Below are 57,252 nucleotides of genomic sequence, written 5' to 3' on the forward strand. Positions count from 1 at the left end.
GTCGCCGATGCTCCGCATGGACTCCCTCCTCCGCCTTGCGATGCACGCACCCCAACGCCGCCCCGCCCGCCCTTCGGGCGGACGACGGGAGTTTGGCGACCGGCCCAAGGCCTGACACCGAAGGAAGTTCCGTTCACCCGTTCGTCCCCGCCCGCCGCTATGGTGACCCCTCCGACGGCGAACGCCGTTCGGGCGGGGGCACGTTGGGGGAGGGCATGCGCAAGGGGAAGGTGCTCGGCGGCCGGTACCGGCTGGAGGAGTGGCTGGGCAAGGGCGGCTTCGGCGTGGTCTGGCGGGCGACCGACACCGTGCTGGACCGGCCGGTCGCGGTCAAGCTGCTGCTGCCTGAGCACGCGGCCGACCGGGAGGCCGTCGGCCGGTTCGTCGGCGAGGCCAAGCTGGCCGGCAACCTCTCCAACCCGTACATCGTCACGGTGCACGACTACGGCCGGGTCACCGACGTCGAGGGGGAGATCCACTACCTGGTGATGGAGCTGGTCCGCGGCCGCCCGCTGTCCGCGGTGCTCAAGGACGGCCTGCCGGACCACGGCCGCTCGCTGGCCTGGATGACGCAGATCTGCGAGGCGCTCGACGTCGCGCACCGCAGCGGGGTGATCCACCGGGACATCAAGCCGGAGAACGTGATGATCGCGGACAGCGGGGACCGGGCCAAGGTGCTGGACTTCGGCATCGCCCGGCTGCTCGCCCAGTCCACCGGGCTCACCTCGACCGGCAGCGTGGTCGGCACCGTCCCCTACCTGGCGCCCGAGTGCTGGTCCGGCGGCACCGTGGACGGCCGGGCCGACCTCTACGCCTTCGGCGTGATGCTGTACGAGGTCAGCACCGGCCGGCGGCCGTTCCGCGGCGACTCGCCGTACGAGTACATGCGCAAGCACATGGACGAGACCCCGCCCCGGGTGCGCGGCAAGGACCCGGAACTGGCCGAGCTGGTCGCCCAGCTGCTCGCCAAGCGGCCCGCGGACCGGCCCGCCGACGCGGCCGAGGTGCTGGAGCGGCTGCGCGGGATCCGGCCCGGGATGCAGGGGCCGGGGCCCAGCCCGGAGCAGCTGCGCCGCCGGGCCGACCAGGCCTGGCAGCACGGCGCCGAGGGCCGGGCCGGGGACGCGGTGGACATGCTGCTCCAGCTCGTCCCCGACTTCGCCCGGACCTGCGGGCCGGCCGACCCGCGCACCCTGCGCACCTGCCACGACCTGGCCCTCTGGCTGGCCCGGGACGGCCGCCGGGCCGCCGCGGTCGCCCTGCTGGCGGCGCTGGCCGAGCAGCCCGGCACCGCCCCGGAGGCCCGGTCCGACCTGCGGCGCGACCTCGCGCACTGGCGGCGGGAGGCCGACCGGCTCGGCCCGGGCCCGGGGCGGACGCTAGAGCTGGGGGTGCTGCTCGGCAGCGGCAGTGGCGGCAGTGGCAAGGGCGGCAGCGGCGGCGGCCTGCAGCGCGGCTGAGGCGCCGGCGGCGATCGGGTCGCCGTGCCCGAAGACGGCCGTCTCCACCGGCAGTACGGCGAGGCGGTGGAAGGAGGCGAGGGCGCGGACCGGGTCGGTGTGGAACACCCCCGGACGGCACTGCCCCTGGACGTTGGACACCACGTCCCCGGTGAACAGCACCCCGGGGCCGGGCAGGTGCAGCGCGATGGAGCCGTCGGTGTGCCCGGGCACGTGCAGGACCACGGCGCCGCCGCCGATGTCCAGCACGTCCCCGTCCTCGACCTCCCGGTGCACCGGGCAGGGCTCGGCGGGCGGGATGGGCGGCAGCCCGTCCCACAGCTGCTGCTCGAAGGGGCTGAGCACGGGCGGCGCCGCCGGCTGCTCGCGCCGGATCACCGGCGCTTCCAGCCGGTGCGCCACCACCTCGGCGGACCAGCGGCGGGCCAGCTCGGCGGCGGCGCCGGTGTGGTCCTCGTGGTGGTGGGTGAGCACGATCCGGCGTACGGCCGTCGGCTCCAGCCCGATGGTGCGGATGCCCTTCTCGATCCCGTCCGCCGATCCGGCGATGCCGGTGTCGACCAGGGTCAGTCCGTGGTCGTCCCGCCAGAGGTAGGCGGTGCCGAACTCCAGGGTGATCATGTGCAACTCGTCGCGTACCCGGGTGATCTCCATGCCCCGGATCCTGCGCCCCGCGGCGCCGCGCCACACGGACGTTCGCCCTGGGCGTTGTTCTTCGGGGCAAGATCCGTCGGTCTGCGGGGCCTGTCAACCGTACGGGTCACCTATTCGGGGCCCCGCGCGTTCGTGCGATTTGATGAGAATCCGCCCATCGGGACGGTCTGGTCCACCGGCCCGGGCCGTTGATATACCTCGTTGCCAGACTCGGGAGCGGTGTCCGCGCCGCCCCGGTGAGCTGCGACGAAAGGCTGGTGACGGATCGATGAAGCTCCTCCGCGTCGGACCCCCGGGCGCCGAGCGCCCGGTCGTGCTGGGAGAGGACGGCACCGCGTACGACCTCTCCGGGCGGGCCCGTGACCTCGACGGGGTCTTCCTCGCCGGGCTGGACACCGCCGAGCTGGCCCGGGAGGTGGCCGCCGGCGCGTTGCCGGTGGTGGACCTGGCCGGCCTGCGGGTGGGCGCGCCGGTGGCCCGGCCGGGCAAGGTGGTCGGCATCGGGCTCAACTACCGCGACCACGCGGCCGAGGCCGGGGCCGCGATCCCGGACGAGCCGGTGATCTTCCTCAAGCCGAGCTCCACCGTGGTCGGCCCCTACGACGAGGTGCTGGTGCCGCGCGGCGGCGAGAAGACCGACTACGAGGCCGAGCTGGCGATCGTGATCGGCCGCACCGCCCGCTACCTGGACTCGCACGCCGAGGCCGCCGAGGTGATCGCCGGCTACACGATCGCCAACGACGTCACCGAGCGGGCCTTCCAGTTCGAGCGCGGCGGCCAGTGGGACAAGGGCAAGTCGGCCGAGACCTTCACCCCGCTGGGGCCCTGGCTGGTCACCGCCGACGAGGTGGCCGACCCGCAGGCCCTGGCCCTGCGGCTCTGGGTCAACGGCGAGCGGCGGCAGCACGGCAGCACCGCGGAGATGATCTTCCCGGTGCTCGAACTCGTCCGCTACGCAAGCCAGTTCATGGTGCTGGAGCCCGGCGACGTGATGGTCACCGGCACCCCGGCCGGGGTCACCCTGGGCCACCCGGGCAAGCCGTTCCTCGCCCCGGGCGACGTCGTCGAGATCGAGATCGACGGCCTCGGCCGTCAGCGCCAGGTGCTCGGCAAGGCCTGAGCCGCAGGGCGGATCAGCCGCCCCGACCCTTGGCACGGGGGTCGGGAGCCGCCGTCAGGGCGCGTCCGGGGAGGCGCCGCCCAGCACCGCCCGCAGCCGTTCGGCCCGCTCCGGCCGCGGCCCCTCCAGCGCGAGCAGCCCCGCCAGCACCTCCGCGGTCTGCGGATCGTGCAGCGCCGTCGCCGCCGCCATCGCCGTGAACTGGTCCACCAGCCAGTCCCGCAGGCCCTCCACCGGCAGCGCGCGCCCCTCGTCCAGCCAGCTCAGCGACGCCCCCTCGACGACCGCGATCCACGAGCGCACCAGCAGCGTCAGCCGCGGCCCGGCCTCGCGCACGCCCAGGTGCCGCAGGGTCCGCCGGAGCGCCGCCCGCCGGACGTCGTCCACGATGGCCGTGGTCCGGGCCGTCTCCACCACCGAACCGCCGCGCAGCAGCGCCGAGTAGCCGGCGTCGTGCTCGGCCACGAAGGCGAAGTAGCCGTCCAGCGCTGAGGCCAGCTGCTCGGACGGCCGCCCGGCCGGCGGGACGGCGAACCGGCTGGTCAGCTCGTCGGCCGCGGTGCGCAGCGCGGCCTCGTACAGCTGCTGCTTGCCGCCCGCGAAGTAGCGGTAGACCAGCGGCCGGGAGGCGCCGGCGGCCTCGGCGACGTCGTCCAGGCTCACCTCCTCGGGCGGCCGGGCGGCGAACAGCTCCAGGGCGACCGCGATCAGCTGCTCGCGCCGCTGTTCGACCGGCAGTCGCCGGTAGCCGGAGCGGCGCTGGCGCGGTGCGGGGGCGGCCGGGGCGGGCACCGGGTCGGCCGCCGGGTCGGTTGCCGTGGTGGGGCGGGCTTCCATGGCCGTCAGCGTAATGGGCGTCGGACCGATCGGGACCTGTCGCGCACTGGATCTTTCCGAACGGGTGTTTGCGCCGCTCACCGTGCGTCAGACCGGGTACCCCGGCCGGTCAACGGTCGCTGACGGGGCTTGCAATCGGCCCGGGCGCCGCGATGATGTCCGAATGGTTGAAGAACTGATCACCACCGGCAGGGACACTCCCCGCCGCATCGCCGACGGTTACGTCCAGGCGCTGGCCGACCTCGACCCGCTGACCGCGATCTACCTCGGCCTCAACCCCGAGGACGACCGGCTGCCGGACCTCTCCCCGGCCGGCGCCGAGGCGATCGCCGAACTCGCCCGCCGCACCCTGGCCCGGCTGGACGCGGCGGAGCGGGCCGGCGCCGCCGACGACGAGGCCGAGCGCCGCTGCGCCCGCCTGCTGCGCGAGCGGCTGACCGCCGAACTCGCCGTGCACGACGCGGGGGAGGACTACCGCGCGGTGCGCAACCTGGGCTCCCCGGTGCACAACACGCGGGAGGCCTTCACCCTGATGGCCACCGGCACCGAGGCCGAGTGGCAGCTGATCGGCCGCCGGCTGGCCCGCGTCCCGCTGGCGCTGGAGCAGTACCGGCTGACGCTGACCGAGGGCATCGAGCGCGGTCTGCTGTCCGGCCCGCGCCAGGTCGAGACGGTGGTCGGCCAGTTCGGCGAGTGGCTGGCCGGGGACGTCCCCGGCGGATGGTTCGGCGAGTTCGTCCAGGACGCCCCGGAGGGCGTGCGCGCCGAGCTGTCCGCGCACGCGGTGGCCGCCGCCGAGGCGCTGGCCGCGCTGCGCGACTGGCTGCGCGACGTGTACGGGCCGGCCGCCGCCGACACCCCGGACACCGCGGGCCGGGAGCGCTACGCCCGCTGGGTGCGCTACTGGACGGGCGCGGACCTGGACCTGGACGAGGCGTACACCTGGGCCTGGAGCGAGTTCCACGACCTGTACGCGCAGATGGAGGCCGAGGCCGAGAAGGTCCGCCCGGGCGTCGGCCCGATGGCCGCGATGAAGTGGCTGGAGACGGACGGCCCGGCGATCGAGGGCGCCGAGGCGGCCCGGGAGTACCTCCAGGGCCTGATGGACCAGGCCGTCCGGGACCTCCAGGGCACCCACTTCGACCTGGCCGAGCCGGTCACCCGGGTCGAGTCGAAGCTCGCCCCGCCCGGCAGCGCCGCCGCGCCGTACTACACCCAGCCCGCCCTGGACTTCAGCCGCCCCGGCCGGACCTGGCTGCCGGTGCTCGGCGAGGAGCGCTTCCCGGTCTGGGACCTGGTGTCGACCTGGTACCACGAGGGCGTCCCCGGCCACCACCTGCAGCTCGCCCAGTGGGTGTACGTCGCCGACCGGCTCTCCAGCTACCAGGTGAGCCTCGGCGGGGTGAGCGCCAATATGGAGGGCTGGGCGCTGTACGCCGAGCGTCTGATGGACGAGCTCGGCTACCTCACCGACCCGGGCCACCGGCTGGGCTTCCTCAACGCCCAGATGATGCGGGCGCTGCGGGTCATCGTCGACATCGGCATGCACCTCGGCCTGGACTTCCCGGCGGACTCCCCGTACCGGCCGGGCGAGCTGGTCAGCCCGGAGCACGGGCGGGAGTTCTTCGGCCGGTACTGCGGCCTGTCCGCCGACTTCCTGGACAGCGAGCTGGTCCGCTACCTGGGCATGCCCGGCCAGGCGATCGGCTACAAGCTGGGCGAGCGGGCCTGGCTGCGCGGCCGGGCGGCGGCGCGGGCGGCGCACGAGGCGCGCGGCGAGGAGTTCGACCTCAAGGCCTGGCACATGGCGGCGCTCTCGCAGGGCTCGCTGGGGCTGGACGACCTGGTCGCGGAGCTGTCGGCGCTCTAGCGGAGCCGTCCGCGCTCCAGGGGTGGTGCAGGGGCCGGGGCCCCGGGACTCGGTCATAAGTCCCGGGGTCCTGGTCCTTTTGTCCGACAAAGGTCGATTTGGTGAGGTTTTTCCTTGCGATTCGCCTGCGGCGGCGTTTGGCTTGAAGGCGACTGCGTGACCTCTCCGTACCCCATCCGGAAGGCTCGACCAGTGTCTGCTCAAACCGCCATCGGTCATGACACCGCGGACAGCCGTCGTTGGTGGGCGCTGGCGATCATCGCCATCGCCCAGCTCATGATCGTCCTCGACATCACCATCGTGAACATCGCGCTGCCGTCGGCCCAGCGGGACCTGGGCATCTCCGACGCGAACCGGCAGTGGGTGATCACCGCCTACACCCTCGCCTTCGGCGGCCTGCTGCTGCTCGGCGGACGACTGGGCGACCTCTTCGGCCGCAAGCGCGTCTTCATCATCGGCCTGCTGGGCTTCGCCCTCGCCTCCGCCCTCGGCGGCGCGGCGGTCGACCCGGCCATGCTCTTCGGCGCCCGTGCCCTCCAGGGCGCGTTCGGCGCCCTGCTCGCCCCCTCCGCGCTGGGGCTGCTCTCCACCACCTTCTCCGATCCGAAGGAACGCAGTACGGCCTTCGGCATCTTCGGCGCGATCGCCGGTGGCGGCGCCGCGATCGGGTTCATCGCCGGCGGTCTGCTGACCGAGTACCTGAACTGGCGCTGGTGCCTGTTCGTGAACACCCCGATCGCCGTGGTCACCGCCTTCTCGGCGTTCCGGGTGCTCAACCGGGACCACGTCGAGAAGGGGCGCCGGATCAAGCTGGACCTGCCCGGGGCGCTGCTCGGCTGCGGCGGCCTGCTGGCCATCGTGTTCGGCACCTCCGAGGCCGTCACCCGGGGCTGGAGCGACGGTCTGGTGATCGGCTCGCTGCTGCTGGGCGTGGCACTGCTCGCGGCGTTCGTCCTGGTCGAGAAGCGCTCCACGCACCCGCTGCTGCCGATCCACATCGTGGCCGAGCGCAACCGCGGCGGTGGCGCCCTCTCGGTGGGCCTGGCCATGGTCGGCATGTTCGGCCTGTTCCTGTTCCTGACCTACTACATGCAGGCGATCAAGCACTTCTCGCCGGTGGTCTCGGGTGTCTCCTTCCTGCCCATGACGGCGGCCATCATCCTGAGTTCGACCGGCGTCGCGGCCCGGCTGATGACCAGGGTGCCGTCCCGGAACCTGATCGCCCCCGGGCTGCTGCTGGCCGCGGCCGGCATGGCCTGGCTGACCCAGATGAAGGTGGACAGCCCGTGGGCCGCCATGGTGCTGCCCTCGGTGCTGCTGATCGGCTTCGGCATGGGCCTGGTGTTCATGCCGGCGATGAGCCTGGCCACCCTCGGGGTCGCCCCGAACGAGGCCGGCGCGGCCTCGGCCACCATCAACTCGGCCCAGCAGGTGGGCGGTTCGCTCGGTACGGCGCTGCTGAACACGATCGCCGCCAGCGCCACCGCGACCTGGCTGGCGACCCGGGTCACGAGCGATCCACTGGTGCGGGCCCAGGGCGCGGTGCACGGCTACGTGGTCGCGACCTGGGTCGCGATGGGCGTGCTGCTGCTGGCCGCGCTGGTCGCCTTCCTGATGATCGACCACCGTCCGGTGCCGGTCGGGGCGAGCACCGTCCCGGGCGGGGCGGAGGCGGAGGCCGCCGCACCGGCCGTCGTGGACGGCCGGCCGAGCCCCCGGGCCGCGGCCATGGCCGACGTGAAGGCCAACGTGAAACCGGCCGCGGAGGTCCGCGCGGAGGCGGGGACGGAGCGGCCGCGGGCGGACTGACGGGAGCAGTGCGAACCCCTCGGCGGGGTCGCGGCAGTCGAGTTGCGGCGCCCCCTCGGTCCCCGGCCACCACCCGGGGAGCGAGGGGGCGCCGCTGTGCCGTGACGTCCACCGCCGCCGTGAGGGGTGTCCACCGCCGCTGCGACATCCACCGCCTTCATGGCGGCTTCCGGATTGGATACGCTCCTGACCGGTGGGGGATTCTCATCGAGCTCCAAGCCTGCGGTAACGAGCCTTCCAGGCTGAGGCGTCATAGTCATTGACCGAACGAGGCGCCACCGACCAGGGCAGGGGAGTCAGGAATGGGCCAGCACCGCCGCGCGAGGTCACGCCGCCACCGTCTGCTGGCCCCCTCGCTGTTCACGGCGCTGTCCGCGGTCGTGGTGGCCGCGGTGGTGGCCGGGACGCACGGGTTCAACCTGTCCGACGCCTCCGCCGCCGGGAAGGAGGCCCGCAGCGCCCGGACCGTCGTGTCCGCCCCGGCGAGCTCCCCGGCCGCCACCACCGCGGCGCCCGCCCCGGCCGCGGACACCACTTCGAGCGCGGCCCCGACGCCCACGGACACCCCGGCCCCCACCGACACCCCGACGGCCACCGCCCCCACCGCGCCCGCCTCCACCGCTCCCGCCGCCCCCGACGTGCGCACCGCGACCTTCGGGGCGACCGCCGCCGCCCCCGCCGACGACCGGGAATCCTCCACCGTGGGCGCCCTGTTCAGCGGTCCGGTCGGCCCCGGCGACCACTTCTGCACCGCCAGCGTGCTGCACAGCGCCACCGGCAACCTGCTGCTGACCGCCGCCCACTGCGTCAGCAGCCCCAGCGGCGTGACCTTCGCCCCCGGCTACCGCGACGGCACCGCCCCGTACGGCACCTGGCAGGTGACCGCGGTCCACACCGCCAGCGGCTGGTCCCAGAACGGCGACGTGGACGAGGACTTCGCGATCCTGGAGACCGCCCCCAACAACGGCCGCAACGTCGAGGACGTGGTTGGCGGCAACAAGCTGGGCACCGACGAGCCCTTCGGCGCCACCGTCCGCCTCTACGGCTACCCGGCCGATGCCGAGACGCCCAGCCTCTGCACCAACACCACCGCCGAGGAGAGCGCCTACCAGCGCGTCATCCAGTGCCCGGCCTACCCGGCCGGCACCAGCGGCGGTCCCTGGATCAACGCCGCGACCGGCGACGTGGTCGGCGCCATCGGCGGCTACCAGCAGGGCGGCGACAGCGACGACACCTCGTACAGCTCCTACTTCGACCACACCATCGCCGCGCTGTACACCCAGGTCGAGGGCAGCGCCCCCTGACCCGGCGGGCCCGGGCCCGCCGGTACCGGCCGTGTCCGGGCCGCCCGTGCCCGGACATGACGAAGGCCCAGACTCGCGGCAACTTCCCGCTGGTCTGGGCCTCTTCTGCACTTCCTGCGAAGTGCCCCCGGTAGGATTCGAACCTACGCACCCGCCTCCGGAGGGCGGTGCTCTATCCCCTGAGCTACGGGGGCCTCTTGGCCTGTCGGCCACTTGCGCGTTCCGACGGGATGAACACTACCAGGCTTCCCACGGGGTCCGTGCACGGGTTTCCGGAAAGATCGTCGGGGCGCCCCCGGCGGGCCCGTGGGCGGAAGTGCCCAAAGGCCGGACGGGGCGGCGGGGCCGCCGATACCCTCGGTGAGGTGTCGGGAGTGTCCGGGCGGGTCCTCGTGGTGGACGACAGCGAGGTGATCCGCCAGCTGATCAGGGTCAACCTTGAGCTCGAGGGCTTCGAGGTGGTGACCGCCGCCGACGGCGCCGAGTGCCTGGAGGTCGTCCGCCGGGTGAAGCCCGACGTGGTGACGCTGGACGTGATGATGCCGCGGCTGGACGGCCTGCGGACGGCGGCCCGGCTGCGCGCGACCCCGGACACCAGCGGGCTGCCGATCGCGATCGTGAGCGCCTGCACCCCGGCGGACCTCGACCTGGGGGAGGCGGTCGGGGTGGACGGCTACCTCGGCAAGCCCTTCGACCCCGCCGACCTGGTGGCCCTGGTCCGGCGGCTGATGCGGGCGGTGGAGCGCCCCGGTGGGTTTCGCCCTGAGCGAACAGAGCGCACGGATCACGGCTGACACCGCAGGAGGCGGCGTCCCGCGACGTCTCAACCGGTAAACCGGGTGGCGGGCGGGCACCCCGTCTCGCCTACGCTTGGCGTCGTGACCCCCGCAGACCTTTCCCAGGCAATCCAGGCCGCAGTGAGCTCCGCCGTCGAGGCGGGCGAGCTGGCCGTCGCCGCGCCCGAGCACGTGACGGTCGAACGGCCCAAGAACAGGGACCACGGCGACTACGCGACGAACGTGGCCCTCCAGCTCGCCAAGGCGGCCGGCAAGCCGCCGCGAGCCGTTGCCGAGGCCCTGGCCGAGCGTCTGCGAGGGATCACCGGCGTCGCCAAGGTCGACATCGCCGGTCCGGGCTTCCTGAACATCACCCTGGACACCGCCACCGCCGGTGCGCTCGCCCGCACCGTCGTCGAGGCGGGCGAGGCCTACGGCCGCAACGAGGCCCTCAAGGGCCTGAAGATCAACCTGGAGTTCGTCTCCGCCAACCCCACCGGCCCGATCCACATCGGCGGCGTCCGCTGGGCGGCCGTCGGCGACTCGCTGGCGCGCGTGCTGCGGGCCTCCGGCGCCGACGTCACCACCGAGTACTACCTCAACGACGCCGGCGTGCAGATCAGCAAGTTCGCCGCCTCGCTCCAGGCCGCCGCGAACGGCCGCGAGGTGCCCGAGGGCGGCTACGTCGGCGAGTACATCGTCGACATCGCCAAGGCGCTCACCGACGCGATCCCGGGCGTCCTCGACCTGCCCGAGGCCGAGCAGCTGGAGGTCTTCCGCACCGAGGGCCTCAAGCTCATGGTGGCCGAGATCAAGCGCTCGATGGACGAGTTCGGCACCCACTTCGACGTGTGGTTCTCGGAGAAGACGCTGCACGACTCGGGCGCCGTCGAGAAGGCCATCGAGCGGCTGCGCGAGCAGGGCCACGTCTTCGACAAGGACGGCGCGGTCTTCCTGCGCACCACCGACTTCGGTGACGACAAGGACCGCGTCCTGATCAAGGCCGACGGCGACAAGACCTACTTCGCCGCCGACGCCGCGTACTACCTGTCCAAGCGGGACCGCGGCGCCGAGGTCGCGCTCTACATGCTGGGCGCCGACCACCACGGCTACGTCAACCGCCTCAAGGCCATCGCGGCCTGCGCGGGCGACGACATGGACCGCAACATCGAGGTGAAGATCGGCCAGTTCGTGAAGATGCTTCGCGACGGCGAAGAGGTCCGCATGTCCAAGCGGGCCGGCAACATCATCACGATCGACGACGTGGTCGACTGGATCGGCGTCGACGCCGCCCGCTACACCCTGGCGCGCTCCTCCACCGACTCGACGATCACGCTGGACATCAACATCCTGACCAGCCAGTCCAACGAGAACCCGGTCTACTACGTCCAGTACGCCCACACCCGGATGTGCGGTGTCGCCCGCAAGGCGGCCGAGCTGGGCGTGGACAAGGGCACGGCCGAGCAGTTCAAACCCGAGCTGCTCGCCACCGAGTGGGAGTCCGACGTGCTCGGCCACCTCGCCGACTTCCCGCGCGTGCTGGCCGCGGCCGGCGAGCTGCGCGAGCCGCACCGGGTCGCCGTCTACCTGGAGAAGCTCGCGGGCAAGTACCACCGCCTGTACGAGAACTGCATGTTCCTGCCCAAGGGCGACGAGGAGCTCACGGACACGCACCGGGCCCGCCTCTGGCTGGTCGAGGCGACGCGCACCGTGCTCGCCAACGGCCTCACGCTCCTGGGCGTGACGGCGCCCGAGCGGATGTAGGCACCACCCCCAAGCGCACCAGCAGGGGGCGGCTGACGGTCAACGAGGACCGTCGCCGCCCCTTGCCATAGGTCTCGAAGGACGAACGAGCAATGAGTCGCTCCGCACACCCCGCAGGCCCCCGTCACGGCGACGTCCTGCCCGAGGGCCACTACCAGGCCCCGCCGGCCGACCTGAACGCGCTCGACCCCAAGGTCTGGTCGCGCACCGTCGCCCGCAACGCCGAGGGCGTGGCCACCGTCGGCGGGATCGACGTCAAGCAGCTGGCGGCCGAGTTCGGCACCCCGGCCTACGTGTTGGACGAGGAGGACTTCCGCAGCCGCGCCCGCGCCTGGCGGGACGCCTTCGGCGCCGACGCGGACGTCTACTACGCCGGGAAGGCGTTCCTCTCCAAGGCGATCGTGCGCTGGCTGCACGAGGAGGGCCTCAACCTCGACGTGTGCAGCGTCGGCGAGTTGGCGGTGGCGCTGGCCGCCGGGATGCCGCCGGAGCGGATCGCGCTGCACGGCAACAACAAGTCGGTGGACGAGCTCGAGCACGCGGTGAAGACCGGCGTCGGGCACATCGTGGTCGACTCCTACGAGGAGATCGAGCGCCTGGCCGCGATCGCCGCCCGCCACGGCGTGCGCCAGCAGGTGCTGATCCGGATCACCGTGGGCGTGGAGGCGCACACCCACGAGTTCATCGCGACGGCACACGAGGACCAGAAGTTCGGCCTGTCCCTCAACGGGGGAGCGGCCGCCGAGGCGGTGCGCCGGGTGCTCCGGCACGACAGCCTGGAGCTGCGCGGCATCCACTCGCACATCGGCTCGCAGATCTTCGACATGGCGGGCTTCGAGGTCGCCGCCCGCCGGGTGGTCGGCCTGCTGGCCGGGATCCGCGACGAGCACGGCGTCGAGCTGCCCGAGATCGACCTCGGCGGCGGTCTCGGCATCGCGTACACCAGCGAGGACGACCCGCGCGAGCCGGCCGAGATCGCCGCCGCGCTGGCCGAGATCGTCCGCCGGGAGTGCGCGGCCGCCGACCTGAACGCCCCCCGGCTGAGCGTGGAGCCGGGCCGGGCGATCGTCGGCCCGACCGCGTTCACGCTGTACGAGGTCGGCACCGTCAAGCCGCTGGAGGGCCTGCGCACCTACGTCAGCGTGGACGGCGGGATGTCGGACAACATCCGCACCGCGCTGTACGACGCCGAGTACTCGGTGGCGCTGGTGTCGCGCACCAGCGACGCCGAGCCGATGCTGGTGCGGGTGGTCGGCAAGCACTGCGAGTCCGGCGACATCGTCGTCCGGGACGCCTTCCTGCCGTCCGACCTGGCCGCGGGCGACCTGATCGCGGTGCCCGCCACCGGCGCCTACTGCCGTTCGATGGCGAGCAACTACAACCACGCCCTCAAGCCTCCGGTGCTCGCCGTCAAGGACGGTGCGGCCCGGGTGATCGTCCGGCGCGAGACGGAGGAGGATCTCCTGCGCCTGGATATCGGATGACGAAATTCTCGTCTCAGATCATGGAACGACCGTAGATCCGTGCGGAAAGTCCCCGAGACTGGTACGGACCGAAGTTGCCGGCGGGCCCTGAAAACCGCCGGAAATACCGAAGCACGAAGAATGCAGAGCGGAGTCGGATGATGCGTACGCGCCCGCTGAAGGTGGCGTTGCTGGGTTGTGGTGTGGTGGGCTCCGAGGTGGCGCGCATCATGACGACGACGGCCGACGACCTCGCCGCTCGCATCGGTGCCCCGGTCGAGCTCGCCGGGATCGCGGTCCGCCGGGCCGGCCGGGTGCGCCCCGGGGTGCCCGAGCACCTGATCACCACCGACGCCGAGGCCCTGGTCACCCGGGGCGACATCGACGTCGTGGTCGAGGTGGTGGGCGGCATCGAGCCGTCCAAATCGCTGCTCCTGTCCGCCTTCGCGAAGGGCGCCTCGGTGGTCAGCGCCAACAAGGCGCTGCTCGCCCAGGACGGCACCGAGCTGCACGCGGCGGCCGCCGCGGCCGGGGTGGACCTGTACTACGAGGCCGCGGTGGCGGGCGCGATCCCGCTGCTGCGCCCGCTGCGCGAGTCCCTCGCGGGGGACAAGGTCAACCGGGTGCTGGGCATCGTCAACGGCACCACCAACTTCATCCTCGACAAGATGGACACCACCGGCGCCGGTTACTCGGAGGCGCTGGAGGAGGCCACCGCGCTCGGCTACGCCGAGGCGGACCCGACGGCCGACGTCGAGGGCTTCGACGCGGCCGCCAAGGCCGCGATCCTGGCCGGGATCGCGTTCCACACCGAGGTCACCGCGGCGGACGTCTACCGCGAGGGCATCACCGAGGTGACGGCGGCCGACATCGCCTCCGCCAAGGCGATGGGCTGCGTGGTCAAGCTGCTGGCGATCTGCGAGCGGGCCGCCGACGGCGCGTCCGTGACCGCGCGGGTCCACCCGGCGATGATCCCGCTCTCGCACCCGCTGGCGTCCGTCCGCGAGGCCTACAACGCGGTGTTCGTCGAGGCCGAGGCGGCCGGCCGGCTGATGTTCTACGGCCCGGGCGCGGGCGGCTCGCCGACCGCCTCCGCGGTGCTCGGCGACCTGGTCGCGGTCTGCCGCAACAAGCTGGCCGAGTCCACCGGTCCCGGTGACTCCGTGTACACGCAGCTGCCCGCCAAGCCGATGGACGAGGTGGTCACCCGCTACCACGTCAGCCTGGACGTGGACGACCGGGCGGGCGTGCTCGCCCAGGTCGCGTCCGTCTTCGCCGAGCACGGCGTCTCCATCGACACCGTGCGCCAGCAGGGCCGCGACGGCGACGCCTCGCTCGTCGTGGTCACCCACCGTGCCACCGACGCCGCGCTGTCGGCGACGGTCGACAAGCTCCGCGCGCTGGACAGCGTGCGGGACGTGGCCAGCATCATGCGGGTCGAAGGGGAATAAGGAACCAGCCATGAACGCCGTTGCCGAGAACGTCGTCCGAGGCGCGCACACCCACCAGTGGCGCGGCCTGATCGAGGAGTACCGGGACCGCCTGCCGGTCACCGCGGCCACCCCGGTGGTCACCCTGCTGGAGGGCGGCACGCCCCTGGTACCCGCCCAGGTGCTCTCCGAGCGCACCGGCTGCGAGGTCTACCTCAAGGTCGAGGGCGCCAACCCGACCGGCTCCTTCAAGGACCGCGGGATGACGATGGCCATCTCCAAGGCCAAGGAGGACGGCGCCCAGGCCGTCATCTGCGCGTCCACCGGCAACACCTCGGCCTCCGCCGCCGCCTACGCGGTGCGGGCCGGGATGGTCTGCGCGGTGCTCGTCCCGCAGGGCAAGATCGCCCTGGGCAAGATGGGCCAGGCGCTGGTGCACGGCGCGAAGATCCTCCAGGTCGACGGGAACTTCGACGACTGCCTGACGCTGGCCCGCGAACTGTCCGAGAAGTACCCGGTGGCGCTGGTCAACTCGGTGAACCCGGTGCGGATCGAGGGCCAGAAGACGGCGGCCTTCGAGATCGTCGACATGCTCGGCGACGCGCCGGACATCCACGTGCTGCCGGTCGGCAACGCGGGCAACATCACCGCGTACTGGAAGGGCTACCGGGAGTACGCCACCGACGGGATGGCCGCCCGCACCCCGCGGATGTGGGGCTTCCAGGCCGCCGGTTCGGCCCCGATCGTGGACGGCGCGCCCGTCCTCAAGCCGCAGACCATCGCCACCGCGATCCGGATCGGCAACCCGGCCTCCTGGGACTTCGCGCTCGCCGCGCGGGACGAGTCCGGCGGCCTCATCGACAAGGTGACGGATCGTCAGATCCTGGCCGCCTACCGGCTGTTGGCCGCGCAGGAGGGCGTCTTCGTGGAGCCCGCCTCGGCCGCCTCGGTGGCCGGCCTGCTGGCCAAGGCGGAGGCCGGCCTGGTCGACCCGGGCCAGCGGATCGTCTGCACGGTGACCGGCAACGGCCTCAAGGACCCGGACTGGGCGGTGGCCGGCGCTCCGCAGCCGCAGGTCGTCCCGGTCGACCCGGAGGCCGCGGCGCAGCGGCTCGGACTGCTCGACTGACGGCGGGGCCTGACACTTCGACGGGCCGACCCTTTCGGGGGTCGGCCCGTCAAAGTTCTCCGGTGACACTTTTGTGTCAATTCCGCTTCGCATTCCGATCCGATTACGGCCCGCACTTTGGCGGAGAGGGGTGCGCATTCCGGCCAGAACCGGCAACACACCAGATCGAAGGCCCACGGGGTGTACCACTGGGGAACCTCTCTTCGATACTCTGGGTCCGGCCGTGTGGCACATGCCCCGGGCCCGTCCTGGTACGGGCCGCGCCGACGACAGTGACCGCCAGGCCCGAGGGGCCCGCGGCCGATTCCCCACCTTCGCACCGACGACGCGCTCCGCGCCGCCCGATTTCCCCAGGAGAGTCCACCGCATGGCCGGTCCTGCGTTCCGTGCCGCCGCCGTCCGGGTCAGGGTTCCCGCGACCAGCGCCAACCTCGGCCCGGGCTTCGACGCCTTCGGGCTCGCGCTGGGCCTGTACGACGACGTCGTCGTCCGGGTCGCCGACTCCGGCCTCTCCGTCGACATCGCCGGGGAGGGCGCCGAGACGCTGCCCCGGGACGAGCGCCACCTGCTGGTCCGCTCGATGCGGGCCGCCTTCGACCGGCTCGGCGGCCAGCCGCGCGGCCTCGAAGTGGTCTGCGCCAACCGGATACCGCACGGCCGCGGCCTGGGGTCCTCCTCGGCCGCCATCTGCGCCGGCATCGTGGCCGCCCGCGCCGTCACCATCGGCGGCCCGTCCGCGCTGGACGACGACGCGCTGCTGGCCCTCGCCTCCGAGCTGGAGGGCCACCCGGACAACGTCGCGGCCTGCCTGCGCGGCAACTTCACCATCGCCTGGACCGACGAGGAGTCGGCCAAGGCGGTCGCCCTGGAGCCCTCCGCGCAGGTCGTCCCGGTGGTGTTCGTGCCGGCCGGCGAGGTGCTCACCGAGACCGCCCGCGGCCTGCTGCCGAAGACCGTCCCGCTGGCCGACGCCGCCGTCAACGCGGGCCGTTCGGCGCTGCTGGTGGAGGCCCTGACCAGGCGGCCCGAGCTGCTGCTCGCCGCCACCGAGGACCGGCTGCACCAGGACTACCGCGCCTCCGCCATGCCGGAGAGCGCCGCGCTGGTCGGCGTGCTGCGCGCGGAGGGCGTCCCCGCGGTCATCTCCGGCGCCGGCCCGACGGTGCTGGCGCTCACCGACGAGGCGGGCGTCGACAAGGTGCTCTCCTTCGCCGGACACCACGGCCACGGCGGCGACCCGGCGTTCGCCGCGCACCGGCTCGACGTCGACCGGACCGGGGCCACCGTGCTCCCGCTGGGCGTCTGACCTGCTGGGACGCGCCCCGGCGCGGGCCCGGTGCCCAGCCGGGCCGTCCGGACACGATTGGCAAGCCCGAGGTCGGGGAATGTCTGAGGGGGTCGGTAGTGTTAACCTCATTGCTGCACCAGGTGCCCTCCGGGGCTCGGTGCGCCGCGTCCCGATCCCAGCGTTCCACTGCCGTGGAACCGCCGCGATGTCCGGGGCGACGATTCTCCGGGAGCCCACCGCAGCGCGTACGCAGCCTGCCTGCGCGACATGCGGCCGCATCCCGAAGCCGTGACGGCACCTGACTCCCACCCGCGGCCTCCCACCTCGAGGCCAGGACGGGCGGAGCGCGGGCCACCGTCACGCGACGGGGGCCCGGGATTCGCAGGCAGCGTGGGCGCAACGCCCTCTGGGGAGGTCGACACACGACCGGCCCACGCGCCACCTCAGCACCACCGTGCTTCACGCACCGCACCTCGCAGCTCTCCCTCGACGGGCTCCCGCCATTCGAGGGATCACCGCCTCGGACCGACGCAGTCGAGCGTTGGTCAGGACAGCACAACCGGTCGCCGAGCCAGACAGGCCGACGTCCGCTCCAGGGAAGGACCCTTAGTGAGCGACTCCACCGATCTGATGGGCGCGCGCCCGGACGCCGAAGCGTCGGACGCAGCCGCCGCCCCCGCTGCCCCGGCCCGCCGCCGCCGCAGTGCCGCCGCGGGCCTGGACGGCATGGTCCTCGCCGAGCTGCAGAAGCTCGCCGCGGACCTGGGCATCACCGGTACCGGACGCATGCGCAAGAGCCAGCTGATCGAGACCATCAAGGAGAAGAGCGGCGGGGACCCGCTGCTCGCCGCCGGTGGCGCCCCGGCCGCCAAGCGCACCGCCGCCAAGGCGGACGCCGAGGCCCCGGTCGAGAAGCCCGCCCGCCGCACCAAGGCCGCCGCCGCCGCTGCCGCGGCCCCGGCCGCCGAGCCGCAGGCCCAGATCGAGATCCCGGTCCAGGCCGCCGCCGAGACCGCCGCGCCGGCCCGTGCCGAGCGCACCCGCCGCCGCGCCACCTCGGCCGCCGGCGCCCCGACCGCGCCCGTCGCGGCCGCCGAGGCCGTCGCCGAGGCCGCCACCGTCGTGGTGGCCGAGCCCAAGCAGGCCGACCGCCCGGCCGAGACCCGCGCCTTCGAGGGCCGCGACGAGGGTCGCGAGACCCGTCGTGACCGCCGCGAGCGCCGTGACCGCCGTGACGGCGGCGAGCGCACCGAGCGCACCGAGCGTCAGGACGCCGGCGACGCCCAGGCCGGGCCGGACGGTGACGGCCGCGAGTCGCGCCGCGACCGCCGCAACCGCCGCGAGCGCACCGACCGCCAGGGCCAGCAGGGCCAGCAGCAGGGCCAGGGCGAGGGCCAGCAGCAGCGCCGCGAGGGCGGCCAGGGCCAGCAGGCCCAGCAGCAGCCGCAGATCCAGCAGGGCGGTTACGACGACGACGAGTTCGGCGAGGGTCGCCGGGGTCGTCGGGGCCGTTACCGCGACCGTCGGGGCCGTCGCGGCCGTGACGGCTTCGAGGCCGGCCCGGCGGTCGACACGCAGATCGGCGATGACGACGTCCTGATCCCGGTCGCGGGCATCCTCGACATCCTCGACAACTACGCCTTCGTGCGCACCTCCGGCTACCTGCCGGGCCAGAACGACGTCTACGTCTCGCTCGCCCAGGTCCGCAAGAACGGCCTGCGCAAGGGTGACGCCATCACCGGTGCGGTGCGCCAGCCCCGCGAGGGCGAGCGCCGCGAGAAGTTCAACGCCATGGTGCGGCTGGACTCCGTCAACGGCATGGACCCGGAGACCGGCCGCGGCCGCCCCGAGTTCAACAAGCTCACCCCGCTGTACCCGCAGGAGCGGCTGCGCCTGGAGACCGACCCGGGCGTGCTGACCACCCGGATCATCGACCTGGTGTCGCCGATCGGCAAGGGCCAGCGCGGTCTGATCGTCGCGCCGCCGAAGACCGGTAAGACCATGGTGCTGCAGGCGGTCGCCAACGCGATCACCCACAACAACCCCGAGTGCCACCTGATGGTCGTCCTGGTCGACGAGCGTCCGGAAGAGGTCACCGACATGCAGCGGTCGGTGAAGGGCGAGGTCATCTCCTCGACCTTCGACCGCCCGGCCGAGGACCACACCACCGTCGCCGAGCTGGCCATCGAGCGCGCCAAGCGCCTGGTGGAGCTGGGCCACGACGTGGTCATCCTGCTGGACTCGATCACCCGCCTGGGCCGTGCCTACAACCTGGCGGCGCCGGCCTCCGGCCGCATCCTGTCCGGTGGTGTCGACTCGACCGCGCTGTACCCGCCGAAGAAGTTCTTCGGCGCCGCGCGCAACATCGAGAACGGCGGCTCGCTGACCATCCTGGCCACCGCGCTGGTCGAGACCGGCTCGCGCATGGACGAGGTGATCTTCGAGGAGTTCAAGGGCACCGGCAACATGGAGCTCAAGCTCGACCGCAAGCTCTCCGACAAGCGCATCTTCCCCGCCGTCGACGTGGACGCCTCCAGCACCCGCAAGGAGGAGATCCTGCTCGGCAGCGAGGAGCTCGCCATCGTCTGGAAGCTGCGCCGGGTGCTGCACGCGCTCGACTCGCAGCAGGCGATCGAGCTGCTCCTGGACAAGATGAAGCAGACCAAGAGCAACGCCGAGTTCCTGATGCAGATCGCCAAGACCACCCCCGGTTCCGGCGACTGACCGTAGCCGGACGGCTGTTGAGACACGGAACCCCGGATCGCGCGAGCGGTCCGGGGTTCCGTGCGTTGTGACGGGCGGGGCGGCCGCTTTGTTCCAGAGTTGGGACAGCTTGGGACTATTTGATCTTCTTGTCCGATTTACTCTGGATCGTATGGTCGAGCACAAGAGGGTCCCCAGTCGCCGCCGCAAGGTCCTGCGGTGGTCCGCCGGCGCGGTCGCCGCGCTCGTCGTCGCGGGCGGCGGCGCGGGTGCGTACGCGTACCTGAAGCTCAACGGCAACATCAAGAGCGTCGACATCGACTCCCGCCTCGGTGCCGCCCGGCCCCCGGCCGCCACCGACGGCTCCTTCAACATCCTGGTGCTGGGCTCCGACTCGCGGGTCGGCGAGAACGGCGACCTGGCCGGCGGCGACACCGGCGACTCCGCCCGCTCCGACACCGCGATGGTGGTCCACGTCAGCCAGGACCACTCCCGGGCCTCGATCGTCTCGATCCCGCGCGACACCCTGGTCGACCGCCCGCAGTGCACCGACAGCGCCGGCAAGGCCGTCCCGGCGGTCAAGCGCGCGATGTACAACAGCGCCTTCGAGGCCGGCGGCGCGGCCTGCGCGGTCTCGACCACCGAGCAGCTCACCGGGCTGCGGATGGACCACTACCTCCAGGTGGACTTCGCCGGCTTCGCCCGGGTCGTGGACGCGATAGGCGGGGCCACCGTGACGACCACGGTGGCCATCCACGACAAGGACAGCGGGCTCGACCTGCCGGCCGGGCAGCACCACCTGGACGGGCAGCAGGCGCTGGCCTTCGTGCGCACCCGGCACGGCGTCGGCGACGGCAGCGACCTCGGCCGGATCGAGTTGCAGAAGCAGATGGTCAAGTCGCTGCTCCAGCAGGCCGGCGGGATCGGGCTGTTCTCCAACCCGGTCAAGCTCTGGTCGATCGGCGACACCATGACCAAGAGCATCACCACCGACTCCGCGCTCGGCTCGGTGAACTCCCTGGTCGGACTGGTGCAGGAGCTCAAGGGGATCGGGCCGGACCAGCTGACCATGGTCACCCTGCCGGTGGTGACCGCCCCCAGCGACCCCAACCGGGTGGTCGAGCAGCAGCCGCAGGCCGGGAACGTCTGGGCGGCGCTCAAGGCCGACCGGCCGATCCCGCAGGCGGTCGTCTCGGCCCAGCCGGAGAACCCCGCCCAGGCGGCCCCCACGGCCCCGTCGGCGGGCGCGGCGAAGCCGTCCGTGAAGTCCACGGCCAAGGCCTCCGCCGTCCGCTGAGCCGCCCGCCCAGCCGTTCGTCCGGCCGCCTGTCGGTCGGCCTGTCCGGGACGCCCTGAACGTCCCCCGGAATAAGCCGCGGCGGGACCCGGTTTGGGAAGATGCGGCCGGTCCTGGCAGACTGGTCCGTCGGTCCCGGTTCACGTGCGGCACTCCCAGTCGCCGACCCGGTGCCCTCCCGAAAACTAGGAGAACCCCTTGAAGTCCAACGTTCACCCGGAGTACGTGGTCACCAACGTGACCTGCACCTGCGGCGCCGAGTTCACCACCCGCTCGACCGAGACCAGCGGCGTGATCCGCGCCGAGGTCTGCTCGCAGTGCCACCCGTTCTACACCGGCAAGCAGAAGATCCTCGACACCGGTGGCCGCGTCGCCCGCTTCGAGGCCCGCTTCGGCAAGCAGCACAGCGCGAAGGCCTAGCGCTCCCTCGGCGCCGGTTCCCGGTGCCCCCGTACTCGTTGTCGGGGGCGCTGGGGACCGGCGCCGTTCGCGTCCCAGCGCGCGTCGCGGTTCCACCCGTTCCGAACCCCCCTCACACGTTCCGAGCCCCCCGGGAAGAAGGCCACCCCATGTTCGAGGCAGTCGAAGAGCTCCTCGTCGAGCACGCCGACCTCGAGACGAGGCTGGCCGACCCGTCCGTCCACGCCGACCAGAACAACGCCCGCAAGCTGGCCAAGCGGTACGCCGAGCTGACCCCGATCACCCGGGTCTACCGGCAGTGGCGACAGGCCGGCGAGGACATCGAGGCCGCGCGTGAACTCGCCGCCGAGGAGCCGGAGTTCCTCGCCGAGGCGAAGGACTCCGAGGCGCGCCGCGACGAGCTGACCGAGGAACTGCGGATGCTGCTCGTCCCGCGCGACCCGAGTGACGACAAGGACGTCATCCTGGAGATCAAGGCGGGCGAGGGCGGCGAGGAGTCCGCGCTGTTCGCCGGCGACCTGCTCCGGATGTACCTGCGCTTCGCCGAACGGATCGGCTGGAAGACCGAGCTCATCGACGCCAACGAGTCCGACCTCGGCGGCTACAAGGACGTCTCGGTGGCCGTGAAGACCAAGGGCAACGCCGAGCCCGGCCAGGGCGTCTGGGCCCGGCTGAAGTACGAGGGCGGCGTGCACCGCGTGCAGCGCGTCCCCGCCACCGAGTCGCAGGGCCGCATCCACACCTCCGCGGCGGGTGTGCTGGTCACCCCCGAGGCGGAGGAGGTCGAGGTCGAGATCCTCGCCAACGACCTGCGGATCGACGTCTACCGCTCCTCCGGCCCCGGCGGCCAGTCCGTCAACACCACCGACTCGGCGGTCCGGATCACCCACCTGCCGACCGGTATCGTGGCGTCCTGCCAGAACGAGAAGAGCCAGCTGCAGAACAAGGAGCAGGCGATGCGCATCCTGCGTTCGCGGCTGCTGGCCGCCGCGCAGGAGGAGGCCGAGCGGGAGGCCTCGGACGCGCGTCGCAGCCAGGTCCGCACGGTGGACCGCTCCGAGCGGATCCGGACGTACAACTACCCCGAGAACCGCATCTCGGACCACCGCACGGGGTTCAAGGCGTACAACCTGGACCAGGTCCTGGACGGCGACCTGAACGCCGTGATCCAGTCCTGCGTCGACAAGGACGCGGCGGCCAAGCTCGCCGCGGCCCAAGAGAACTGAGACCGGCGCGCCCCAGCCCGAGCAAGCCTGAAGCCGGAGCGCAGAAACATGAGGTCGTACGGATGAACCTGCTGCTCGCCGAGGTGGCCCAGGCCACCCAGCGGTTGGCCGCGGCCGGCGTGCCGTCGCCGCGCTTCGACGCGGAGGAACTCGCCGCCTACGTCCACAACGTCAAGCGCAGCCAGCTGCACACGGTGAAGGACGCGGACTTCGACGCCCGCTACTGGGAGGCGGTCTCGCGCCGCGAGGCCCGCGAGCCGCTGCAGCACATCACCGGGCGGGCGTTCTTCCGCTACCTCGAACTCGCGGTCGGCCCCGGGGTCTTCGTGCCCCGGCCGGAGACCGAGACGGTCGTCGAGTGGGCGATAGACGCGGTGCGCGACATGGACGTCGCCGAGCCGCTGGTGGTCGACCTGTGCTCCGGCTCGGGCGCGATCGCGCTCGCCCTCGCCCAGGAGCTGCCGCGCTCGACCGTGCACGCCTTCGAACTCGACGAGGGGGCGCTGGAGTACACCCGGCGCAACATCGAGGCCAGCCCGGACCGGGCCCGGGTCACCCTGCACGCCGGTGACGCCACCAAGGCCTTCGAGGACGACCGCTCCTGGGACGGCCGCTTCGACCTGGTGATCTCCAACCCGCCGTACATCCCGCTCACCGAGTGGGAGTACGTCGCGCCGGAGGCCCGCGACCACGACCCGCAGATGTCCCTGTTCTCCGGCGAGGACGGCCTGGACACCATCCGCGGCATCGAGCGGGTGGCCGCCCGGCTGCTGCGCCCGGGCGGCGCGGTGGTCATCGAGCACGCCGACCAGCAGGGCGGCCAGGTGCCGTGGATCTTCAACGAGGAACGCGGCTGGACGGACACCGCCGACCACCGCGACCTGAACAACCGGCCGCGTTTCACGACCGCCCGGAGGGTCGGGTCGTGAACATCAAGCACAGCACGACCGCCCGGAGGGTCGGGTCGTGAACATCAAGCACAGCACGACCGCCCGGAGGGTCGGGTCGTGAACATCAAGCACAGCACGACGGCCCGCAGGGCCGTGCTGTGAACATCGCCGCTGCGAACGTCATGAGCCATTCCGGAAGGGGACCGCACCGATGAGCCGCCGCTACGACTGTGCCGACGCCGGGGACCGCGCCACCGGCCTGCGCGAGGCCGCCTCGGCCATCCGCCGCGGCGAACTCGTCGTGCTGCCCACCGACACCCTCTACGGGGTCGGCGCGGACGCCTTCTCACCGGAGGCCGTCGGCGAGCTGCTGGCTGCCAAGGGCCGTGGCCGCAACATGCCCTCGCCCGTCCTGGTCGGCTCGCCGACCACCCTGCACGGCCTGGTCACGGACTTCTCCGAGCAGGCCTGGGAGCTGGTCGACGCCTTCTGGCCCGGTGGCCTCACCCTGGTCGCCAAGCACCAGCCCTCGCTGCGCTGGGACCTCGGCGAGACCCGCGGCACCGTCGCGGTCCGGATGCCGCTGCACCCGGTCGCCATCGAGCTGCTGAACACCACCGGCCCGCTCGCCGTCTCCAGCGCCAACAAGACCGGCGGCCCGTCCCCGGCGACCTGTGACGAGGCGCAGGCCCAGCTGGGCGACGCGATCTCGGTCTACCTGGACGGCGGGAACGCCGACCACGCCACCGCCTCGTCCATCGTCGACGTGACCGGCAAGGTGCCCGTCCTCCTGCGGGCCGGGGCGATCAGCATCGAGCAGCTGAGGGAGGTCGTCCCCGACCTGGAGGCCGGAAGTTGACACCCACCGCCTCGCTCCATGACGGGCCCGGCATAGCGCCGTACCTGGCTGTGGGTCCCAGGCCGCTGGACCACTTCCGGATCCTGTTCGTCTGCACGGGGAACATCTGCCGCTCGCCGATAGCCGAGCGGCTCACCCGGCGTGAGCTGGACACCCGGCTCAGCCCCCGGGTGGCCGGGCGCATCCTGGTGGAGAGCGCCGGCACCTGGGGCCACGTGGGCGCGCCGATGGAGGACCACGCCGCGACCGTGCTCGACGAGTACGGCGCCGACAGCGGTGGCTTCACCGGCCGGGAACTGCTGGACGAGCACGTGGTCGAGGCCGACCTGGTGCTCACCGCGACCCTGGACCACCGCGCCCAGGTGATCTCGATGGGCCACGAGGCGGGCCTGCGCACTTTCACCATGAAGGAGTTCACCCGCCTGGTGCGGACGATCGACCCGGGCACCCTGCCCGACCCGCGCCGCGGCGTCGACGTCACCGAGCGGGCCCGCGCCCTGGTCCGGGCCGCCGCCGCGCTGCGCGGCTGGTTGCTGGCCGCGACCCCGGAGTCCGACGAGGTGGACGACCCGTACGGGGCGCCGATCGGCATGTTCCGCAACTGCGGCGAGGAGATATTCCACGCGGTCGACCCGGTGGTCACCGCGCTGACGGGCGTGCCCGCGCCGCGCTGACGCGCCCGAGCGAGCCGCGCGAGCGAGCCGCGCGAGCGAGCCGCGCGCCGGACAAAGGGGCCGAACGGCCCCGTCTCGGCGGGCCGGGCGGGCAGGACGGTCCTACGCTGGGCTTCACCTCCCCCCAGCCTCCGGCCGGGGGGACCCCCATCCGCAGCGCCCGGGAGCCTGCCATGACCGTCACCGATGCCGCGACCGGCTCGACCGCGACGAAGGGGCGCCCGTGGGCGTCCGAAGCGCTGCACCGGGCGGATCCGCAGATCGCCGACCTGCTGGCCGCCGAGGCCGAGCGGCGCGCCGAAACGATCCAGCTGCTGGCGGGGGAGAACCTCACCACCCCGGCCGTCCTGGCGGCGCTGACCGGGCCGCTGATCGACAAGTACGCCGAGGGCTACCCGGGCCGCCGGCACCACACCGGCTGCGCGCTGGCGGACGCCGCGGAGCTGCTGGCGATCGACCGGGCGCGCGGGCTGTTCGCCGCGCCGCACGCCAACGTCCAGCCCCGGTCGGCGACTTCGGCGATGCTCGCGGCGTACGCGGCGCTGCTGCGGCCCGGCGACGGGGTGCTGGCGATGTCGCTGGAGCACGGCGGCCACCTCAGCTGCGGCTCGCGGGCCAACTTCTCCGGCCGCTGGTTCGAGTTCACCGGTTACGGCGTGCGCGAGGCCGACGGGCTGATCGACCTGGACCAGGTGCGCGACCTGGCTCGGCGGCACCGCCCCAAGGCGATCGTGGCGGGTTCGATCTCCCACCCGAGGCACCCGGACTGGGCGGCCTTCCGGGAGATCGCCGACGAGGTGGACGCCTACCTGATCGCCTCCGTCGCGCAGACCACCGGCCTGGTGGCGGCCGGGGTGGCGCCCTCCCCGGTGCCGTACGCGGACGTGACGGTGGCGGCCACCCACAAGCTGCTGCGCGGCCCGCGCGGCGGCCTGCTGCTGTCCACCGCGGAGCTGGCCGAGCGGATCGACCGGGCGGTGTTCCCGTTCAGCCAGGGCGGCGCTGCGATGAACGAGGTGGCCGGCAAGGCGGTGGCCCTGGCGGAGGCCATGACGCCCGCCTACCGGGCGTACGCGCAGCGGACGGTGTCCGGGGCGCAGGCGCTCGCCAGGGGGCTCGCAGAGGCCGGTATGCGCCCTCTGACGGGCGGCACCGACACCCACCTGGTGACCGCCGACGTCAGCCCGCTCGGGGTGACCGGTGCGGAGGCCGAACGGCGCTGCGCCGCGGCCGGGTTGCTGCTCGGCAAGTGCGCGCTGCCGTACGACCAGGCCCCGGCCGCCGACGCCTCCGGGATCAGGCTGGGCACGGGCACCGTGACCAGCCAGGGGATGGGGGAGGCGGAGCTGACCGGGATCGCCGGACTGATCGCCCGGCTGCTCGCCGGGGACGCCCCCGGGCCGGTCGCGGAGTGGGTCCGGGAGCTGGCGGCGGCCTTCGCCGGGGGAGACTGAGGCGCGCGGCGTCCACAGGGATTCGGATCTCCTACCCGGGAGGGCGAACCGCGATGCACGTCCCGGGCGTCCGACTCAATAAGGTGTGTGCCGTGGCGACGCACCTCGATTCCCGGGAACGCAGGGGAGTACCTTCGGTACCTCCCCGTTCGACAGCGCTGCAGGAGGCCAGTGGTGCGTGAGTATCTGCTGGTGCTGTTCTGCACCGCCGCGGTCACCTACCTGCTGACCGGCCCGGTCCGGAAGTTCGCCATCGCGGCGGGCGCGATGCCCCCGGTCCGCGCCCGCGACGTGCACCGCGAGCCCACTCCGCGGCTCGGCGGCATCGCGATGTTCGGCGGACTGTGCGCGGGCATCCTGGTCGCCTCGCAGCTGGACAACCTGAGCAAGGTGTTCAACGGCGGCAGCGACATCCGCGCGCTGCTCTCCGGCGCCGGGATCATGTTCCTGCTCGGGGTGCTGGACGACAAGTGGGGCGTGGACGCCCTGGTCAAGCTGGGCGGTCAGATGATCGCGGCCGGCGTGATGGTCTGGCAGGGCGTCACGGTGATCACCCTCCCGGTGCCCGGGGTCGGCCCGGTCGCGGTGAGCCCGACCCAGGGCATGGTCATCTCGGTCACCCTGGTCGTCGTCATGGTCAACGCGGTGAACTTCATCGACGGCCTGGACGGCCTGGCGGGCGGCATGGTCTGCATCGCCGCGATGGCGTTCTTCCTGTACAGCTACCGGCTCTGGTACGGCTACACGATCTCCGACGCGGCCCCCGCCGTGCTGTTCAGCGTGCTGCTGATCGGCATGTGCCTGGGCTTCCTGGCGCACAACATGCACCCCGCGCGGATCTTCATGGGCGACTCCGGCTCGATGATGCTGGGCCTGATGCTGGCCGTCGCCGCGATCTCGATCACCGGCCGGGTCGACCCCGACCTGATCAACAGCGAGACCGGGTCGCAGACCGCCACCGTGCACACCCTGGTGCCGATCTACATCCCGCTGCTGCTGCCGCTGACGGTCATCGCGCTGCCGCTGGCCGACCTGCTGCTCGCGGTGGTGCGCCGCACCTGGGCCGGCCAGTCCCCGTTCGCCGCGGACAAGCGCCACCTGCACCACCGGCTGCTCCAGGTCGGGCACTCGCACAGCCGGGCCGTCCTGATCATGTACTTCTGGGCCGCGCTGATCGCCTTCGGCACGGTCGCCTTCTCGGTGACCAACACCGGCCGCGCGGTGGTGCTGACCCTCGCCGGGCTCTGCCTGGTCGGCCTGGTGGTGCTGCTGACGCCGCGGTTCCGGCCGCGGGCGCCCCGGGCGGTGCAGTCCTTCGTCCCGCCGCGGTACCGGCGCCGCCCGGCCGCCGCCCCGATGGCTGAACTGTCGGCGAAGGACAAGCAACTTCTGGGTGAAGCCAGCCGGGGCTCGTCCGCCTCCTCCGGCCACGACGACAAGGCCACCGGACGCCGCTGACCAGCAGGTTGACGATCCGTCAAACGGGCTCACCCGTACGGCGGAATCGTTGCGCCGTCGGTGTGACAGGAGCCACACATTCATGGTAAAGCTCTCATCAAATAGTTTGTGATACCGTTCACGAGTACCGAGAACACGCCGAAAGACCTGACAGGTGGAGGACTTCCGTCCCTCGTCGGTCTCCCTCGACGGGCCCGCCGCTCACCGCGGGCGGCCCGGCGGCGGCCACTCGGTCCGGTGACACCCCGCCACCATCTGTGCCCGTCCCCCGCCACATCGACATGCCGCCGGAGCTGCCGACATGCCGTCCCCCGACGCCCGGGTCCTCCGAGGCGCCGCGATTCCCACTGCGGCCGCCGGGATCATCGCCATGGCGATCTCCTTCGCCGTCGCCGGCGGGAAGGGCCTGCTCGGCGCCCTGTTCGGCGCCCTCCTGGTGCTGGCCTTCTTCAGCTCCGGCCAGGTCGCGCTCGACCGGCTGACCAGGTCGAACCCGCAGATCATGATGGCCGCGGCGCTGCTGGTGTACACCACTCAGATCCTGCTGGTTGGCATCGTGCTCGCGGTGTTCAAGAACACCGAGCTGTTCAACCGCCAGGCCTTCGCCTTCACGCTGATCGGCTGCGTGCTGATCTTCACGGGCTTCCAGGTGCGTGGCGCGCTCAAGGCCAAGACCTTCTACGTCGACCCTCACGCCTCGGAAAACAAGGGCGACAAGCCCTCCGACAAGGGTCGTCAACAGTGACGAGGCCCGACTGTCCCCCCAACGAGGGGGGCGGTGTTTATGCCGCACTGACGGGCTGCTATCGTCCGTCGCAACAACGGAGTACGGGAAGAGGCCTGGTCTGTCCGGATCGCGGACTGATCGCCCCCCGGACCCGCGAAGTCTTCGATGATCCCGCAGTCGCGCAGCGCGCCGTCGTGCGGGGTCGGCGAGAAACCCATCAAGTTCCAGTGCCGCTCCGTGGTCGCAGGCCACGCCGACACACCGAGGTTGCCGTAACCATGCGCCACGACGAAGGAGTCCGCGGTGAGTGCTGAACTCACGTCCTCGCTCGCCTCAGGCAGTTGCCACTTCGGGGACGCTGGCTGCGGCTTCCCGGCCCCGGGCCTGAACGAGTTCCAGTTCAAGCCGATCTTCTCGGTCGGCGGCATCGACTTCAACAAGCCGATGCTGCTGTCGATCATCGTCGCGCTGCTGGTGGTCGTGTTCTTCTGGGCCGCCTTCGCCAAGCCGCGCCTGGTCCCCGGCAAGCTGCAGCTGGTCGGTGAGATCGGCTACGACTTCGTCAAGCGCTCCATCGTGATGGAGACGATCGGCAAGAAGGGCGAGAAGTACGTCCCGATGCTGGTCTCGATGTTCTTCTTCGTCTGGTTGATGAACATCATGTCGATCATCCCGTTCGCGCAGTTCCCGGTGACGGCGTCGATCGCCTTCCCCGCGGGCCTGGCCGCGGTCGTGTGGATCACCTACATGACGCTGACCTTCAAGAAGCACGGCTTCGTCGGCGGTCTGAAGAACCTCTGCTGGCCGTCGGGCATCCCCGGCTGGGTCATGTTCATCCTGGTGCCGATCGAGTTCTTCTCCAACATCTTCGTGCGCCCCTTCACGCTCGCGGTCCGAGCCTTCGCGAACATGTTCGCCGGCCACCTGCTGATCGTGATGTTCTCCATCGCCTCCTGGTACCTGCTCAGCCCGACCCTGGGCGCGCTGTACGGCTCGGCCTCCTTCGTGGTCGCCGTCGGCCTCACCGCCTTCGAGCTGCTGGTGCAGTTCCTGCAGGCCTACATCTTCGTGATGCTGGCCAGCAGCTACATCGCCGGTGCCCTGGAAGAAGCGCACTGAGCCACGCAGCTCCGGCTGCTTCCCCTCCCGAACGCCCGGTGGCCAACCACCACCGGTCCACCACCCCGCAAAGGACAAGCTGAAATGCAGAACCTCGCTGAGGTCTACGGTTCCGTCGCCTCGATCGGTTACGGCCTCGCCGCGATCGGCCCCGGCATCGGTGTTGGTCTCATCTTCGGTAACGGTGTCCAGGCCATGGCCCGTCAGCCCGAGGCTGCCGGCCTGATCCGCTCCAACATGTTCATCGGCTTCGCGCTGACCGAGGCGCTCGCCCTCATCGGCATCGTCATGCCGTTCGTCTTCGGCGCCGGCAAGTAATTCCCCCGCCGTTAGACCCTTTCGAGGAAGGTCCAGATATGAATTTCGCGGCTCACCTCGCGGAGGAGGGGGAGAAGATGAACCCCCTGCTTCCCGCGTGGCCCGAGATCATCATCGGCCTGCTCTGCTTCTTCATCGTCTTCGGTCTGCTCGGCAAGAAGCTCCTCCCCAGCATCGAGAAGGTGCTGTCGGAGCGTCGGGACGCCATCGAGGGCGGCATGGAGCGTGCCGAGGCCGCTCAGGCCGAGGCCCAGGCCCTGCTTGAGCAGTACCGCGCCGAGCTCGCCGAGGCGCGCCACGAGGCTGCCCGCATCGTCGAGCAGGCTCGCGAGCAGGGTGCCGCCCAGCTCGCCGAGATGCGCGAGGAGGGCCAGCGTCAGCGCGAGGCCATCGTCGCCGCCGGTCACGCGCAGATCGAGGCCGACAAGAAGCAGGCGACGTCCGCCCTGCGTCAGGACGTGGGTTCGCTGGCCACCCAGCTGGCTTCCCGCATCGTGGGCGAGTCCCTTGAGGACAACGCCCGGCAGAGCGGCGTGATCGACCGCTTCCTGACCGAGCTCGAGGCCAAGGCCGCCGTGGCTCAGGGTGCGGCCAAGTGATCGGCGCCAGCCGCGAGGCTCTCGCCGCCGGTCGGCAGAACCTCGACAGCCTGACCGACTCCACCTCGGTGGACGCGGCCAAGCTCGCCGAGGAGCTCACCGCCGTCACGGCCGTACTGGACCGTGAGGTGTCGCTGCGCCGCGTCCTGACCGACCCGTCCCGGTCGGGCCAGGACAAGGCCCAGCTGATCACCTCGCTGCTGACCGGTCAGGTCTCCGGCGTGGCCGTGGACCTGGTCTCCGGCCTGGTCCGCTCCCGCTGGTCGGGTGCGCGTGACCTGGTGGACGCGGTCGAGGAGCTCGCCGCGTACGCCGAGGTCATCGCCGCGGACAAGGCCGGCGTCCTGGACGACGTCGAGGACGAGCTGTTCCGCTTCGGCCGGGTGGTCAGCGGCTCGCACGAGCTGCGCGCCGCGCTCACCGAGCCGAAGGCCGGCGCCGTCGCGAAGGCCGAGCTGATCAACAAGCTGCTCGGCGGCCGCGCCAACGCCGGCACCGTCCGGCTGGTCACCGCCCTCGTCAACGCGCCGCGTGGCCGTAGCCTGGAGCAGGGCCTCGAGTCCTACTCGAAGCTCGCCGCCGCACGCCGCGACCGCGTGGTGGCCCTGGTCACCAGCGCGGTGCCGCTGTCGGACGCCCAGAAGGAGCGCCTCACCGGTGCTCTGGGTCGGATGTACGGCCGCCAGGTCCACCTGAACATCGACATCGACCCCGAGGTCGTCGGCGGTGTCCGGGTGCAGATCGGCGACGAGATCATCGACGGCACCGTGTCGAGCCGCCTCGAAGGCGCTCGCCAGTCGCTCGAAGGCTGAGCAAACCCGAGCAGCACATCCGACCCTCGGTCGGGGAACCGGCTCCCCAAGGAGTCGGCAAAACGTACGGCCGGTTCATACGACCCGGCCGAGAGTCGAGTACTTGCGGCCCTCAATGGCGGGCCGAGGATCGCAAACTAGGAGAGCAGGGAAGCCTGATGGCGGAGCTTACGATCCGTCCGGAGGAGATCCGGGACGCGCTGGCCGACTTTGTCCAGTCGTACCAGCCGGACGCCGCTTCTGTGGAAGAGGTCGGCAAGGTCACTGACGCGGCGGACGGCATCGCGCATGTCGAGGGCCTGCCCTCGGTCATGGCGAACGAGCTGCTGAAGTTCGAGGACGGCACGCTCGGCCTCGCGCTGAACCTCGACACCCGCGAGATCGGTGTCGTCGTCCTCGGTGAGTTCGGCGGCATCGAAGAGGGCCAGACCGTGCGCCGCACCGGCGAGGTCCTCTCGGTTCCGGTCGGCGACGGCTACCTCGGCCGCGTCGTGGACCCGCTGGGCAACCCGATCGACGGTCTCGGCGAGATCGCCGCCAGCGGCCGTCGCGCCCTGGAGCTGCAGGCCCCCGGCGTCATGGCCCGCAAGTCGGTCAAGCAGCCGCTGCAGACCGGCATCAAGGCCATCGACGCGATGACCCCGATCGGCCGTGGCCAGCGTCAGCTGATCATCGGTGACCGCCAGACCGGCAAGACCGCGGTGGCCGTCGACACGATCATCAACCAGCGCGACAACTGGCGTTCGGGCGACCCGGAGAAGCAGGTCCGCTGCATCTACGTCGCCGTGGGCCAGAAGGGCTCCACCATCGCGTCCGTCCGCGGCGCCCTGGAGGAGGCCGGCGCGCTGGAGTACACCACCATCGTGGCCGCTCCCGCGTCCGACCCGGCCGGCTTCAAGTACCTCGCCCCGTACACCGGTTCGGCCATCGGCCAGGAGTGGATGTACGACGGCAAGCACGTCCTGATCATCTTCGACGACCTGTCGAAGCAGGCCGAGGCCTACCGCTCCGTCTCCCTGCTGCTGCGCCGCCCGCCGGGCCGCGAGGCCTACCCGGGTGACGTCTTCTACCTGCACTCCCGCCTGCTGGAGCGCTGCGCCAAGCTGAACGACGCCCTGGGCGGCGGCTCGATGACCGGTCTGCCGATCATCGAGACCAAGGCCAACGACGTCTCGGCGTACATCCCGACCAACGTCATCTCCATCACCGACGGCCAGTGCTTCCTGGAGTCCGACCTGTTCAACGCCGGCATCCGCCCGGCCGTGAACGTCGGTATCTCGGTCTCCCGCGTCGGTGGCTCCGCCCAGATCAAGGCCATGCGCTCGGTCGCCGGCCGTCTGCGCCTGGACCTCGCCCAGTACCGTGAGCTGGAGGCCTTCGCCGGCTTCGGCTCCGACCTGGACGCGGCCTCCAAGGCCCAGCTGGAGCGCGGTGCGCGCATGGTCGAGCTGCTGAAGCAGGGCCAGTACCAGCCGTTCCCGGTCGAGGAGCAGGTCGTCTCCATCTGGGCCGGCACCACCGGCAAGCTGGACGACGTCCCGGTCGCCGAGATCCGTCGCTTCGAGCGCGAGTTCCTGGACCACGTGCGCCTGCAGCACAAGGACCTGCTCGCCGGCATCGTCGAGACCGGTCTGCTGGCCGACGGCACCGTCGACGCCCTGACCGGCGCGATCGAGGCCTTCAAGCAGGGGTACCAGACCGCCGACGGCAAGCTGCTCTCCGAGCAGGCCTGAGTCCGGTAGCGAGGGAAAGGACGTAACGACCCATGGGAGCACAGCTTCGGGTCTACAAGCGCCGGATCCGCTCTGTCACCGCGACGAAGAAGATCACCAAGGCGATGGAGATGATCTCCGCGGCGCGCATCGGCAAGGCGCAGCGCGCGGTGGCGGCCTCCGCTCCGTACGCCGATGAGCTCACCCGGGCGGTGACGGCGGTGGCCACCCGGTCCAACGCCAAGCACCCGCTCACCACCGAGAACCCGAACGCCACCCGCGCGGCGGTCCTGCTGATCACGGCGGACCGCGGCCTGGCCGGCGGTTACTCGTCCAACGCCATCAAGGCCTCGCTGACGCTCTCCGAGCGCCTGCGGGCCGAGGGCAAGGACGTCGTGACCTACATCGTCGGTCGGAAGGGTCTGTCGTACTACACCTTCCGCAACCTGGCGGTGGGGAACTCGTGGACGGGCTTCTCGGACAAGCCGACCTACGGCGACGCGAAGACGGTGGCGGCCGAGCTGATCGAGGCCTTCACGGCCGAGACCGGCGGCGTGGACGAACTCCACGTGGTCTCGACCGAGTTCGTGTCCATGCTGACGCAGGACGCGGTCGCGGCGCGGCTGCTGCCGCTGAAGCTGGACGAGGTCCAGCTCAGCGACCAGACGCCGGCCAAGTCGGAGATCTTCCCGCTGTACGACTTCGAACCGTCGGCGGAGGGCGTGCTCGACGCGCTGCTGCCGCGGTACGTCGAGAGCCGGATCTACAACGCGCTGCTGCAGTCGGCCGCTTCCGAGCACGCCGCCCGCCGCCGCGCGATGAAGAGCGCGACGGACAATGCCGGCGAGCTCATCAAGTCGCTCACGCGGCTTGCCAACTCGGCCCGTCAGGCCGAGATCACCCAGGAAATCAGCGAGATCGTCGGCGGCGCCAACGCCCTCGCCGACGCTAGCCGCGGGAGCGAATGAGTATGACCACCACTGTTGAGCCGACCACGGCGACGGGCCGCGTCGCGCGGGTCATCGGCCCGGTCGTCGACGTGGAGTTCCCCGTCGACGCGATTCCGGACATGTTCAACGCCCTGCACGTCGAGGTGGACAACCCCGACGGCTCGGGCAAGAAGACCCTCACCCTCGAGGTCGCCCAGCACCTCGGTGACGGCCTGATCCGCGGCATCTCGATGCAGCCGACCGACGGCCTGGTCCGCGGTTCGCAGGTCACCGACACCGGTTCGGCGATCTCCGTGCCGGTCGGCCAGATCACCAAGGGCAAGGTGTTCAACGCCCTCGGTGACGTGCTGAACGTCGACAAGGCGGAGTTCGACAAGCAGGTCGAGGTCCGCTGGCCGATCCACCGCAAGGCCCCCGAGTTCAAGGACCTCGAGTCCAAGACCGAGATGTTCGAGACCGGCATCAAGGTCATCGACCTGCTCACCCCGTACGTCACGGGTGGCAAGATCGGTCTGTTCGGTGGTGCCGGTGTCGGCAAGACCGTTCTGATCCAGGAGATGATCTACCGCGTCGCCGAGAACTTCGGTGGTGTGTCGGTGTTCGCCGGTGTCGGCGAGCGCACCCGTGAGGGCAACGACCTCATCGACGAGATGGTCGACTCGGGCGTTCTGGACAAGACCGCGCTGGTCTTCGGCCAGATGGACGAGCCGCCGGGCACCCGTCTTCGGGTCGCGCTCTCCGCGCTGACCATGGCGGAGTACTTCCGTGACGTCGAGAAGCAGGACGTGCTCCTCTTCATCGACAACATCTTCCGGTTCACCCAGGCCGGTTCCGAGGTGTCGACCCTGCTCGGCCGCATGCCCTCCGCGGTGGGCTACCAGCCGAACCTGGCCGACGAGATGGGCCTCCTCCAGGAGCGCATCACCTCGACCCGCGGTCACTCGATCACCTCGATGCAGGCGATCTACGTCCCCGCGGACGACCTGACCGACCCGGCGCCGGCCACCACCTTCGCCCACCTGGACGCGACGACCGTTCTGTCGCGCCCGATCTCGGAGAAGGGCATCTACCCGGCCGTCGACCCGCTGGACTCCACGTCCCGCATCCTCGACCCGCGGTACATCACGGCGACCCACTACGAGACGGCCGTCCGTATCAAGGGGATCCTGCAGAAGTACAAGGACCTCCAGGACATCATCGCCATCCTCGGTATGGACGAGCTGTCCGAAGAGGACAAGATCACGGTGCACCGCGCCCGTCGCATCGAGCGCTTCCTCTCGCAGAACACCTACGTGGCGAAGCAGTTCACCGGTGTCGAGGGCTCGACCGTGCCGCTGTCGGAGACCATCGAGGCCTTCAACTCGATCGCCGACGGCAAGTACGACTCCGTCCCGGAGCAGGCCTTCTTCATGTGCGGTGGCATCGAGGACCTCGAGAAGAACGCCGCCGAGCTGGCGAAGAAGTAATCGCGGCCGGTAGCAGCTGAGTGACCGTGAGGGGTGGGCCCCAGCCCTGGGACCCACCCCTCGCGTCGCATCGGCTGTGATTCCGGTCAAATCCGTGCCGCCGGTTTCATGCCGGAGGCGCGGGGCCGTTATTCTTACCGAAACTCCCGAGTAATCGGGGGTTGCATGAGCCTAGGAGCCCACGTTGGCTGAGCTGCACGTCGAGCTGGTCGCAGCCGACCGCAAGGTGTGGTCCGGTGCGGCCACCATCGTCGTCGCCCGTACGGCCTCCGGTGACACCGGCATCATGCCGGGCCACACCCCGGTGCTGAGCGTGCTGGAGACCGGTCCGGTCACCATCCGCACGGTGGACGGCGGCACTGTGATCGCCGCGGTGCACGGCGGCTTCATCTCCTTCGCCGACAACAAGCTGTCTCTGCTCGCGGAGATCGCCGAGCTGGCGGACGAGATCGACGTCGCGCGTGCCGAGCGCGCACTGGAGCAGGCCCAGTCCGACCTGGACGCGCACGCCGAGCGTCGCGCCGAGGTCCGACTGTTCGCGGCGCGCGGCCTCAAGGCCCACGCCTGAGTGTGCCTGACCCCGGCTTCACGGGGTCGACCGACGGTCCCGGGGACGCGCGAGCGTGACCCCGGGACTGTCGTCGTAGTTGGTAGGTCAGCGCGGTCGTCTGGTACGACCGTAACGGGGAACGCGGGTAGCGAGGAGGTAGGTGAGCATGGTCCTCGCGCTTGTGGTGTGTGCGGCGGTCGTGGCGCTGGGAGTGATCGGCCTGATGGCCTTCGCCGTACGCCGCCGCCTGATCCAGCGGGTCGGCGGCACGTTCGACTGCAGTTACCGGCTCAAAATGCCGGCCGACGCCTCGACGCAGCCCGACCTCGACGAGAACGGCAAACCCACCTCCGCCCCGGTCCCACCGACCGACGGCAAGGGGTGGGTTTTTGGTATCGGCCGCTACAGCGGCGACTCGATCGAGTGGTTCCGGGTCTTCTCGTACGCCCCGCGCCCGCGCCGGGTGCTGCCCCGCCGGGAGATCGAGGTCCTCGGCCGGCGCTACCCGGAGGGCCAGGAGGAGCTGGCACTGCTCTCCGGCTCGGTGGTGCTGCGCTGCCTGCACAACGGGGCGCCGCTGGAACTGGCGATGAGCGAGGACGCGCTCACCGGCTTCCTGGCCTGGCTGGAAGCGGCTCCCCCGGGGCAGAGGGTCAACGTCGCCTAACCTGCCCGGCTAGGCTGGCCGCATGGTCAATCTGACGCGCATCTACACCCGTACCGGGGACGACGGCAGCACCGCGCTCGGCGACATGAGCCGGACCACCAAGACCGACCCGCGGCTGATGGCGTACGCCGACGCCAACGAGGCGAACGCGGCGATCGGGGTGGCCCTCGCGGTCGGCGCACTGCCCGAGGACGTGGCGGCCGTGCTCATCCGGGTCCAGAACGACTTGTTCGACGTCGGCGCGGACCTGTCCACGCCGGTGGTCGAGGACCCGAAGTACCCGCCGCTGCGGGTGCTGCAGTCCTACATCGACCGGCTCGAAGGGGACTGCGACCACTACCTGGAGCAGGTGGAGAAGCTGCGCAGCTTCATCCTGCCCGGCGGCACGCCCGGCGCGGCCCACCTGCACCTGGCCTGCACGGTGGTGCGGCGGGCCGAGCGCTCGACCTGGGCGGCGATCGACGCGTACGGGGACTCCGTCAACCCGCTGACCGCGAAGTACCTCAACCGGCTGTCCGACCTGCTGTTCATCCTGGCCCGGGTGGCCAACAAGGAGCGCGGCGACGTGCTCTGGGTGCCGGGCGAGAACCGCTAGGGCGGGGCCTGCCCTAGGACACCTTGTCCTGGGAGGCCCTCTGCTGGGACTCCTCCGCCGGGGCGGGCTGCTCGACCACCCGGCCGTCCACCACGGTGACGCCGGCCGGCGCCTCCTTGGGCCAGATCGAGAAGCAGCCCGCCACGATCACGTTGACGACGGCCGCGATGCCCAGCCTCCAGTACCACGGGGCGAAGGTGCCGAAGTGGGCGGAGCCCGCGGACAGCGGGACGAGCAGGGTGATCAGGGTCAGGGTGATCACGGCCGAGACGACCGTCCGCTGGGCGATCCGCCACTCGTGGGCCGTCCGCTCCGGGCCGTAGACGGGGGAGCGCAGCGGCTTGGGGCCGCCGGCGAAGCGGTGCAGGAAGTGCCGGTCGGCCCAGGCGACCAGCGAGGGGCCGTAGCCGACCGAGAAGCCCGCGTAGCTCGCCGCCAGGGCGTGCGTCCAGCTCGCGGTGGCGCCGCCGCGCAGGTCCAGGACGGTCAGCGCGTACAGGGCGAGGTCCACCGCCGGCAGGCCGAGCAGCAGCAGGGTGCTGGTGCGGCGCCACCGCAGCAGGTAGCGGGCGGAGAGGCCGAGGCCGAGCACGATCCACCAGGAGATCTCGGCGGCGACGATGAGGGTGACGATCACGTTCTGCTCCCGGTCGGTGGGGTGTGCCTCCAGGCTCGTGCGCGGGCGTGCGGTTGTCGTCGTCGCCCGGTGCCGTCCGGGCCTGCACCTTTCGATGTAGCGGGCTCCTCCGTGGACCGGAGCCGGGCGGGCCGCCGGGGATGGTGAGATGGGGGTGTGCTCGTACCGTCCCTCGCCCCGCGGCAACTGGACCGGCTGATCGCCCTGTGCGGGGTGCTCGGCGGTGCCGTGCTGATCGTGTTCAAGGTGTACGACCGGGCCGACCGCCTGCCGCTGTGGGCGGTGGTGGCGCCGCTGCTGGTGATGGCGGGGCTGGAGCTGGTCCGGCGGACCAGGCCGGTGCTCGCGGTGTCGCTGGGCGGGCTGGCCTTCGCGGGGAGCATCCTGGCCGGCAGCCTGCTGGCGACGACGATCATGTACACCGACCTGCTGTACGCGGCGGTGCTCTACGGCAGCAGCCGGATGTCGCGGGTGCTGCACCTGACCGGCGGGGCGACCGTGCTGGTCCTCTCCAGCCTGGTCTGGTACGTGGCCGGGACCTCGGCCGGGCTGCTGATCGTGGTGGTCAGCTCCCTGGTGTTCCTGGCGCCGGTGTGGACCGGCGACCTGGTGCGCAAGCACCGGGAGGTGGCGGAGGCCGAGCGGCTGCGGGCCGAACAGACCGCGCTGCTCTCGGAGATGGACCGGCGCGAGGCGGTCGGCGCCGAACGCGCCCGGATGGCACGGGAGTTGCACGACGTGGTGGCCAACCACCTGTCGGCGATCGCGATCCACGCCACCGGCGCCCAGTCGGTCGCCCGGCGGCGGCGGTTGCCCGAGGACGATCCGCTGGTCGAGGTGCTGGCGGTGATCCGGGAGAACAGCGTCCAGGGATTGGCCGAAATGCGTCGCATGATCGGGCTGCTCCGGGACAGCGGCGGGGGAGAGGCCGACGAGTCGTACGCGGCGCCCGACCTCGCCGCGGTGGACGCCCTGCTGGAGCACGCCCGGGCCGCCGGACAGGACGTCGGCCTGGACTTCGAGCTGACCGAGAGCGGCGAGCGCGGCGAGCTGCCGGTACCGGTCGGGCTGGCCGCCTACCGGATCGTGCAGGAGTCGCTGACCAACGCGCTCAAGCACGCCGGGCCCGGACTGGTCGCGCTGCGGCTGGAGTTCGGCCCCGACGCGCTGCGGATCGCGGTCGACAGCCCGTACCGCGGCGGGCCGGGCCGCGAACTGCCCGGCGCCCGGGCCGGGCTGGTGGGCATGTCGGAGCGGGCGGGACTGCTCGGCGGCAGCTTCGAGGCCGGGCCGCGGGACGGGTACTGGAGGGTGCGCGCGGTGCTGCCGCGCGGCCGGGAGAGCGAGGGACGGGCATGACGATCCGGGTGCTGGTGGCCGAGGACCAGGCGGCGGTGCGGGCGGCGCTGGTGATGATCCTGCGCGCCGAGCCCGGCATCGAGGTGGTCGGGCAGGCCGCCGACGGGCAGGAGGCCGTCCGGCTGGCCCTGGAGCTGCGGCCCGACGTGGTGCTGATGGACGTGCAGATGCCCCGGCTGGACGGCGTCTCGGCGACCCGGCAGGTGGTCGAGGCCGGAGCCGCCCAGGTGCTGGTGCTGACCACCTTCGACCTGGACGAGTACGTCTACGGCGCGCTGCGGGCCGGCGCGGCCGGGTTCCTGCTCAAGGACCTGGAGGCGGACACCCTGGTCGAGGGCATCCGCACGGTGGCGCGCGGGGACGGCATGCTGGCGCCCTCGGTGACCAGGCGGCTGATCGGCACCTTCGCCCGCCCCGGGCGCCCGGTCGGACCGGAGGCCCGGACGGCGGTGACGGGCCTGACCGGGCGTGAGCGGGAGGTGCTGGCCTGCCTCGGGGCCGGGATGTCCAACGGGGAGATCGCGGCCCGGCTGGAGATGGCGGAGGCGACCACCAAGACCCACGTCAGCCGGATCCTGGCGAAGCTGGGGCTGCGCAGCCGGGTGCAGGCGGCGATCCTGGCCCAGGACCTCGGTCTGACCATCTGACGACCATCCTGGTCGGGTGACCAGGTCGGTTGCAGATCACACTCCCGATTGCTATTGCACGGACGATTTGGGCATTAGAGTCCCCGCCAGAGCAAAGCGGCTCGTTGGCGGTGACCCCTGCCCTGAGCCGCCTTCAGGGCCCGCCCGTTGGGGCGGCGACGGCATCGGGAGACCCAGCCATGAGCAATGCGTCCAGCAAGCAGATCGCCGTGATCGGTGCCGGCCTGATGGGCGCCGGCATCGCCCAGGTGTCCGCGCAGGCCGGCCACCCGGTGGTGCTGCGGGACGTGACCGAGGAGGCGCTGCAGCGCGGCCTCGCCGGCATCCGCGCCTCGTACGAGAAGTTCGTCTCCAAGGGCAAGCTGAGCGCCGAGGACGCCGAGGCCGCGCTGGGCCGGATCACCACCACCACCGACCTGGGCGCCGTCGCCGAGGCCGACATCGTGGTCGAGGCCGTGTTCGAGAACCTGGACGTCAAGGAGAGCGTCTTCCGCGAGCTGGACAAGCTCGCCAAGGACGGCGCCGTCCTGGCCTCCAACACCTCCGCCATCCCGATCACCCGGATCGCCGCCGTCACCCGGCGGCCGGAGTCGGTCGTCGGCGTCCACTTCTTCTCGCCCGTCCCGATGATGAAGCTGGTCGAGCTGGTCCGCGGCTACAAGACCAGCGACGAGACCCTGGCCGCCGCCCGCGCCTACGCCGAGGGCGTCGGCAAGGACGTCGTGGTGGTCAACCGCGACGTGGCCGGCTTCATCACCACCCGCCTGATCACCGCGCTGGTCATCGAGGCCGCCAAGCTCTACGAGTCGGGCGTGGCCACCGCCGAGGACATCGACACCGCCTGCCGCCTCGGCTTCGGCCACGCGATGGGCCCGCTGCAGACCGCCGACCTGACCGGCGTCGACATCCTGCTGCACGCCGCCCGCAACATCTACACCGAGACCCAGGACGAGAAGTTCGCCGCCCCGGAGATCATGGCCCGCATGGTGACCGCCGGTGACCTCGGCCGCAAGAGCGGGCGCGGCTTCTACCCGTACGAGAGCAAGTGAGCCGACGGGGCTGAACGCCCTGGTGGGCCGTGCGATCAGGGCGTCGTACGGCCCGCTGCGCCGGGGCGGGTGAGCTTCCTCACGCCGGGTACCGCAGACGGGTGATTTGGGCGGTAATCGAGCGTAGGTGTGGAGAGTTCCTGCGTATATTCCCTCGGACGAGTGAAGTTGCTTCAGATCACGGCGGAAACCAGCAACCTGCGGCGCTGCTCCACCGTCAGATGAGGGAACCCGGCATTCCGACCGGGGCCGGGCGCGAGCCGAGCCGTCACAGGCGCTCCGCCCGGGCAGTCCCACTCCGATCCGGGGGCCGTCCCGCCTCCCGGCCCGTCGCGGCCGGGGCCGGACCCACCCCGCACCAGGCCACCCAGGCGAAGGAGGAGAGCATGCGCATCACCGGCGACCACACGGCGCTGGCCATCGAAGGCCGCCTCGACGTGCGCACCGCCGCCGACGCGCGGTCCCGGCTGCACCAGGCCGTGGACGGCGGCCTCGGCGACCTCGTGCTGGACCTCGGCCGACTGGAGTTCTGGGACGCCACCGGCCTCGGGGTGATCATGGGCACCCACCGGCGGGCCGGCCGGATCGGCCGCCGGCTCGTCCTGCGCGCCGTCCCCGCGCAGCTCCAACGGCTGCTGGTGGCCACCAAGCTGCACCGCATCCTCGCCGTCGACGGCGGGATCCCCGAGGTGCAGGCCTCCTAGGGCCCGCCTCGCCCGTCTTTTGGGGGGCGTACGAAGCGGCGCGCAGGAAGCGCCGCACGCCCGTCCGCACGACTGTCCGGCCGCCCGCCGCGTCTGCGTCCGGTCCGACGGGCCTTTCCGGCCTTCACCTTCCCCGCACCGGACCGCGCTGCACTCCCGGGCCCGGATGTGCAAGAGTCTGCCCGTCAGATGACGGCCGCCCGGGGCCGGCTGCCCACAGCCCGCCCGCGGCCGCGACCGAGACGTGTGCCGGCCGGCGCGGGGCGCCGGCGGCCGAACACGATACGGAGCAGAACGTGGCACAGCCATCCGGGGAGTTCCGGCAGGAGGCCGCCCGCACCCGCGGCGGCGAACTGGTCTCCGGCGGCCTGCTGGTCGGCGTCGGGGCCCCGGACGGCTCCGAGGCCCGCCCCTGTCCGGAGGAGTGGCGGCCCCGCCCGCGCCGGATCGAACGCAGCGAGCCCGCCCGCGGCCCGGTCGGCGGCGTCGGCCGGGCGGTCGGCCCGCTCGCCCTGGGCGCCGGTCCCACCGACATGCCGCTGCTCGACCGCGAGGCCGACATCGCCGAGCTGCTCGGCCTGCTCGCCGAGGGCCGCTCGATACGCCTGGTCGGCCAGGCCGGCTCGGGCCGCAGCACCCTGCTGTCGGCCGTCGCCGAGGCCGCCGCCGACCTCGCCCCCGGCGGTGTCGTCCAGCTCTGCGGCCACCGCCGCACCGCCGCCGACCTGCTCCAGGACCTCTTCGCGGCGACCCACCACGCCCCCGGCTACCGGCCCGACCCGGGTGGGCTGGCCGCCCACCTCGCCGGGGTCCGGGCGGTCGTCGTGATCGACGAGGCCGAGCCGGTCGGCGCCGAGCTGGAGGAACTGCTCGCCGCCGCCCCCGGCTGCGCCTTCCTGATCTCGGTCGCCCCCGGCGGCCCGTCGCTGCCCGCCGACTCCCGGCTGCGCGACCACCTCGTCCCCGGGCTCTCCCGGCCCGCCTGCCTGGCCCTCACCGGCCGGCTCGCCGGGCGTCCGCTGGACGTCGCCGAGAAGGCCTGGGCGGTCGACCTCTGGTTCGAGTCCGAGGGCCTGCCGCTGCGCTTCGTCCAGGCCGCCGCGCTGCTGCGCCAGCGGGACGTCTCGGTGGACGCGCTGGTCGCCGCCGAGGAGGACCGGCTGGACGTCTTCGGCGCGGTCGACGAACCCGTCCACGACCCCGACCCGGCGATCCGGGAGAACGCGCTGCGGCGCACCGTCCCGCTGCCCTCGGTCGCGGAGACCGCCTCGCCCGCCGTCCGGCTCGCGGAGGGGCTCAGCGAGCCCGCGCAGGCCGTGCTGCGGCTGGCCGTCGCGCTCGGCGGCGAGTGCCCCACCGCGCCGCACCTGCCCGCGCTGATCGACGTCGGCCAGGGCGAGAGCGCGCTGGCCGAACTCGCCGACGCCGGACTCGCGGTGTCCATCGGCGGGCACCACCGACTGACCGCCGGGGCGCTCGAACTGCTCCTCCCGCACTGGCCGGCCCGCGGCAGCGTGGACGGCGCCGCCCAGCACTTCGCCTGGTGGGTCGGGCACAGCTCGGTGTCGCTGGCGCAGATCGCCGCCGAGGCCGAGGTGCTGATCGGGGTGCTGCTCGCGGACCGGACCGCCGGGCGGCACGACGCGGTCGTCCGGCTGGCCCGGGCGGCGGCGCCCGCCCTGGCGCTCTCGCTGCGCTGGGGCGCCTGGGAGCGGGTGCTGCAGCTCGGCCTGGAGGCGGCCCGGCGGACCGGATCGACGGTCGACCAGGCCTGGTTCCACCACGAGGCCGGCGTGCTCGCGATCTGCCTCCAGCAGCCCTCCCGGGCGATCGCCGAACTGGAGACCGCGCTCACCCTGCGGGCCACCGGTGGGGAGCAGCGCGGGGTCGCCTCCGCGCGCCGGATGCTGGACCTGCTGCGCGCCGACGGCCGCCAACTGCCCGCCGCCGCGGCCGCGGCGCCGAGCCGCGGGCCGGTGATCCGCAAGATCGCCGCCCGGGTGCCGGCCGGCCTGAAGGCCCGGACCGGCAAGCGCCGCCGGGTGGTGGTGGCCTCTGCGGCGCTGCTCACCTTCGGGGTGCTCGGTACGGCGGTGGCGATGAGCCTCGCCGGGCCGGAGGAGCCCAAGGGGAAGGAGCCGCACGGTCAGCTGGACCAGGTCGGCGAGACCGGCAACGCGCCGGCGCCGCTGCCGTCCGCCGACAACTCCCCGGGCCCGTCCGGTGCTCCCGGCACCGAGCCGGGCGCACCGGCGGGGACGGGGGCCGGCCCGGAGCCCTCGGCGAGCGGCAGTGCCTCGCACTCGCCGAGCGCCTCGCCGTCGAAGCGGCCCAGCGCCTCGCCGGGGGCGACCGGCTCGGACGCCCCGCAGGGGCAGCCGCAGCAGCCCGCCCCGGGGCAGCCGCAGCCGCCGGAGCCGCCGAAGCAGGGCGGTTCGGGTGGCGGCAGCGGCGGTGGCAACGGCGGTGGCAACGGCGGGGGAAGTGGTGGGGGAAGTGGTGGTCAGACCGGTGGCGGCACCGGCACGTCACCGACGCCGAACCCGCCCGCGCCGACCACGTCCGCACCGACCACACCCCCGCCGTCGACCTCGGCCAGCCCGACCGGGGCGCCGACGACGACTCCCGCGAAGCCGTAGTGAACGGTCAGAACAGCTTGAGCTTGTCGTCGTCGATGCCGCGCAGCTCGTCGTAGTCCAGCACCACGCAGCCGATGCCCCGGTCGGTGGCCAGGACGCGGGCCTGGGGCTTGATCTCCTGCGCGGCGAAGACGCCCTTGACCGGGGCCAGCAGCGGGTCCCGGTTGAGGAGTTCGAGGTAGCGGGTGAGCTGTTCGACACCGTCGATCTCGCCGCGGCGCTTGATCTCGACGGCGACGGTGGCACCGTCCCCGTCGCGGCAGAGGATGTCGACCGGGCCGATCGCGGTCGGGTACTCGCGGCGGATCAGCGACCAGCCGCTGCCGAGCACCTCCATCCGGTCGGCGAGCAGCTCCTGGAGGTGGGCCTCGACGCCGTCCTTGATCAGGCCGGGGTCCACCCCGAGTTCGTGGGAGGAGTCGTGCAGCACCTCCTCCAGCGTGATGATGAGCTTCTCGCCGGCCTTGTTCTCCACCGTCCAGACCCCGTCGGCCTCCTTGAGGACGCACGGCGGGGACATCCAGTTGAGCGGCTTGTAGGCGCGGTCGTCGGCGTGGATGCTGACGCTGCCGTCGGCCTTGACCAGGATCAGCCTGGTGGCGGAGGGCAGATGGGCGGAGAGCCGACCGGCATAGTCGACTGAGCAGCGGGCAATTACGAGACGCACGGTCGACCACGCTAGCCCACCGGGGCCAGTTGATGCGATTCCGCGAGGACCGGGTGAAGAAAGCGCGAACCCCGCGAACATGGAGGTTCGCGGTCCCGCCACCGCTCGCCGCGCTCTGGCGTACGCCCCCTCGGGTCGCTACGGTGTGTGACGGTACGGATGCGGGGTCGCTGTCAACGGGGATGGAGACTTCAGATGAACGATCCGACGGGATCAGGCCATTCTGGTGCACCACGGCGTATTTCCGGAGCAATCCGCAGGAACGACAGGCCTGCTCCGCCGTTGACTGCCACGCTGTTCTGACGCGGTCGGTGTTCGGGACGTCACGTCCTGTTGCGCCGCCGCCTTCGCAACAGGTGCCGGAAACGCCCGTCCGACGGCGTTCCGGACACCACCTGCTGTTCCGCCCACCCTCCCTGTGAGCTTGGACTACGCATGACCACCCGGGCGCCGCGCGGGTGGACCGTGAGAGGAGAATCCATGTCGCTCGACGTCTCACCGGCCCTGCTGGAAAAGGCCGAGCGGGGCGAGGTCGACGAGCGGGAATTCGTCGACTGCGTCCGCGTCTCGCTGCCGTACGCCTGGGACCTGATCAGCTCGCTGGTCGCCCAGGCGAAGGTCGACGGCACCGACTTCGCCGACAACCAGGTGCCGCCGCCCAGCGAGCAGGCCCGCGGCCAGCTGCTGCGCGCCCTGGCCAGCGATGCCATCCGGGGCGCCCTGCAGCGCCACTTCGGCGTCCGGCTGGCCTTCCAGAACTGTCACCGGGTGGCGGTGTTCGTGCCGTCGGAGGCCAACGAGGCGCGGTACGACCGCTTCACCTCCGTCCGGGAGCAGCTGCTCAACCAGTCCGAGGAGCTGCGGGACTGCTGAACCGGCCGGAGCCGGCCGCCCCCGTCCCCCGGTGCGGGGGGAGGGGCGGCGGTCCGGGCCGGTGCGGTCAGCCCAGCTGCGGCAGTACTTCGGAGCCGAGCCGGGCGATGTTGTGCAGGGTCGCCTCGCGGTCTCCGCTGCCCTCCGCGAGCAGGGCGAAGCGGCGGATGCCGGTGCGCTCGGCGGTGGCCAGCAGCCGGTCGGCGCACTGCCTCGGGGTGCCCACCGCGTGCAGGTCGCAGAGCAGTTCGGTGTACTGGTGCGGGTCGCGCATCTTGCGCTCGCGGCCGTCCACGGTGCGGTGGGCGCCGAGCCCGTGCTCGAACCAGCCGGGCATCGCGTTCAGCAGGGTGGCCCGGGCCGTCGAGGCGCGGTCCTCCACCTGGGCCACGCCCGCCGCGACGTGCTGGCGGGTCACCCGGCGCAGCTGCTCCTCGCCGCGTCCGGCGGCCAGCCAGGCGGTGCGGTAGAGCTCCAGCATCCGCAGCTTGTCGTCGTCGCCGGAGTGCATGCCGAGCAGCATCGGCAGGCCGCGTTCGGCGGCCAGCCGCACCCCGCCCGGGGAGGTGCAGGCGACCACCACCGGCGGCCCGGCCACCGGCCGTCCGGCGCTGGTGAGTTCCTCGCCGAGGCCGTCGGCGTCCTGGCGCTGGCGGGGGAAGAGCACCGGGCCGGTGGGCTCGTCCAGGCCGAGCCAGCTGCCCAGGCCCGGGCGGCGCGGCGACTCGGTGGCCTGCGGCACCACCGCCACCTCGGGGAAGGAGAACTGCGGCCCGTCCGCGCCCACCCGGGAGCCGCGCAGCCAGCGCAGCAGCAGGTCCAGCCGCTCCGGGAAGCCGTTCTCGAAGGCGCCCACGCCGCTGCCGAACACGTCCAGGTCGATCCACGGCCCGCCGCGGCCCACCCCGAGCGTGAAGCGCCCGCCGGAGGTGAGGTGCAGCAGTGCGGCCTGTTCGCCGAGCGTCACCGGGTGGCTGGTGGAGAGCACGCTGACCGCGGTGCCGATGCCGATCCGGCGGGTGCGGCCGAGCAGCAGTGCGGCGAGGGTCGCGGCGTTGGGGCAGACCCCGTACGGGACGAAGTGGTGCTCGGCCAGCCATACGCTGTCCAGGCCCGCGCGTTCGGCCTCGACGGTGGCCCGGACGGTGCGCTCCAGCACCTCGCCGTGGCTCTGGCCGGGGAACTGCGCGGACAACAGGAACGCGCCGACCCGTACCGGTGCGGTGTCCGGCGGCAGTGCGCCGGCGCGTTGCACGGCGCCCAGCGGTTCGCCCGTGACGGCGTGCGGCGGTACGGAGGTGAGTGTCGGGCCGGGGGCGGGCGGGCGCACGCCGACGGGTCGGCGGGTCTCGGCGCGCGGGCTGGTCTTGGTCATCCTGGTGGCCTCCTCGGGTGCACGCAGGGTCTGCGGGCCCCGCCTGTCCCTTCGTGGGTATCCGATGTCATGTGCCAATGGCACGCGGAACCCCGAATTTCCCCGATGATCGGGTGGATCTCGGCAAAAAGCCCGGACGGTCGGCCGATGCCGTGATAGGGGCCAATAAAAGGGTTTGACACCCGTAGGCTGGAACGACTTCGAGCCCCCGGAAGAGAGGCAGTCCGCCGTGCCCCGCCGCAACCGGATCAAGAGCGCCGCCGACCGCGAGAACGCCGAGCCGGCCGCCGCCCCGCTCGGCGGTTCGCTGCGCCGCACCGAGAGCTACCAGGGTGACGACTGGGTGGTGCAGACGGTCGCCGGGACGTCGGGACGGTTCTACCGCTGCCCGGGCTGCGACCAGGAGATCCCGCCCCGGGTGGGCCACGTGGTGGCCTGGCCGATGCACGGCGGCGGGGTGGACGACCGGCGGCACTGGCACCGGGCGTGCTGGGGGGCGCGGGAGCGCCGGGCCTCCAACGTGCTGCGAGGCCGCGGCGCTCCGCGGTACTGATCCGAACCGCCCCGAACCGCCCCGAACCGACCCGAACTGATCCGAACCGGTCCGACTGCCGCTCGAAAGCCCGAACGCCCTTACGCGTCGCGGTTCTTGAGCACCAGCGCGCCGCCGACCAGCGCCGCCAGCGTCCAGGCCAGGCAGATCGTGAAGCCCGCCCACGGCCCGTACGGCTGGCCGTTCTGCTCGTAGACCAGCAGCATCCGCGAGCCGGCGTAGTCGGGGAAGTAGTGGGCCAGGGTCTTGACCTTCGGCACCGCCGAGAGGATCGGCGAGAGCAGGAAGAAGAACGGCACCAGCACGCCCAGGGCGAGCGTCTGGTTGTGCAGCATGGCGGTGACGCCGGCCGAGAACAGGCAGAGCATCGTCAGGTAGAGCGCGGCGCCGAGCACCGCGCGCAGCACGTTCGGCTCGTCCAGGGTGGTGGAGTGCGAGCCGAGCAGCGCCTGGCCGACGAAGAAGGTGACGAAGGCGGTCACCAGCGAGACGGCCAGGGCGAGCGAGCCGAGCACCATCGCCTTGCCGGCCAGCAGGGTGCCGCGCTGGGGGACGGCGGCCAGGGTGACCCTGATCATGCCGCTGCTGTACTCGTTGCCGATCGCCAGCACCCCGAAGACGATGATCGCCAGCTCGCCGAGCATGATGCCGGAGAAGGCCGTGCCGGTGGCGTCGAACGGGGTCTGCTCGTGGCGTCTGAACTCGGTGAAGTTGTTGTTGGTGAGCAGGGACAGCAGCGCGCCGATGCCGACGGTGACCACGAAGGCCAGGGCGAGCGTCCAGACCGTGGAGCGGACGCTGCGGATCTTCGTCCACTCGGAGCGCAGGATCGCCGGGAAGGACGTCATCTCAGTTCTCCTCCTGCCGCGCCGCCGCGGTCGGCCGGCTGCCGTCCGCCTTCCAGCCCGCGCCCCATTCCCCGGGGGCGCCGGCGGCGTCCCGGCCGGGGCCGTCGCCCGCGTGGTACTCCACCGAGTCCGCCGTCATCTGCATGAACGCCTCCTCCAACGAGGCCTGCTGGGGGCTGAGTTCGTGCAGCACCACACCGTGCGCGGAGACCAGTTCGCCGAGCCGGGCGATGTCGCCGTCGACCACCTCGTAGGAGCCGTCGGGGCCCGCTTCGTGCCGCAGTCCGGCCCCGGCCAGGACGTCGAGCAGGCGCTCGGGCTGGGGGGTGCGCAGCCGGACGGCGGAGCGGGAGTTGCGCCGGATGAACTCCGGCATCGGCAGGTCGGCGAGCAGCCGGCCCTTGCCGATGACCACCAGGTGGTCGGCGGTGACGGCCATCTCGCTCATCAGGTGGGAGGAGACGAAGACCGTCCGGCCCTCGCCGGCCAGGCGCTTCATCAGGTTGCGGATCCAGAGGATGCCCTCCGGGTCGAGCCCGTTGACCGGTTCGTCGAACATGACGATCTCCGGGTCGCCGAGCAGGGCGGAGGCGATGCCCAGGCGCTGGCCCATGCCGAGCGAGAAGCCGCGGGCGCGCTTGCGGGCGACCGGGGTGAGGCCGACCAGGGAGAGCACCTCGTCCACCCGCCTGGTCGGGATCCGGTTGCTCTGGGCGAGCCAGAGCAGGTGGTCGCGGGCGGTGCGGCCGGGGTGGACGGCCTTGGCCTCCAGCAGGGCGCCGATGTACTTGAGCGGCTCGCTGAGCTGCCCGTAGCGCCGGCCGTCGATGGTGACCCGGCCGCTGGTGGGGCGGTCCAGGTCGAGGATCATGCGCATGGTGGTGGACTTGCCCGCGCCGTTGGGGCCGAGGAAGCCGGTGACCACGCCCTGGGGGACGGTGAAGCTGAGCCGGTCCACCGCGAGCGTCTTGCCGTAACGTTTTGTCAGGTCGTGCAACTCGATCATTGGCGCTCCCTTACTCTCTGGCAGGCTAGGACAAAGCGGATGCCGGGGCCCGTCGGGTGGGCCCGCTGAGTGGGCTCACCCCGTCCACCCGAATACGGTGGCTGCATGAGTCAGCTCCCTTTCGCAGTGTCCGTCCGCGAGAGCGGTACCGGAACACCCCTCGTGCTGCTGCACGCCTTCCCGTTGAACTCCTCGATGTGGTCCGCCCAGCTGGACGCGCTGCCCGGACTCACCGGGGACGAGGTCCGGGTGCTCGCCCCCGACCAGCGGGGTTTCGGCGGCACCGAGCTGGGCGCCGACGAACCCTCGCTGGACCTCGTCGCCGACGACCTGGCGCTGCTGCTGGACGCGGCCGGGATCGACCGCGCCGTGGTCGGCGGCCTCTCCATGGGCGGCTACGTGGCGCTCGCCCTCGCCCGCCGCCACCCGGACCGGCTGTCCGGCCTGCTGCTGGCCAACACCCGCGCCACCGCCGACACCGACGCCGCCCGGGCCAACCGGGAGCGGATCGCCGCCGCCGTCACCGCCCGGGGCAGCGTCCGGCTGCTGTTGGACGAGCAGGTCGCGGCCGGGCAGCTCGGGCCCGACTCGCAGCACCTGGTGGAGCGGGTGCAGACGATGGTGGCCGCCGCGCCGCCGGCCTCCGTCGCCTGGGCCCAGCGGGCCATGGCGGCCCGTCCGGACTCCCTGGACGTACTGGCCGGGCTCCGGGTGCCGGTCGCGTTCCTCGCGGGCGCCCTGGACGCCCTGGTGGCGCCGGAGGAGGCCGAACTGATGCTCCGGGCATGCCCGGACGCCGAACTGACCGTCGTCCCCGGCGTGGGCCACCTGAGCGCCCTGGAGTCCCCGGGGGCGTTCGACGCCGCCGTCCGCCGGCTGCTCGCCCGGGTGGCCGCCGGATGAGCCCGGACGCGGCGGGCTGGGACTTCTCCGCGCTGGAGGTCACCGGCCGGATGCCGGTGACCAACCGCGGCGAGGGGCTGGTGGAGCTGACCCTGGAGCCGCTCGGCGAGGACTACTGGATGCGCCCGGGCGAGACCTTCATCGTCACCTCGTACGGCGACTACGGGTCCGGACACCCCTTCGAGGTGCAGTACTGGCCCGACTCGGTGTCGGTCTGGTGCACCTCCTGGTACGGCACCGTCTCGGACGACGAGGGCAACCAGCTCAGCAGCGGGCACCAGCGGCCCGACGGGGCCTACCCCCGGTGAAAAAGGGCCCGGAGTGGTGACACGCGGACATGCGACAGGCCCTCACCCCAGCGGGTGAGGGCCTGTCGCGGAACCGCGTCAGCGGCTGCGTCAGCGCGACTGCTGGGCTGGCACGCCCATGGTGTCGTCGTTCGGCAGCGAGGCGGCGGCCACGGCCGCGCCGGTCAGCGTCGCCAGCATCTCGCGGACGTTGGTCAGCTGGGCGTTGATGCTGTCGCGGCGGTTGGTCAGCGCCGCCAGCTCGCGCTCGGATTCGCTGCGGATGCGGTCCGCCTTGGCGTTGGCGTCCGCCACGATGTCCTCGGACTGGCGCTGGGCCGTCTCGACGGTCTGGCGGGCCCGGCGCTCGGCGTCGGTGCGCAGCTTCTCGGCCTCCAGGCGCAGCTGCTCGGCCCGGTGCTCGATCTCGGCGAGGCGCTTCTCGGCCTTGGCCTGACGGGCGGCCAGGTCGCGCTCGGACTGCTCGCGGCGCTTGGCCAGGTTCGTCTCGAACTCCAGCGCGGCCTGGGCGGCCTTGGTGCGGGTCTCCTCGAAGAGGGCGTCCGCCTCCTCACGCTTGTTCTGGGCGTCCTTGTTGGCCTCGGCGCGCAGCTGGGCGGAGTCGCTCTTCGCCTTGTCGACGATCCGCAGACCCTCGTCCTCCGCCTTGGCCTTGCGGTCCTTGGCGTAGTTCTCGGCCTCGGTGCGGACCTGCTGGGCGGCGGCCTCGGCCAGCTCGCGGTGCTGCTCGGAGGCGCGGTGCGCCTCGTCGCGCAGGTCCTTGGCCTCCTCCTCGGCGAGCCGCAGGATCTTCTCGACCCGGGCGCCGAGACCGGCGTAGGAGGGCTCCTGCTCGGCGACCGCCGCCTGGGCGGTCTGCGTTTCGAGGTGGAGCTCCTCGATGCGCTTCTCCAGCGCACTGATCCGGGTCAGTGCGCTGTCACGGTCGGCCACCAGCTTGGTGATCCGCTCGTCGACCTGGGCGCGCTCGTACCCACGGCGTACCAGGTCGAAGCCGTGAGGGGAGTGACTGTCGCTCATGGGACTCTGGGCTTCCTGTCGTCAAACCGCTGAGGTGGTTGAGGGAATCCTGACACGGTACCGGAGTGTCGACGGCGAAATGCCGTTGTCTCACGGACAATGACCGCCAATGTCCGCTCAATCGGGTGGTGCGCTCTTGGAGCGATTGCCACCCGACCGGGGCGAGCCGACTCCGGCACCGGCCTTGGTGCCCCCGTCCTTCTTGGTGTTGCTTCCCCCGTTGCCCTGGGCGACCGGTGACGGTGCCTCGAACGCCTCCAGCGCCGACAGCACGTCCTGGACCCTGGAGATCTCGGTGTTGATGTCCTTGCGGCGGCGCACCAGTTCGTCCAGCTCGCGCCGGCCCTCGTCGGTGACCCGCTCGGCCTCGGCCTTCGCCTCGGCGACCAGCCGCTCCGCCTCCGCCTTCGCCAGCTCGATCTGCTCGTCCGCGGTGCGGTCGGCGTCGCGCAGCCGCTTCTCCGCCTCGGCGGCCGCGCTGTCGAGCCGCTCCTCGGCCTCCGCCTCCGCCGAGCGCAGCTTCGCCTCGGACTTCTCGATCAGCGACTCGGCCCGGTCGGTGGAGGTGGCGAGCTTGGTCTCCGCCTCCTTGAGCAGGCCCTCGGCCTTGCGGACGGCGGACAGCCGGACCTTGCTGGCCTCCGCGGAGGCCTCCGAGGTGAGCTCGGAGGCCCGGTCCTCGGCGGCCGCGACCAGGGCGGCGGCGCGGTCCTCGGCCTCGGCGACGGTGGCCACCGCCTGCTCCTCGGCCTCGGTCAGCTGCTCCTGGGCGGCCGTTACCAGCGCGTCCACCCGCTCGCCGGCCGACTTCATGGCCGCCGCGTTCTCCTTGCGGGCCCGCTCGTGCAGCGCCTCCACCTCGGCGTCGGTGCGCTCGCGCAGCTCCTCGGCGCGCTCGCGGATCGCGGTGGCGTCCCGGCGGGCCTCGGCGAGCAGGGTGTCGGCGTCGGAGCGGCCCTTCTCGACCTCGGCCTGACCGGCGGCCTCGCCGGCCGCGACCAGCCGGTCGGCCTCCTTGCGGGCGGCGGCGACCATCGCGTCCGCCTGCTCCTCGGCGGCGGCGGTGGTGGCCAGCGCGGTGGTCTGGGCGTCCTCGCCGAGCGACTCGGCGTCGGCGAAGGCCTTCTCCAGGACGGACTTGGCCCGCTCGCGGGTGGCCTTGTCGAACTGCTCGGCGGCCTCCCGGGTCTCCGCGTCGTAGGCGTCGGCGCGGGCGTGGGTGGCGGTGTCGTAGTCGTCGGCCAGGGTGCGGGTGGCGAGCGCGTACTCCTCGGCCTCGGCGCGCAGCCCGGCGGCCAGCTCCTCGGCGTCGGCGATCGTCCGCAGGCCCAGGGCGTCGGCGTCGGCGACGGTACGGGCGGCCTGCGCCGCGGCGTCCGCGCGCAGCTGCTCGGCGGTCTCCTGGGCGGCCCGCAGCTCGGCCTCGGCCTCGGCGCGCAGCTGCTCGTCGTAGGCCTGGGCCTCGGCCCGCTGCCGGCCGAGCTCGGCCTCGACGGCCTCGCGCTCGGCGGTGAGCTCCCGCTCGGTCCGCTCGCGCAGGGCGGTGGTCTCGGCCTCGGTCCGGGCGCGCAGCTCGGCGGCGTACCGGTCGGCGAGCTCGCGCTGCTCGGTGGTCTCGCGCTCGGCCAGGTCGCGCTGTTCGGCGGTCTCCCGGTCGGCCGACTCGCGTACCTCGGCGGCGTACCGGTCGGCGGCCTCACGCTGCTCGGCGGTCTCGCGCTCGGCCAGCTCGCGCACCTCGGCGGCGTCCAGCTCGGCCCGGTCGCGGGTGTCCGCGGCGTCCTGCTCCGCGGCGGCCCGCAGCGTGGCGATCTGCTCGGCGGCGGCCTCGTGCAGGCCGGCCACCGACTGGCGGACCTCGGCGGCCTCCTCGTCGGCGGCGGCGACCAGCTCGGCGCCCTCGGCCCGGGCGGCGGCCACCACGTCCTCGCCGTCGGCGCGCGCCTGCTCCAGCTCGGCGGCGGCCTCGGCGCGGATGCCGTCGGCGGTGGCGCGGGCCTCGGACAGCTCCCGGCCGGCCTCGGCCCGGACGGTCTCGGCCTGCTCGTTGGCCAGCGCCAGTTCGGCGGCGGCCTTCTCGCGGGTGGCCTTGGCGTCCTGGGCGGCCTCGGCCCGGCGCTGCTCGGCGGCGGTCTCGGCGTGCTCCAGCAGCTCGTCGGCCTCGGCGCGGTGGTCGGCGGCGTACTGCTCGACCTCGGTGCGCAGCTCGGTGGCGTGGTGTTCGGCTTCGGTGCGGACGCGGTCGGCGTGGGCCTCGGCGGCCTCGCGCTGCTGGGTGGTCTCCTGCTGGACGAGGGCGCGCAGCTCGGCCGCGGCCCGCTCGGCCTCGGCGCGGTGGTCGGCGGCGTACTGCTCGACCTCGGTGCGCAGCTCGGTGGCGTGGTGTTCGGCTTCGGTCCGGACGCGGTCGGCGTGGGCCTCGGCGGCCTCGCGCTGCTGGGTGGTCTCCTGCAGGGCGAGGGCGCGCAGCTCGGCCGCGGCCCGCTCGGCCTCGGCGCGGTGGTCGACGGCGTACCGGTCGGCCTCCTCGCGCTGCTCGGCGGCGTACCGGTCGGCGGCCGCGCGGACCTCGGCGCTCTCCCGGGCGGTGCGCTCGGTCAGCTCGGCGGCGCCCTGCTCGGCCTGCTCGCGGGCGGTGCGGGCGCCGGCCAGCTGCTCGGCGGTCTCCTCGCGCTCGCTCCGCAGCCCGGCGGCGGCCTCCTCGTGCTCGCGCCGGCTCTCCTCGCGCAGCGCGTTCGCGGTGGCCTCGGCCTCGGCCCTGGTCCGGGCGGCCTCGGTGTCGGCCTCGGTGCGCACGCGCTCGGCGTCGGCGACCGCGGCGTCCCGGACGGCGTTCGCCTCGGCCTGCGCCTCGGCGGTCACGGCCTCCGCGGCGGCGATCGCCTCGGAGCGTACCCGCTGGTCGAACTCGGTTGCGCCGCGCCGGAGTTCGGCGGTCTCACGCTCGGTGGCGGTGCGGTTCTCGGCGGCCGCGGCCTTGGCGGCGGCCACGGCGTCCTGGCCCTGCTGGGTGGCGGCCGAGGTGATCTTCTCGGCCTCGGTACGGGCCCGGGCCAGGGTCTGCTCGGCCCGCCCCTGGGTCTCGGCGGCCTGCTCCTGGGCCTGGGCGCGCAGCCGCTCGATCTCCCCGGCGGCACCCGCGCGCAGCTCGTCCGCGTCGGCCTTGGCCTTGGTGAGCAGCTCCTCGGCGTTCTTCGCCGACTCCTCGATCTGCAGGACGGCCTGGCGGCGGGCCTCGCTGCGGGCCCGGTCGGCCTCGGCGGCGGCCTGGGCGCGCAACTCCTCGGCCTCGGCGCGCAGCCGGGCCGCCTCGTCCTGCATCTGCTCGATCCGCTCGCGGATCGCGGCGGCGTCGTCCAGGGCGGCGTTCTGGGCCTGCTCGACGGCGGCCTGGGCCTGCTCGCGCAGCCGCTGGGCCTCGGCGTGCGCCTCGGCGCGGATCCGCTCGGCCTCGGCGGAGGCCTCGCTGCGGGCGGTCTCGGCGTCCTGGTTGGCGCGGCCGAGCACCTCCTCGGCGGTCTTGGCGGCCTTGGCGAGGTGGACGGTGGCGTCCTTGGCGCCGGCGGCCCGGCCCTCCTCCTCGGCCTCGCCGCGCAGTCGCTGGGCGTCGGCCTCGGCCTGCGCCCGCAGCTCCGCCAGGTCCCGGTCGGCCTGGGCGCGCAGCTCGGCGATCGCGGCCTCGGCCTCGGCCTTCAGCTGGGCGGCGACCGACTCGGCGGTGGCCCGCAGCCGCTCGCCCTCCTCGGCGGCGGCGGCCTTGGCGGCGTCCGCCTCGGCCTGCCGGGTGGCGGCGTCGGCGCGGACCGCCTCGGCCTCGGCCCGGATGGCCTCGGACTCCTTGGTGGCGTTGGCGACCAGCCGGGCGATCTCGGCCCGGGCGGTCTGCGAGCGCTGCTCGGTGGCGGCCTCGCCGTCGGCGACCTTGCGCTCGGCGGCGGCCTCGGCGTCGGCCTGGAGCTGCTCGGCGGCCTGCTCGGCCTGGACCCGCAGCTCGGTGGCCTCCCGGCGGGCGCGCTCGGCCTCGGCGATCGCCGCGTCGCGCAGCCGCTCTATCTCGGCCTTCGCGGCGCCGAGCTGCTGCTCGGCGCGGGCCTGCTCGGCGGCGGCCTGCTCCTTGAGCCGGCTGATCTCGGTGTGGGCGACGGCCAGCTGCTGCTCGGCGGCGGCATGGGCGGCGGCCAGCTCCTGCTGGGCCTGGCCGCGGGCCGCGTCCACGTCGGCGGCGGCCTGGGCGCCGGCCTGCTGGGCGTGCTCGGAGGCGGCGCGCAGCAGCCGCTCGGCGTCGTTCTGGGCCTTCTGCAGGGCGGCCTCGGCGGCGGCCTGGGCCTCGCCGCGGGCGGCGTCCACGTCGGCGGCGGTCTGGGCGCGGGCGTGGTCGGAGAGGGCGGCGGCCTCGGCGCGGGCCGCGGCGACCATCCGCTCGGCCTCGGCGCGGGCGTCCTGCAGCAGGCGCTGGGCCTCCTGCTCGGAGCCGGACCGGGTCTGCTCGGCCCAGCCGTTGACGTGCTGCTCGGCGGAGCGGCGCAGCTCGGTGAGCTCGTCCTCCAGCTGGCGGCGGCGCGCGGTGAGCTCGGCCTCCAGCCGGGCGGTGCGCTCGGCGGTCTCGGCCATGATCCGCTGGGTGGCGGCCTGGGAGTCGCGCAGCTGGCGCTCGGCGTCGGCGCGCATCTGCTGGGCCTGCATCTCGGCGGTCCGGAGCATCTGCTCGGCCTGGCCGGAGACGGCGTCGAAGGCGCGCGGCTGGGCGAGCATGCGCCGGGATTCGTGCAGCTTGGCCCGGAGCACCTCCACCTGGTAGGCGAGGTCCTCGGCATGCTCGACTGCCTTGTCCCGCTCCTTCCGAGTCCGACCCATCTCGGCCTCGAACTGGGAGAGGTGATCGTCAACCTCGTAGCGGTCGTTGCCCCGCACTCCGCGGTCCCATCCATCTCCTGGTCGCGTCCTCGACCCGGCCGGTCCAGGGCTCCCGTGTCCGGGGGTCCGGTCCGACTGGTCCTTGCATCCGCGGTCACCGGACGATCCGCTGCCAAGCCGGAGCCGTCCGCCGCGGTCGTCGGAGTCCTGGTCGCGGGAGCGCGGACGTGCCGCGTTCCCCCGTCCGGGTGGACTCCTGGGCGAACTCTTGCCTGTGGAGAATGGTGACAGATCCGTCTTGCGACTGTTCAGCCGTGCCCGCGTACTGGACTCCCCTGCGACGGGCCGGCCACCGGAGGGCGGACAGGCCTGTCATCGGCCGTGCCCGTCGCCTCCGTCCCCCGGAGTCT

General features: G+C 72.6%; 49 protein-coding genes and 1 tRNA gene. 40 read left to right on the forward strand and 10 right to left on the reverse strand.

Features of this window, described 5'->3' with window-relative positions; all coding sequences use genetic code 11:
* Positions 1-215 precede the first annotated feature (215 nt).
* A complete protein-coding gene (locus tag ACFVXG_RS19220) occupies positions 216-1,460 on the forward strand; it encodes a serine/threonine-protein kinase (RefSeq protein WP_387929015.1) in 1,245 nt (414 codons plus the stop codon).
* Here the strand turns inward: ACFVXG_RS19220 and ACFVXG_RS19225 are convergent.
* Entirely contained in the window at positions 1,380-2,114 is a 735-nt protein-coding gene (locus tag ACFVXG_RS19225; RefSeq protein ID WP_387929017.1) for an MBL fold metallo-hydrolase, read from the reverse strand. The two genes, ACFVXG_RS19220 and ACFVXG_RS19225, sit on opposite strands and share 81 nt — an antisense overlap.
* A 268-nt stretch (positions 2,115-2,382) precedes the next feature.
* Here ACFVXG_RS19225 and ACFVXG_RS19230 point away from each other — a divergent pair, with 268 nt between their 5' ends.
* Entirely contained in the window at positions 2,383-3,234 is an 852-nt protein-coding gene (locus ACFVXG_RS19230) for a fumarylacetoacetate hydrolase family protein (protein ID WP_387929019.1), read from the forward strand.
* A 54-nt stretch (positions 3,235-3,288) separates the two neighbouring features.
* Here the strand turns inward: ACFVXG_RS19230 and ACFVXG_RS19235 are convergent, their stop codons facing one another.
* The gene (locus ACFVXG_RS19235; RefSeq protein ID WP_387929021.1) at positions 3,289-4,071 is read right to left on the reverse strand and encodes a TetR/AcrR family transcriptional regulator; all 783 of its coding nucleotides are present in this window, start codon (positions 4,069-4,071) and stop codon (positions 3,289-3,291) included.
* A 163-nt stretch (positions 4,072-4,234) separates the two neighbouring features.
* On the opposite strand from ACFVXG_RS19235, the gene ACFVXG_RS19240 reads away from it, so the two are divergent.
* From ACFVXG_RS19240 to ACFVXG_RS19250, 3 genes are all read left to right on the forward strand, one after another.
* Complete coding sequence (locus ACFVXG_RS19240) at positions 4,235-5,941, forward strand: DUF885 domain-containing protein (protein WP_387929022.1); 1,707 nt, start codon at positions 4,235-4,237, stop codon at positions 5,939-5,941.
* Between the two features lie 276 nt (positions 5,942-6,217).
* Complete coding sequence (locus tag ACFVXG_RS19245) at positions 6,218-7,750, forward strand: MFS transporter (RefSeq protein ID WP_387929411.1); 1,533 nt, start codon at positions 6,218-6,220, stop codon at positions 7,748-7,750.
* Between the two features lie 302 nt (positions 7,751-8,052).
* A complete protein-coding gene (locus ACFVXG_RS19250; RefSeq protein ID WP_387929024.1) occupies positions 8,053-9,054 on the forward strand; it encodes a trypsin-like serine peptidase in 1,002 nt (333 codons plus the stop codon).
* Between the two features lie 122 nt (positions 9,055-9,176).
* On the opposite strand, the gene ACFVXG_RS19255 is transcribed toward ACFVXG_RS19250, so the two are convergent.
* Positions 9,177-9,248 (reverse strand) — tRNA-Arg (locus tag ACFVXG_RS19255).
* Between the two features lie 180 nt (positions 9,249-9,428).
* Here ACFVXG_RS19255 and ACFVXG_RS19260 point away from each other — a divergent pair.
* From ACFVXG_RS19260 to ACFVXG_RS19385, 26 genes are all read left to right on the forward strand, one after another.
* Positions 9,429-9,848, forward strand: coding sequence for a response regulator (locus ACFVXG_RS19260; RefSeq protein ID WP_387929413.1), 420 nt, complete (start codon positions 9,429-9,431; stop codon positions 9,846-9,848).
* Positions 9,849-9,932: 84 nt separating this feature from the next.
* Complete coding sequence (gene argS, locus ACFVXG_RS19265) at positions 9,933-11,594, forward strand: arginine--tRNA ligase (RefSeq protein WP_387929025.1); 1,662 nt, start codon at positions 9,933-9,935, stop codon at positions 11,592-11,594.
* 92 nt (positions 11,595-11,686) lie between these two features.
* Positions 11,687-13,078: a diaminopimelate decarboxylase gene (lysA, locus tag ACFVXG_RS19270; RefSeq protein WP_387929027.1), complete on the forward strand. Its 1,392-nt coding sequence runs from the start codon at positions 11,687-11,689 to the stop codon at positions 13,076-13,078.
* Between the two features lie 137 nt (positions 13,079-13,215).
* A complete protein-coding gene (locus tag ACFVXG_RS19275) occupies positions 13,216-14,508 on the forward strand; it encodes a homoserine dehydrogenase (protein ID WP_387929029.1) in 1,293 nt (430 codons plus the stop codon).
* 10 nt (positions 14,509-14,518) lie between these two features.
* Entirely contained in the window at positions 14,519-15,616 is a 1,098-nt protein-coding gene (gene thrC / locus ACFVXG_RS19280) for a threonine synthase (protein WP_387929031.1), read from the forward strand.
* Positions 15,617-15,983: 367 nt separating this feature from the next.
* Positions 15,984-16,922 (forward strand): homoserine kinase, encoded by a 939-nt coding sequence (thrB, locus tag ACFVXG_RS19285; RefSeq protein ID WP_387929032.1) that lies wholly within the window; start codon positions 15,984-15,986, stop codon positions 16,920-16,922.
* Between the two features lie 591 nt (positions 16,923-17,513).
* On the forward strand, positions 17,514-19,628 hold the full coding sequence (gene rho, locus ACFVXG_RS19290) for a transcription termination factor Rho (RefSeq protein WP_387929033.1): 2,115 nt from the start codon (positions 17,514-17,516) through the stop codon (positions 19,626-19,628).
* 151 nt (positions 19,629-19,779) lie between these two features.
* Entirely contained in the window at positions 19,780-20,904 is a 1,125-nt protein-coding gene (locus tag ACFVXG_RS19295; RefSeq protein WP_387929035.1) for an LCP family protein, read from the forward strand.
* A gap of 198 nt (positions 20,905-21,102) precedes the next feature.
* Complete coding sequence (gene rpmE, locus ACFVXG_RS19300) at positions 21,103-21,324, forward strand: 50S ribosomal protein L31 (RefSeq protein ID WP_350504385.1); 222 nt, start codon at positions 21,103-21,105, stop codon at positions 21,322-21,324.
* A 149-nt stretch (positions 21,325-21,473) separates the two neighbouring features.
* Positions 21,474-22,550 (forward strand): peptide chain release factor 1, encoded by a 1,077-nt coding sequence (prfA, locus tag ACFVXG_RS19305; RefSeq protein ID WP_387929038.1) that lies wholly within the window; start codon positions 21,474-21,476, stop codon positions 22,548-22,550.
* A gap of 62 nt (positions 22,551-22,612) precedes the next feature.
* A complete protein-coding gene (gene prmC, locus ACFVXG_RS19310; RefSeq protein WP_030057537.1) occupies positions 22,613-23,479 on the forward strand; it encodes a peptide chain release factor N(5)-glutamine methyltransferase in 867 nt (288 codons plus the stop codon).
* Positions 23,480-23,651: 172 nt separating this feature from the next.
* Entirely contained in the window at positions 23,652-24,299 is a 648-nt protein-coding gene (locus ACFVXG_RS19315) for an L-threonylcarbamoyladenylate synthase (RefSeq protein ID WP_387929040.1), read from the forward strand.
* The gene (locus ACFVXG_RS19320) at positions 24,296-24,973 is read left to right on the forward strand and encodes a protein-tyrosine-phosphatase (protein ID WP_387929042.1); all 678 of its coding nucleotides are present in this window, start codon (positions 24,296-24,298) and stop codon (positions 24,971-24,973) included. The genes ACFVXG_RS19315 and ACFVXG_RS19320 overlap by 4 nt, the downstream gene beginning before the upstream one ends.
* Positions 24,974-25,146: 173 nt before the next feature.
* The gene (gene glyA / locus ACFVXG_RS19325; RefSeq protein WP_387929044.1) at positions 25,147-26,427 is read left to right on the forward strand and encodes a serine hydroxymethyltransferase; all 1,281 of its coding nucleotides are present in this window, start codon (positions 25,147-25,149) and stop codon (positions 26,425-26,427) included.
* 174 nt (positions 26,428-26,601) lie between these two features.
* Positions 26,602-27,885 (forward strand): MraY family glycosyltransferase, encoded by a 1,284-nt coding sequence (locus tag ACFVXG_RS19330; RefSeq protein ID WP_350504381.1) that lies wholly within the window; start codon positions 26,602-26,604, stop codon positions 27,883-27,885.
* A 301-nt stretch (positions 27,886-28,186) separates the two neighbouring features.
* Positions 28,187-28,630 carry a hypothetical protein gene (locus tag ACFVXG_RS19335; protein ID WP_350504380.1) on the forward strand — a complete coding sequence of 148 codons (444 nt, stop codon included), beginning with the start codon at positions 28,187-28,189 and terminating at the stop codon, positions 28,628-28,630.
* Positions 28,631-28,915: 285 nt separating this feature from the next.
* Entirely contained in the window at positions 28,916-29,731 is an 816-nt protein-coding gene (gene atpB / locus ACFVXG_RS19340; protein WP_350504379.1) for a F0F1 ATP synthase subunit A, read from the forward strand.
* Positions 29,732-29,815: 84 nt separating this feature from the next.
* Positions 29,816-30,049, forward strand: a complete 234-nt coding sequence (gene atpE / locus ACFVXG_RS19345; RefSeq protein ID WP_350504378.1) for an ATP synthase F0 subunit C — start codon at positions 29,816-29,818, stop codon at positions 30,047-30,049.
* A gap of 38 nt (positions 30,050-30,087) precedes the next feature.
* Complete coding sequence (locus ACFVXG_RS19350; RefSeq protein WP_387929046.1) at positions 30,088-30,648, forward strand: F0F1 ATP synthase subunit B; 561 nt, start codon at positions 30,088-30,090, stop codon at positions 30,646-30,648.
* Positions 30,645-31,460 carry a F0F1 ATP synthase subunit delta gene (locus ACFVXG_RS19355; protein ID WP_387929048.1) on the forward strand — a complete coding sequence of 272 codons (816 nt, stop codon included), beginning with the start codon at positions 30,645-30,647 and terminating at the stop codon, positions 31,458-31,460. Before ACFVXG_RS19350 ends, ACFVXG_RS19355 begins: the two co-directional genes overlap by 4 nt.
* Before the next feature lie 158 nt (positions 31,461-31,618).
* A complete protein-coding gene (gene atpA, locus ACFVXG_RS19360; protein WP_350504375.1) occupies positions 31,619-33,193 on the forward strand; it encodes a F0F1 ATP synthase subunit alpha in 1,575 nt (524 codons plus the stop codon).
* 32 nt (positions 33,194-33,225) lie between these two features.
* Entirely contained in the window at positions 33,226-34,140 is a 915-nt protein-coding gene (locus tag ACFVXG_RS19365) for a F0F1 ATP synthase subunit gamma (RefSeq protein WP_387929050.1), read from the forward strand.
* 2 nt (positions 34,141-34,142) lie between these two features.
* The gene (gene atpD / locus ACFVXG_RS19370; RefSeq protein ID WP_375892969.1) at positions 34,143-35,588 is read left to right on the forward strand and encodes a F0F1 ATP synthase subunit beta; all 1,446 of its coding nucleotides are present in this window, start codon (positions 34,143-34,145) and stop codon (positions 35,586-35,588) included.
* Positions 35,589-35,772: 184 nt separating this feature from the next.
* Complete coding sequence (locus ACFVXG_RS19375; RefSeq protein WP_350504372.1) at positions 35,773-36,156, forward strand: F0F1 ATP synthase subunit epsilon; 384 nt, start codon at positions 35,773-35,775, stop codon at positions 36,154-36,156.
* Between the two features lie 148 nt (positions 36,157-36,304).
* Positions 36,305-36,805 carry a DUF2550 domain-containing protein gene (locus ACFVXG_RS19380; RefSeq protein ID WP_188302971.1) on the forward strand — a complete coding sequence of 167 codons (501 nt, stop codon included), beginning with the start codon at positions 36,305-36,307 and terminating at the stop codon, positions 36,803-36,805.
* 22 nt (positions 36,806-36,827) lie between these two features.
* Positions 36,828-37,400, forward strand: coding sequence for a cob(I)yrinic acid a,c-diamide adenosyltransferase (locus ACFVXG_RS19385; RefSeq protein ID WP_350504370.1), 573 nt, complete (start codon positions 36,828-36,830; stop codon positions 37,398-37,400).
* 13 nt (positions 37,401-37,413) lie between these two features.
* Here ACFVXG_RS19385 and ACFVXG_RS19390 read toward each other — a convergent pair whose 3' ends face one another.
* Positions 37,414-38,037, reverse strand: coding sequence for a hypothetical protein (locus ACFVXG_RS19390; RefSeq protein WP_387929052.1), 624 nt, complete (start codon positions 38,035-38,037; stop codon positions 37,414-37,416).
* A 156-nt stretch (positions 38,038-38,193) separates the two neighbouring features.
* Here ACFVXG_RS19390 and ACFVXG_RS19395 point away from each other — a divergent pair, with 156 nt between their 5' ends.
* From ACFVXG_RS19395 to ACFVXG_RS19415, 5 genes are all read left to right on the forward strand, one after another.
* Positions 38,194-39,396: a sensor histidine kinase gene (locus ACFVXG_RS19395; protein WP_387929054.1), complete on the forward strand. Its 1,203-nt coding sequence runs from the start codon at positions 38,194-38,196 to the stop codon at positions 39,394-39,396.
* Positions 39,393-40,043 (forward strand): response regulator, encoded by a 651-nt coding sequence (locus ACFVXG_RS19400; protein ID WP_387929055.1) that lies wholly within the window; start codon positions 39,393-39,395, stop codon positions 40,041-40,043. The genes ACFVXG_RS19395 and ACFVXG_RS19400 overlap by 4 nt, the downstream gene beginning before the upstream one ends.
* 179 nt (positions 40,044-40,222) lie before the next feature.
* Entirely contained in the window at positions 40,223-41,092 is an 870-nt protein-coding gene (locus tag ACFVXG_RS19405; RefSeq protein ID WP_387929056.1) for a 3-hydroxyacyl-CoA dehydrogenase family protein, read from the forward strand.
* A gap of 386 nt (positions 41,093-41,478) precedes the next feature.
* Entirely contained in the window at positions 41,479-41,796 is a 318-nt protein-coding gene (locus ACFVXG_RS19410; RefSeq protein WP_387929058.1) for an STAS domain-containing protein, read from the forward strand.
* A 296-nt stretch (positions 41,797-42,092) separates the two neighbouring features.
* Positions 42,093-44,435, forward strand: coding sequence for an ATP-binding protein (locus tag ACFVXG_RS19415; protein ID WP_387929060.1), 2,343 nt, complete (start codon positions 42,093-42,095; stop codon positions 44,433-44,435).
* 7 nt (positions 44,436-44,442) lie between these two features.
* Here the strand turns inward: ACFVXG_RS19415 and nucS are convergent, their stop codons facing one another.
* Positions 44,443-45,102, reverse strand: a complete 660-nt coding sequence (gene nucS / locus ACFVXG_RS19420; protein WP_387929062.1) for an endonuclease NucS — start codon at positions 45,100-45,102, stop codon at positions 44,443-44,445.
* Positions 45,103-45,582: 480 nt separating this feature from the next.
* On the opposite strand from nucS, the gene ACFVXG_RS19425 reads away from it, so the two are divergent.
* The gene (locus ACFVXG_RS19425; RefSeq protein WP_350504362.1) at positions 45,583-45,975 is read left to right on the forward strand and encodes an SCO5389 family protein; all 393 of its coding nucleotides are present in this window, start codon (positions 45,583-45,585) and stop codon (positions 45,973-45,975) included.
* Positions 45,976-46,042: 67 nt separating this feature from the next.
* On the opposite strand, the gene ACFVXG_RS19430 is transcribed toward ACFVXG_RS19425, so the two are convergent.
* Complete coding sequence (locus ACFVXG_RS19430; protein WP_387929063.1) at positions 46,043-47,350, reverse strand: LLM class flavin-dependent oxidoreductase; 1,308 nt, start codon at positions 47,348-47,350, stop codon at positions 46,043-46,045.
* Between the two features lie 229 nt (positions 47,351-47,579).
* Here ACFVXG_RS19430 and ACFVXG_RS19435 point away from each other — a divergent pair, with 229 nt between their 5' ends.
* Entirely contained in the window at positions 47,580-47,903 is a 324-nt protein-coding gene (locus tag ACFVXG_RS19435) for an ATP/GTP-binding protein (protein ID WP_387929065.1), read from the forward strand.
* Between the two features lie 80 nt (positions 47,904-47,983).
* On the opposite strand, the gene ACFVXG_RS19440 is transcribed toward ACFVXG_RS19435, so the two are convergent.
* Together ACFVXG_RS19440 and ACFVXG_RS19445 are read right to left on the reverse strand one after the other, a co-directional pair.
* Positions 47,984-48,751 carry an ABC transporter permease subunit gene (locus tag ACFVXG_RS19440; RefSeq protein ID WP_387929067.1) on the reverse strand — a complete coding sequence of 256 codons (768 nt, stop codon included), beginning with the start codon at positions 48,749-48,751 and terminating at the stop codon, positions 47,984-47,986.
* A gap of 1 nt (position 48,752) precedes the next feature.
* Positions 48,753-49,757: an ABC transporter ATP-binding protein gene (locus ACFVXG_RS19445; RefSeq protein WP_387929069.1), complete on the reverse strand. Its 1,005-nt coding sequence runs from the start codon at positions 49,755-49,757 to the stop codon at positions 48,753-48,755.
* A gap of 105 nt (positions 49,758-49,862) precedes the next feature.
* Here ACFVXG_RS19445 and ACFVXG_RS19450 point away from each other — a divergent pair, with 105 nt between their 5' ends.
* Positions 49,863-50,660, forward strand: a complete 798-nt coding sequence (locus ACFVXG_RS19450; protein ID WP_387929071.1) for an alpha/beta fold hydrolase — start codon at positions 49,863-49,865, stop codon at positions 50,658-50,660.
* Positions 50,657-50,968 (forward strand): hypothetical protein, encoded by a 312-nt coding sequence (locus tag ACFVXG_RS19455; protein ID WP_360233680.1) that lies wholly within the window; start codon positions 50,657-50,659, stop codon positions 50,966-50,968. Before ACFVXG_RS19450 ends, ACFVXG_RS19455 begins: the two co-directional genes overlap by 4 nt.
* Before the next feature lie 90 nt (positions 50,969-51,058).
* Here the strand turns inward: ACFVXG_RS19455 and ACFVXG_RS19460 are convergent, their stop codons facing one another.
* Positions 51,059-51,988 (reverse strand): cellulose-binding protein, encoded by a 930-nt coding sequence (locus tag ACFVXG_RS19460; protein WP_188306039.1) that lies wholly within the window; start codon positions 51,986-51,988, stop codon positions 51,059-51,061.
* Between the two features lie 117 nt (positions 51,989-52,105).
* Positions 52,106-56,899, reverse strand: coding sequence for a hypothetical protein (locus ACFVXG_RS19465; RefSeq protein WP_387929073.1), 4,794 nt, complete (start codon positions 56,897-56,899; stop codon positions 52,106-52,108).
* Between the last annotated feature and the right edge of the window lie 353 nt (positions 56,900-57,252).

Source organism: Kitasatospora sp. NPDC058162, assembly GCF_042884005.1.
GTDB lineage: Bacteria > Actinomycetota > Actinomycetes > Streptomycetales > Streptomycetaceae > Kitasatospora.

Coding starts and splice junctions, on each gene's coding strand:
- ACFVXG_RS19350 (WP_387929046.1), top strand. CDS start 30,088: ATGAATTTCGCGGCTCACCTCGCGGAGGAGGGGGAGAAGATGAACCCC.
- ACFVXG_RS19400 (WP_387929055.1), top strand. CDS start 39,393: ATGACGATCCGGGTGCTGGTGGCCGAGGACCAGGCGGCGGTGCGGGCG.
- ACFVXG_RS19460 (WP_188306039.1), bottom strand. CDS start 51,988: ATGAGCGACAGTCACTCCCCTCACGGCTTCGACCTGGTACGCCGTGGG.
- ACFVXG_RS19385 (WP_350504370.1), top strand. CDS start 36,828: ATGGTCAATCTGACGCGCATCTACACCCGTACCGGGGACGACGGCAGC.
- ACFVXG_RS19220 (WP_387929015.1), top strand. CDS start 216: ATGCGCAAGGGGAAGGTGCTCGGCGGCCGGTACCGGCTGGAGGAGTGG.
- ACFVXG_RS19275 (WP_387929029.1), top strand. CDS start 13,216: ATGATGCGTACGCGCCCGCTGAAGGTGGCGTTGCTGGGTTGTGGTGTG.
- atpD (WP_375892969.1), top strand. CDS start 34,143: ATGACCACCACTGTTGAGCCGACCACGGCGACGGGCCGCGTCGCGCGG.
- ACFVXG_RS19235 (WP_387929021.1), bottom strand. CDS start 4,071: ATGGAAGCCCGCCCCACCACGGCAACCGACCCGGCGGCCGACCCGGTG.
- ACFVXG_RS19230 (WP_387929019.1), top strand. CDS start 2,383: ATGAAGCTCCTCCGCGTCGGACCCCCGGGCGCCGAGCGCCCGGTCGTG.
- ACFVXG_RS19425 (WP_350504362.1), top strand. CDS start 45,583: ATGTCGCTCGACGTCTCACCGGCCCTGCTGGAAAAGGCCGAGCGGGGC.
- prfA (WP_387929038.1), top strand. CDS start 21,474: ATGTTCGAGGCAGTCGAAGAGCTCCTCGTCGAGCACGCCGACCTCGAG.
- ACFVXG_RS19410 (WP_387929058.1), top strand. CDS start 41,479: ATGCGCATCACCGGCGACCACACGGCGCTGGCCATCGAAGGCCGCCTC.
- ACFVXG_RS19440 (WP_387929067.1), bottom strand. CDS start 48,751: ATGACGTCCTTCCCGGCGATCCTGCGCTCCGAGTGGACGAAGATCCGC.
- ACFVXG_RS19430 (WP_387929063.1), bottom strand. CDS start 47,350: ATGACCAAGACCAGCCCGCGCGCCGAGACCCGCCGACCCGTCGGCGTG.
- ACFVXG_RS19380 (WP_188302971.1), top strand. CDS start 36,305: ATGGTCCTCGCGCTTGTGGTGTGTGCGGCGGTCGTGGCGCTGGGAGTG.
- ACFVXG_RS19240 (WP_387929022.1), top strand. CDS start 4,235: ATGGTTGAAGAACTGATCACCACCGGCAGGGACACTCCCCGCCGCATC.
- ACFVXG_RS19450 (WP_387929071.1), top strand. CDS start 49,863: ATGAGTCAGCTCCCTTTCGCAGTGTCCGTCCGCGAGAGCGGTACCGGA.
- ACFVXG_RS19455 (WP_360233680.1), top strand. CDS start 50,657: ATGAGCCCGGACGCGGCGGGCTGGGACTTCTCCGCGCTGGAGGTCACC.
- ACFVXG_RS19445 (WP_387929069.1), bottom strand. CDS start 49,757: ATGATCGAGTTGCACGACCTGACAAAACGTTACGGCAAGACGCTCGCG.
- ACFVXG_RS19245 (WP_387929411.1), top strand. CDS start 6,218: ATGATCGTCCTCGACATCACCATCGTGAACATCGCGCTGCCGTCGGCC.
- atpE (WP_350504378.1), top strand. CDS start 29,816: ATGCAGAACCTCGCTGAGGTCTACGGTTCCGTCGCCTCGATCGGTTAC.
- ACFVXG_RS19315 (WP_387929040.1), top strand. CDS start 23,652: ATGAGCCGCCGCTACGACTGTGCCGACGCCGGGGACCGCGCCACCGGC.
- ACFVXG_RS19250 (WP_387929024.1), top strand. CDS start 8,053: ATGGGCCAGCACCGCCGCGCGAGGTCACGCCGCCACCGTCTGCTGGCC.
- ACFVXG_RS19225 (WP_387929017.1), bottom strand. CDS start 2,114: ATGGAGATCACCCGGGTACGCGACGAGTTGCACATGATCACCCTGGAG.
- ACFVXG_RS19335 (WP_350504380.1), top strand. CDS start 28,187: ATGCCGTCCCCCGACGCCCGGGTCCTCCGAGGCGCCGCGATTCCCACT.
- thrC (WP_387929031.1), top strand. CDS start 14,519: ATGAACGCCGTTGCCGAGAACGTCGTCCGAGGCGCGCACACCCACCAG.
- thrB (WP_387929032.1), top strand. CDS start 15,984: ATGGCCGGTCCTGCGTTCCGTGCCGCCGCCGTCCGGGTCAGGGTTCCC.
- atpA (WP_350504375.1), top strand. CDS start 31,619: ATGGCGGAGCTTACGATCCGTCCGGAGGAGATCCGGGACGCGCTGGCC.
- lysA (WP_387929027.1), top strand. CDS start 11,687: ATGAGTCGCTCCGCACACCCCGCAGGCCCCCGTCACGGCGACGTCCTG.
- glyA (WP_387929044.1), top strand. CDS start 25,147: ATGACCGTCACCGATGCCGCGACCGGCTCGACCGCGACGAAGGGGCGC.
- ACFVXG_RS19405 (WP_387929056.1), top strand. CDS start 40,223: ATGAGCAATGCGTCCAGCAAGCAGATCGCCGTGATCGGTGCCGGCCTG.
- prmC (WP_030057537.1), top strand. CDS start 22,613: ATGAACCTGCTGCTCGCCGAGGTGGCCCAGGCCACCCAGCGGTTGGCC.
- ACFVXG_RS19295 (WP_387929035.1), top strand. CDS start 19,780: ATGGTCGAGCACAAGAGGGTCCCCAGTCGCCGCCGCAAGGTCCTGCGG.
- ACFVXG_RS19365 (WP_387929050.1), top strand. CDS start 33,226: ATGGGAGCACAGCTTCGGGTCTACAAGCGCCGGATCCGCTCTGTCACC.